At 73.9% G+C, this 55331-nt stretch carries 50 protein-coding genes and 1 pseudogene (2 of these 51 running past the window's edge); 28 read left to right on the forward strand and 23 right to left on the reverse strand.

The genetic code is table 11. The annotated features are described in order from the left end of the window. Together dacB and ACWCYY_RS06050 are read right to left on the reverse strand one after the other, a co-directional pair. Positions 1-1294, reverse strand: partial view of a D-alanyl-D-alanine carboxypeptidase/D-alanyl-D-alanine endopeptidase gene (gene dacB, locus ACWCYY_RS06045; protein WP_345283528.1) — the 5' portion only. 341 nt of this gene lie to the left of the window's left edge; only the first 1294 of its 1635 coding nucleotides appear in the window; its start codon is at positions 1292-1294; the stop codon falls past the left edge of the window. A 171-nt stretch (positions 1295-1465) separates the two neighbouring features. Next, positions 1466-1741 (reverse strand): hypothetical protein, encoded by a 276-nt coding sequence (locus ACWCYY_RS06050; protein ID WP_396291589.1) that lies wholly within the window; start codon positions 1739-1741, stop codon positions 1466-1468. Positions 1742-1860: 119 nt separating this feature from the next. Here ACWCYY_RS06050 and ACWCYY_RS06055 point away from each other — a divergent pair, with 119 nt between their 5' ends. Beyond that, positions 1861-2094: a DUF2277 domain-containing protein gene (locus ACWCYY_RS06055; protein ID WP_345283524.1), complete on the forward strand. Its 234-nt coding sequence runs from the start codon at positions 1861-1863 to the stop codon at positions 2092-2094. Positions 2095-2121: 27 nt separating this feature from the next. Here the strand turns inward: ACWCYY_RS06055 and ACWCYY_RS06060 are convergent, their stop codons facing one another. Further along, positions 2122-2853, reverse strand: coding sequence for a FadR/GntR family transcriptional regulator (locus ACWCYY_RS06060; RefSeq protein ID WP_449795259.1), 732 nt, complete (start codon positions 2851-2853; stop codon positions 2122-2124). A gap of 146 nt (positions 2854-2999) precedes the next feature. On the opposite strand from ACWCYY_RS06060, the gene ACWCYY_RS06065 reads away from it, so the two are divergent. The 5 genes from ACWCYY_RS06065 (at position 3000) to ACWCYY_RS06085 (ending at position 8963) form a co-directional block, all read left to right on the forward strand. Next, positions 3000-3740 carry a Mut7-C RNAse domain-containing protein gene (locus ACWCYY_RS06065; RefSeq protein WP_345283520.1) on the forward strand — a complete coding sequence of 247 codons (741 nt, stop codon included), beginning with the start codon at positions 3000-3002 and terminating at the stop codon, positions 3738-3740. Between the two features lie 176 nt (positions 3741-3916). Next, complete coding sequence (locus tag ACWCYY_RS06070) at positions 3917-5434, forward strand: amino acid permease (protein WP_345283518.1); 1518 nt, start codon at positions 3917-3919, stop codon at positions 5432-5434. Further along, a complete protein-coding gene (locus ACWCYY_RS06075) occupies positions 5431-6789 on the forward strand; it encodes a glutamine synthetase family protein (RefSeq protein WP_449795260.1) in 1359 nt (452 codons plus the stop codon). The genes ACWCYY_RS06070 and ACWCYY_RS06075 overlap by 4 nt, the downstream gene beginning before the upstream one ends. Before the next feature lie 100 nt (positions 6790-6889). Continuing rightward, positions 6890-8191 carry an aldehyde dehydrogenase family protein gene (locus ACWCYY_RS06080; RefSeq protein ID WP_345283599.1) on the forward strand — a complete coding sequence of 434 codons (1302 nt, stop codon included), beginning with the start codon at positions 6890-6892 and terminating at the stop codon, positions 8189-8191. A 4-nt stretch (positions 8192-8195) separates the two neighbouring features. After that, positions 8196-8963 (forward strand): 3-oxoacyl-ACP reductase, encoded by a 768-nt coding sequence (locus ACWCYY_RS06085; protein ID WP_449795261.1) that lies wholly within the window; start codon positions 8196-8198, stop codon positions 8961-8963. A gap of 30 nt (positions 8964-8993) precedes the next feature. Here ACWCYY_RS06085 and ACWCYY_RS06090 read toward each other — a convergent pair whose 3' ends face one another. After that, positions 8994-12026, reverse strand: coding sequence for a SpoIIE family protein phosphatase (locus ACWCYY_RS06090; RefSeq protein ID WP_345283514.1), 3033 nt, complete (start codon positions 12024-12026; stop codon positions 8994-8996). 244 nt (positions 12027-12270) lie between these two features. Between ACWCYY_RS06090 and ACWCYY_RS06095 the strand changes: the two genes are divergently transcribed. Both ACWCYY_RS06095 and ACWCYY_RS06100 read left to right on the forward strand, forming a co-directional pair. Then, positions 12271-14307: an FUSC family protein gene (locus ACWCYY_RS06095; protein WP_449795262.1), complete on the forward strand. Its 2037-nt coding sequence runs from the start codon at positions 12271-12273 to the stop codon at positions 14305-14307. 74 nt (positions 14308-14381) lie between these two features. Continuing rightward, positions 14382-15581, forward strand: a complete 1200-nt coding sequence (locus tag ACWCYY_RS06100; protein ID WP_449795263.1) for an MFS transporter — start codon at positions 14382-14384, stop codon at positions 15579-15581. A 78-nt stretch (positions 15582-15659) separates the two neighbouring features. Here ACWCYY_RS06100 and ACWCYY_RS06105 read toward each other — a convergent pair whose 3' ends face one another. Beyond that, the gene (locus ACWCYY_RS06105) at positions 15660-16262 is read right to left on the reverse strand and encodes a CGNR zinc finger domain-containing protein (protein WP_449795264.1); all 603 of its coding nucleotides are present in this window, start codon (positions 16260-16262) and stop codon (positions 15660-15662) included. A gap of 21 nt (positions 16263-16283) precedes the next feature. On the opposite strand from ACWCYY_RS06105, the gene ACWCYY_RS06110 reads away from it, so the two are divergent. Both ACWCYY_RS06110 and ACWCYY_RS06115 read left to right on the forward strand, forming a co-directional pair. Then, the gene (locus ACWCYY_RS06110; RefSeq protein WP_449795265.1) at positions 16284-16736 is read left to right on the forward strand and encodes a VOC family protein; all 453 of its coding nucleotides are present in this window, start codon (positions 16284-16286) and stop codon (positions 16734-16736) included. An 82-nt stretch (positions 16737-16818) separates the two neighbouring features. Then, on the forward strand, positions 16819-19005 hold the full coding sequence (locus ACWCYY_RS06115) for a tetratricopeptide repeat protein (RefSeq protein ID WP_449795266.1): 2187 nt from the start codon (positions 16819-16821) through the stop codon (positions 19003-19005). Between the two features lie 35 nt (positions 19006-19040). On the opposite strand, the gene ACWCYY_RS06120 is transcribed toward ACWCYY_RS06115, so the two are convergent. Continuing rightward, positions 19041-19883 carry an NAD(P)H-binding protein gene (locus ACWCYY_RS06120; RefSeq protein WP_449795367.1) on the reverse strand — a complete coding sequence of 281 codons (843 nt, stop codon included), beginning with the start codon at positions 19881-19883 and terminating at the stop codon, positions 19041-19043. A gap of 333 nt (positions 19884-20216) precedes the next feature. Between ACWCYY_RS06120 and ACWCYY_RS06125 the strand changes: the two genes are divergently transcribed. The 4 genes from ACWCYY_RS06125 to ACWCYY_RS06140 all read left to right on the forward strand — a co-directional run bounded on the left by ACWCYY_RS06125 (position 20217) and on the right by ACWCYY_RS06140 (position 23586). After that, positions 20217-20615 carry a hypothetical protein gene (locus tag ACWCYY_RS06125; RefSeq protein WP_449795267.1) on the forward strand — a complete coding sequence of 133 codons (399 nt, stop codon included), beginning with the start codon at positions 20217-20219 and terminating at the stop codon, positions 20613-20615. 351 nt (positions 20616-20966) lie between these two features. Then, positions 20967-21548, forward strand: coding sequence for a suppressor of fused domain protein (locus ACWCYY_RS06130; RefSeq protein ID WP_449795268.1), 582 nt, complete (start codon positions 20967-20969; stop codon positions 21546-21548). A gap of 176 nt (positions 21549-21724) precedes the next feature. After that, positions 21725-22675, forward strand: coding sequence for a helix-turn-helix transcriptional regulator (locus ACWCYY_RS06135; RefSeq protein WP_449795269.1), 951 nt, complete (start codon positions 21725-21727; stop codon positions 22673-22675). 707 nt (positions 22676-23382) lie between these two features. Then, positions 23383-23586, forward strand: coding sequence for a hypothetical protein (locus tag ACWCYY_RS06140; RefSeq protein WP_449795270.1), 204 nt, complete (start codon positions 23383-23385; stop codon positions 23584-23586). Here ACWCYY_RS06140 and ACWCYY_RS06145 read toward each other — a convergent pair. The 3 genes and pseudogenes from ACWCYY_RS06145 to ACWCYY_RS06155 form a co-directional block, all read right to left on the reverse strand. Beyond that, positions 23569-25227 carry a translation initiation factor 2 gene (locus ACWCYY_RS06145; RefSeq protein ID WP_449795271.1) on the reverse strand — a complete coding sequence of 553 codons (1659 nt, stop codon included), beginning with the start codon at positions 25225-25227 and terminating at the stop codon, positions 23569-23571. The two genes, ACWCYY_RS06140 and ACWCYY_RS06145, sit on opposite strands and share 18 nt — an antisense overlap. A gap of 268 nt (positions 25228-25495) precedes the next feature. Beyond that, entirely contained in the window at positions 25496-26650 is a 1155-nt protein-coding gene (locus tag ACWCYY_RS06150; protein ID WP_449795272.1) for an alpha/beta hydrolase, read from the reverse strand. A gap of 167 nt (positions 26651-26817) precedes the next feature. Then, positions 26818-27897, reverse strand: a pseudogene (locus ACWCYY_RS06155) (RNA polymerase sigma factor); the annotation flags it as partial. A 423-nt stretch (positions 27898-28320) separates the two neighbouring features. Between ACWCYY_RS06155 and ACWCYY_RS06160 the strand changes: the two are divergent. After that, positions 28321-29451, forward strand: a complete 1131-nt coding sequence (locus ACWCYY_RS06160; protein ID WP_449795273.1) for a CapA family protein — start codon at positions 28321-28323, stop codon at positions 29449-29451. 9 nt (positions 29452-29460) lie between these two features. Here ACWCYY_RS06160 and ACWCYY_RS06165 read toward each other — a convergent pair whose 3' ends face one another. The 3 genes from ACWCYY_RS06165 to ACWCYY_RS06175 all read right to left on the reverse strand — a co-directional run bounded on the left by ACWCYY_RS06165 (position 29461) and on the right by ACWCYY_RS06175 (position 31474). Then, positions 29461-30366, reverse strand: a complete 906-nt coding sequence (locus ACWCYY_RS06165; RefSeq protein WP_449795274.1) for an ABC transporter substrate-binding protein — start codon at positions 30364-30366, stop codon at positions 29461-29463. 231 nt (positions 30367-30597) lie between these two features. After that, positions 30598-31044, reverse strand: a complete 447-nt coding sequence (locus ACWCYY_RS06170; RefSeq protein WP_449795275.1) for a YchJ family protein — start codon at positions 31042-31044, stop codon at positions 30598-30600. 55 nt (positions 31045-31099) lie between these two features. After that, positions 31100-31474, reverse strand: a complete 375-nt coding sequence (locus ACWCYY_RS06175; RefSeq protein ID WP_345281464.1) for an RNA-binding S4 domain-containing protein — start codon at positions 31472-31474, stop codon at positions 31100-31102. Positions 31475-31588: 114 nt separating this feature from the next. Here ACWCYY_RS06175 and ACWCYY_RS06180 point away from each other — a divergent pair, with 114 nt between their 5' ends. After that, complete coding sequence (locus ACWCYY_RS06180; protein ID WP_345281462.1) at positions 31589-32011, forward strand: MerR family transcriptional regulator; 423 nt, start codon at positions 31589-31591, stop codon at positions 32009-32011. A 34-nt stretch (positions 32012-32045) separates the two neighbouring features. Continuing rightward, positions 32046-32372: a thioredoxin gene (gene trxA / locus ACWCYY_RS06185; protein ID WP_345281460.1), complete on the forward strand. Its 327-nt coding sequence runs from the start codon at positions 32046-32048 to the stop codon at positions 32370-32372. A gap of 49 nt (positions 32373-32421) precedes the next feature. On the opposite strand, the gene ACWCYY_RS06190 is transcribed toward trxA, so the two are convergent. The 4 genes from ACWCYY_RS06190 to ACWCYY_RS06205 all read right to left on the reverse strand — a co-directional run bounded on the left by ACWCYY_RS06190 (position 32422) and on the right by ACWCYY_RS06205 (position 36701). Next, the gene (locus tag ACWCYY_RS06190; protein ID WP_345281458.1) at positions 32422-33336 is read right to left on the reverse strand and encodes a DNA/RNA non-specific endonuclease; all 915 of its coding nucleotides are present in this window, start codon (positions 33334-33336) and stop codon (positions 32422-32424) included. Positions 33337-33501: 165 nt separating this feature from the next. After that, positions 33502-35010, reverse strand: coding sequence for a 4Fe-4S binding protein (locus ACWCYY_RS06195; protein ID WP_345281456.1), 1509 nt, complete (start codon positions 35008-35010; stop codon positions 33502-33504). Between the two features lie 68 nt (positions 35011-35078). Further along, entirely contained in the window at positions 35079-36014 is a 936-nt protein-coding gene (locus ACWCYY_RS06200) for an AurF N-oxygenase family protein (protein WP_345281455.1), read from the reverse strand. Between the two features lie 183 nt (positions 36015-36197). After that, positions 36198-36701 carry a MarR family winged helix-turn-helix transcriptional regulator gene (locus tag ACWCYY_RS06205; protein ID WP_345281454.1) on the reverse strand — a complete coding sequence of 168 codons (504 nt, stop codon included), beginning with the start codon at positions 36699-36701 and terminating at the stop codon, positions 36198-36200. Positions 36702-36762: 61 nt separating this feature from the next. On the opposite strand from ACWCYY_RS06205, the gene ACWCYY_RS06210 reads away from it, so the two are divergent. The 3 genes from ACWCYY_RS06210 to ACWCYY_RS06220 are packed head-to-tail and all read left to right on the forward strand — an operon-like array spanning position 36763 to position 38971. Beyond that, positions 36763-37500: a hypothetical protein gene (locus ACWCYY_RS06210; RefSeq protein WP_345281453.1), complete on the forward strand. Its 738-nt coding sequence runs from the start codon at positions 36763-36765 to the stop codon at positions 37498-37500. 5 nt (positions 37501-37505) lie between these two features. Further along, a complete protein-coding gene (locus tag ACWCYY_RS06215; protein WP_345281452.1) occupies positions 37506-38330 on the forward strand; it encodes an SGNH/GDSL hydrolase family protein in 825 nt (274 codons plus the stop codon). Continuing rightward, positions 38327-38971 carry an NAD(P)-dependent oxidoreductase gene (locus ACWCYY_RS06220; RefSeq protein WP_345281451.1) on the forward strand — a complete coding sequence of 215 codons (645 nt, stop codon included), beginning with the start codon at positions 38327-38329 and terminating at the stop codon, positions 38969-38971. The genes ACWCYY_RS06215 and ACWCYY_RS06220 overlap by 4 nt, the downstream gene beginning before the upstream one ends. Before the next feature lie 37 nt (positions 38972-39008). On the opposite strand, the gene ACWCYY_RS06225 is transcribed toward ACWCYY_RS06220, so the two are convergent. Then, positions 39009-39416 (reverse strand): hypothetical protein, encoded by a 408-nt coding sequence (locus ACWCYY_RS06225; RefSeq protein WP_345281449.1) that lies wholly within the window; start codon positions 39414-39416, stop codon positions 39009-39011. Positions 39417-39746: 330 nt separating this feature from the next. Between ACWCYY_RS06225 and ACWCYY_RS06230 the strand changes: the two genes are divergently transcribed. Beyond that, entirely contained in the window at positions 39747-40589 is an 843-nt protein-coding gene (locus ACWCYY_RS06230; RefSeq protein ID WP_345281447.1) for a GntR family transcriptional regulator, read from the forward strand. Positions 40590-40663: 74 nt separating this feature from the next. On the opposite strand, the gene ACWCYY_RS06235 is transcribed toward ACWCYY_RS06230, so the two are convergent. After that, positions 40664-41707, reverse strand: coding sequence for a S66 family peptidase (locus tag ACWCYY_RS06235; protein WP_449795276.1), 1044 nt, complete (start codon positions 41705-41707; stop codon positions 40664-40666). Positions 41708-41910: 203 nt separating this feature from the next. Between ACWCYY_RS06235 and ACWCYY_RS06240 the strand changes: the two genes are divergently transcribed. Further along, positions 41911-43800 carry a discoidin domain-containing protein gene (locus ACWCYY_RS06240; protein WP_449795277.1) on the forward strand — a complete coding sequence of 630 codons (1890 nt, stop codon included), beginning with the start codon at positions 41911-41913 and terminating at the stop codon, positions 43798-43800. A gap of 45 nt (positions 43801-43845) precedes the next feature. Here ACWCYY_RS06240 and ACWCYY_RS06245 read toward each other — a convergent pair whose 3' ends face one another. Beyond that, complete coding sequence (locus ACWCYY_RS06245; protein ID WP_449795278.1) at positions 43846-46338, reverse strand: M60 family metallopeptidase; 2493 nt, start codon at positions 46336-46338, stop codon at positions 43846-43848. A gap of 108 nt (positions 46339-46446) precedes the next feature. Between ACWCYY_RS06245 and ACWCYY_RS06250 the strand changes: the two genes are divergently transcribed. Beyond that, entirely contained in the window at positions 46447-46776 is a 330-nt protein-coding gene (locus ACWCYY_RS06250) for a hypothetical protein (protein WP_345281439.1), read from the forward strand. A gap of 81 nt (positions 46777-46857) precedes the next feature. Here the strand turns inward: ACWCYY_RS06250 and ACWCYY_RS06255 are convergent, their stop codons facing one another. Then, positions 46858-50412, reverse strand: coding sequence for a S8 family serine peptidase (locus ACWCYY_RS06255; protein ID WP_449795279.1), 3555 nt, complete (start codon positions 50410-50412; stop codon positions 46858-46860). Positions 50413-50656: 244 nt separating this feature from the next. Between ACWCYY_RS06255 and ACWCYY_RS06260 the strand changes: the two genes are divergently transcribed. From ACWCYY_RS06260 to ACWCYY_RS06280, 5 genes are all read left to right on the forward strand, one after another. Then, positions 50657-50986: a hypothetical protein gene (locus tag ACWCYY_RS06260; protein ID WP_345281435.1), complete on the forward strand. Its 330-nt coding sequence runs from the start codon at positions 50657-50659 to the stop codon at positions 50984-50986. 113 nt (positions 50987-51099) lie between these two features. Next, entirely contained in the window at positions 51100-51768 is a 669-nt protein-coding gene (locus tag ACWCYY_RS06265; protein ID WP_449795280.1) for a hypothetical protein, read from the forward strand. A gap of 254 nt (positions 51769-52022) precedes the next feature. Then, entirely contained in the window at positions 52023-52760 is a 738-nt protein-coding gene (locus tag ACWCYY_RS06270) for a hypothetical protein (protein ID WP_449795281.1), read from the forward strand. A 26-nt stretch (positions 52761-52786) separates the two neighbouring features. After that, complete coding sequence (locus ACWCYY_RS06275; protein WP_345281429.1) at positions 52787-53173, forward strand: VOC family protein; 387 nt, start codon at positions 52787-52789, stop codon at positions 53171-53173. Positions 53174-53260: 87 nt separating this feature from the next. Beyond that, positions 53261-53773, forward strand: coding sequence for a DinB family protein (locus ACWCYY_RS06280; protein ID WP_345281427.1), 513 nt, complete (start codon positions 53261-53263; stop codon positions 53771-53773). Positions 53774-53780: 7 nt separating this feature from the next. Here the strand turns inward: ACWCYY_RS06280 and ACWCYY_RS06285 are convergent, their stop codons facing one another. The 3 genes from ACWCYY_RS06285 to ACWCYY_RS06295 form a co-directional block, all read right to left on the reverse strand. Beyond that, positions 53781-54329, reverse strand: a complete 549-nt coding sequence (locus tag ACWCYY_RS06285) for a GNAT family N-acetyltransferase (RefSeq protein WP_345281426.1) — start codon at positions 54327-54329, stop codon at positions 53781-53783. A 56-nt stretch (positions 54330-54385) separates the two neighbouring features. Continuing rightward, the gene (locus tag ACWCYY_RS06290; protein WP_449795282.1) at positions 54386-55051 is read right to left on the reverse strand and encodes a class I SAM-dependent DNA methyltransferase; all 666 of its coding nucleotides are present in this window, start codon (positions 55049-55051) and stop codon (positions 54386-54388) included. Positions 55052-55113: 62 nt separating this feature from the next. Continuing rightward, positions 55114-55331, reverse strand: partial view of a GNAT family N-acetyltransferase gene (locus ACWCYY_RS06295; protein WP_345281422.1) — the 3' end only. Its footprint extends 241 nt past the window's final position; 218 of the gene's 459 nt are visible here — the last part of the coding sequence; its start codon lies off the right edge, out of view; it ends in the stop codon at positions 55114-55116.

The following is a 55331-nucleotide window of genomic DNA, read 5'->3' on the forward strand; positions in this document are numbered from 1 at the left end:
TGCCGCGCATCCGGGCGGCCAGGGTGCCGCCGACCATGCGCTCCGGGTTGCCGGCCACCGGGAGGGCGTCGTACCAGGTCTTGAACCACGGCTTGCGGGTGGCCAGGTCGAGCAGCGAGGCGAGCTTGCCCGGGGTGACCAGGTCGTAGCGGGAGAGGCCGGAGCCGTCCACCTGACGGCCCGTCGGGAGCTCCAGGCCGTTGGCCTTGAGGAAGCCGTTGACCTGGGCGGAGCCGGTGGCCCAGGTGCCCTGGCCGCCCTTGACCTTGCCGATCTCCTTGATCAGGTGCTCGGCGATGCCGTTGTTGCTGATCTTGAGCATCGGGACGATCAGCTTGCCGAGCGGCTCAGAGTCGTGCGAGGCGAGCGGCTGGGTGGTCTCGGTGCCGCTGGCGGCCTTGGCCGGACGGACCACGTCGACGCCGGCCCGCTCCAGGGCGCCGTTGAAGACCTCGCCGGTGTAGGCGGCCGGGCCCTCGACGGTGACCAGGGAGTCGACCGGGGCGGCGCCCGCGGCCAGGCTGCCGGTCAGGGCGATCTCGTTGACGCCGCGCTTGCGCTCGACTCCGCTGGAGTTGCCGGAGCCGGCCGCGCCGGTGGTGATCTGGCCGGTGAACTTCACCGGGGCCTCGGCCGGGAAGGTGGTGACCTTGGCGGGCTGACCGGCCGTGGTCGGGGTGACGGTCACCTTGACGGTGTCCATCGAGTACTCGGAGTCCGGCGCGACGGTCAGCGCGGAGATCTGCGGGCTGTAGGAGTACGGCTCGTCGTCCCAGGCCCAGCCCGGGCCGAGCGGCACCGAGTCGTAGCGGGTGGCGTCGGTGAGCACCCGGCCGGTGACGGTGGTGATGCCGGCCGCGGCCACCTGCTTGGCCAGTGCGTCCAGGTCCGCCGGGCGCAGGCTCGGGTCGCCGCCGCCGCGCAGCACGACGTCGCCGACCAGGACGGAGCCGTAGCGGGTGCCGGAGGTGAGGACCTGGGTGGTGAAGACGTGGTTCTCGCCCAGCAGGTCGAGGGCGGCCGCGGTGGTGACGGTCTTGAGGACCGAGGCCGGGGTGAGCAGCGCGTTCTGCCCGCGCTGGTAGACCACCTGGCCGGTGGTGGTGTCGATGACCTGGACGCCGGCCTGGGCGTTGGCCAGGGCCGGGGTGGACAGGATCGCGTCGATGTCGGCGATCAGCTTGGGGTCGGCCGGGGTGGAGGTGTCGGCCTGGGCGACGCCCGCGAGGAGCGAGGCGGCGACCGCGACGGCGGCGAAGGGCAGGACGTGGCGGCGGCTGGTGCGCAGCGACAAGGGAGCTCCCGAGCTCTCGGACGTGACGGGGGCGCGCGCAAGCGCGTCCGCGCCCGACAGATCGGTGCGGAACAGGCCAAAGCCCCCCGTTGGCGTGCACAGACTAGCAGTTGACGAACGGTCTGATGATCGCCGGCGGGGGGCCTCGGCGGAGGGGTGGACGGGTGTGGTTCAGACCTGCGGGGCGCGGGCGTTGCCCGCCTTGGTGGCCTCGACCATGGCCTGGTGCAGATTGCGGGCGGTGGTCTCGTCGGCGGCGGGGAGCGGGCTGCCGAGCACGGTGAACCAGTCCTGCGCGCCGGTGTACTGGACGGTGATCTTCACCTGCCCCTCGACCCAGGTGGTGTGAAGCGTCAGATTGCCGGTGATCGCGCCGAGCTCCTCGGTGAGCACGCCGCCGTGCCCGGCATGGATGCCCTGAGTGGTCCAGGTGGCCCACGTCTCCACGGTTCCTCCTGCTGCTGTCCGGGGGGTGATCATGCGTCAAGAGTTACCCGGCCACGGTACCCCGGCTCGGCGGCCATCACCCCCTGTCACCTGTCAGGGGCGCGGCGCACACTGGGAGCATGTGCCGATCGATCAAGACCCTGCGCGCCCCGGTCACCCCCGAGGTGACCGAGGACGACATCCACGCCGCCGCCCTGCAGTACATCCGGAAGGTGTCCGGCTTCCGGGCGCCCGCCGCGCACAACCAGGAGGTGTTCGAGCGGGCGGTGGAGGCGGTCACCGAAGCCACCCGGGAGCTGCTCGACCATCTGGTGGTCAGGGGGCAGCAGCACCAGGCGGCCCACGAGCACTGAGGCGGCGTCCCGGGGAGGCGGCCGGGATCAGCCGAGGAAGCCCCGGAGCAGGGCCGCGGTGGCCTCCAGGTGCTCCTCGGTGGTGCGGCGGGCGGCGGCCACGTCCCCGTCGAGGATGGCCCGGACCATGGCGCGGTGCTGCTCCGAGGCGTGCTCGATGTTGCGGCCGAGCACCGGGATGGCGTTGAGCAGGTCGTTGAGCCGCATCCGGCCGACCGCCACCCCGGCGGCCAGCGAGGGCGAGCCGGTGAGCTCGGCGATGGCCAGGTGGAACCGCGAGTCGAGCTGGCGGTAGTCGGCCGGGTCGCAGTCCTCCAGCTCGGCCAGCCGCTGCTCCAGGTGCTCGCGCTGGACCGGGGTGAGGGTGCGGCGGGCGGCCTGTTCGGAGGCGCCGGTCTCCAGGACCAGACGGTACGTCAGGGCGTCCTCCAGCTCGGCCCCCATGTCCTGGACGGCGCGCCGGAGTTGACCGAGGTCGGGCGGGGGCAGGCGGTAGGTCACGAAGGTGCCGCCGTAGCGGCCGCGGCGCGGCTCCACGCAGCCGGCCTGCTGGAGCGAGCGGAGCGCCTCGCGCAGGGTCTCGCGGCTGACGTTCAGCCGGGCGGCGAGCTCGCGCTCGGGCGGGAGGCGGTCGCCGTGGGCGAAGACGCCGAGCTTGAGGGCGGCGAGGATGCGTTCGACGGTCTCCTCGAAGGCGTTCCCGGTCCGCACCGGACGCAGGACCGATGCGCCGCGCCAGTCCACGCCCTCGTCAGCCACGGCCGCATCGTACCCAGGGCGGGGGTGGGGGCGGAGGGGGTGACCGGTGGGTGAGAGGGGTGGTGGGGCGGGGACGGGGGAGGGCGGGGCGTCCGGGTGGCGAAAAGGCGGGGCGGGGACAGGGGTGGTGCTGGCATGCTGCTCCCGTGGACAAGCCCGAGATCTCGATCGAATTCGCCCCCGAGCTGCACGTCTTCGTGAGCACCCCACGTCGAGGCGGCTGGTCCGGGGTGAGGACCGACGGGACCTCGACCCTCGGGCACGTGGTGGAGTCGCTCGGCGTACCGCTGACCGAGGTGGGCGCCTTCGAGACGGCGGCCGGCGAGGCGCTGGCCACCTCGCACGTGCCGGTGGACGGCGAGCGGATCGCCGTGCGGGCGGTGGTCAGGCCGCAGGCGCTGCCGGGCGCGCCGCGCTTCCTGCTGGACGTGCACCTGGGCACGCTGGCCCGGCGGCTGCGGCTGCTCGGGGTGGACGCGGCGTACGAGAGCCTGGACATCGGGGACCCGGCGCTGGCGGCCCGTTCGGCGGCCGAGCAGCGGGTGATGCTCTCGCGGGACCGGGGACTGCTGCACCGGCGCGAGCTCTGGGCCGGGGCGTACGTCTACAGCCACCGCCCCGCGGAGCAACTGCGCGACGTGCTCTCCCGGTTCGCGCCCCCGCTCGCGCCGTGGACGCGGTGCACCAACTGCAACGGGGTGCTCCGGCCGGCCGACAAGGCCGAGGTCCGCGAGCAGCTGCGGGACGGCACCGAGCGCTCCTACGACGTCTACGCCCAGTGCGGGGACTGCGAGCAGGTGTACTGGCGCGGCGCGCACCACGCGCAGCTGAGCGGGATCGTGGACGCGGCGGTGGCCGAGTTCGGCGGGGCGGTCGTCAACGGCTGAGGCCCGGCCGGCTGCCCGCCGAGGAACCACTGGGGCGCGTGGTCTTGACGGGGAATCAGGGGTAACGGGAACATGCTGCCCACGCCAAAGGTCTGAAACCGGTCCTTTGGCCGCCACGATGACGTGGGCGCACGTTTCGGCTCTCTCCCGAACCCCTCAACCCCCAAGGGGTGCGCATGCCTTCCGAGCAGCACACGAGCGACGACGAGCACCGGCTACGGCAGCTCGGCTACACCCAGGAGCTGGCCCGCTCGATGTCGGGCTTCGCCAACTTCGCCGTCTCCTTCTCGATCGTCTCCATCCTCTCCGGCTGCCTGACCCTCTACGGCTTCGGGCTGAACACCGGCGGCCCGGCCCTGATCACCTGGGGCTGGCCACTGGTCGGCCTGATGACGCTCTGCGTGGCGCTGTCGATGGCCGAGATCTGCTCCAGCTACCCGACCGCGGGCGGTCTGTACTACTGGGCCGCCAAGCTGGCCCGCCGCAACGGTGCGGCGGCCTCCTGGTTCACCGGGTACTTCAACTTCATGGGCCAGGTGGCCGTCACCGCCGGGGTCGACTTCGGCGCGGCGTTCTTCACCAACGCCTTCCTGGACCTCCAGTGGGGCTACGCCGCCACCACCGAGCACACCATGGTGCTGTTCGCGGTCATCCTGCTGCTGCACGGCCTGCTCAACACCCGGGGCGTGAAGCTGGTCGCGCTGCTCAACACGGTGAGCGTCTGGTGGCACGTGGCCGGAGTGACGGTGATCGTCGGCGCGCTGGTGCTGCTGCCGTCCGAACACGCCTCCGCCTCCTTCGTGTTCACGAAGTTCGTCAACAACACCGGCTTCTCCAGCGGTTTCTACGTCGCGATGCTCGGCCTGCTGCTGGCCCAGTACACCCTGACCGGCTACGACGCCTCCGCACACATGACCGAGGAGACCAGGGACGCCGCCCGCTCCGGGCCCAAGGGCATCGTCAACTCGGTGCTGGTCTCCCTGGTGGCCGGCTGGGTGCTGCTGCTCGGGCTGACCTTCGCGATCACGAACTACGAGGGCGTGACCGGCACGAGCACCGGGGTGCCGCCCGCGCAGATCTTCCTGGACGCGCTCGGCCCGACCGGCGCGAAGCTGCTGCTGCTGATCGTGATCGGCGCCCAGTTCTTCTGCGGGATGGCCTCGGTGACCGCCAACTCCCGCATGATCTACGCCTTCTCGCGCGACGGCGCGCTGCCCGGCTCGCGGATCTGGCACCGGATCAACCCGCGCACCCAGACCCCGACCGCCGCCGTCTGGCTGGCCACCGGAGGGGCCTTCCTGCTGGGCGCGCAGAACCTCTGGAACGCCACCGCCTACGCGGCCGTCACCTCGATCTCCGTCATCGGGCTGTACATCGCCTACGTCGTCCCGGTGTTCCTGAGACTCCGTCAGGGTGACGCCTTCGAGCGCGGCCCGTGGCACCTGGGCCGGTGGAGCAAGCTGATCGGTAGCGTGGCGGTCGGCTGGACGGCGCTGATCTCGGTGCTGTTCATGCTGCCCACCCTCAGCCCGGTCACCGCCGCGAACTTCAACTACACCCCCGTCGCGGTGGCGGTCGTGCTCGGCTTCGCCGGGATCTGGTGGCTGGTGTCGGCCCGGCACTGGTTCACCGGCCCCAAGGTGACCGCCGAGGACGAACCGGCCGACCGCGCAAGCACCTTGGAGAAGCGATGAGCAGCCCCCGCCTCACCCTCGACCGCCTGCGCGCGCTGGTCGCCGACGGCTCCGTGGACACCGTGGTGCTCGCCCTCACCGACATGCAGGGCCGCCTCCAGGGCAAGCGGATCGCCGCCGGGCACTTCCTGGACGAGGTCGTCGGCCACGCCGCCGAGGGCTGCGGCTACCTGCTCGCGGTGGACGTCGACATGAACACCGTCGACGGCTACGAGGTCTCCTCCTGGGAGACCGGCTACGGCGACTTCGTGATGCGGCCCGACTTCGACACCCTGCGGATGGTGCCCTGGCACCCGGCCACCGCGATGGTCCAGTGCGACGTGCTCCAGCAGGACGGCACCCCCGTCCCGGTCTCCCCGCGCCAGGTGCTGCGGCGTCAGCTGGAGCGGCTGGCCGGCTACGGCTGGCAGGCCTACGCCGGCACCGAGCTGGAGTTCATCGTCTTCAAGGACAGCTACGAACAGGCCTGGGACAAGGGCTACTCCGGCCTCACCCCGGTCAACCAGTACAACGTCGACTACTCCATCCTCGGCACCTCCCGGATCGAGCCGCTGCTGCGCCGGCTGCGCAACGAGATGGCCGGGGCCGGGCTCACCGTGGAGTCCGCCAAGGGCGAGTGCAACCTCGGCCAGCACGAGATCGCCTTCAAGTACGGCCCCGCGCTGACCACCTGCGACGACCACGCGGTCTACAAGACCGGTGCCAAGGAGATCGCGGACCAGGCCGGCTACAGCCTCACCTTCATGGCCAAGTACGACCAGCGGGAGGGCAACTCCTGCCACGTCCACCTGAGCCTGCGGGACGAGAGCGGCGCCCCGGTCTTCGCCGGGGACGGCCCGTACGGCTTCTCCCGCACCATGGAGCACTTCCTGGCCGGACAGCTGGCCTGCCTGGGCGAGTTCGCCCTGCTGCTGGCGCCGACGGTCAACTCCTACAAGCGCTACGTCCCCGGCAGCTTCGCCCCCACCGCCATCGCCTGGGGCCGGGACAACCGGACCTGCGCGCTGCGGGTGGTCGGCCACGGCCCCTCGCTGCGGTTCGAGAACCGGGTGCCGGGCGGGGACGTCAACCCGTACCTGGCGCTGGCCGCGCTGATCGCCGCCGGTCTGCACGGGGTCGAGCACCAGCTGCCCCTGGAGCCGGAGTTCACCGGCAACGCCTACGCCTCCGACGCGCCCCGGGTGCCGTCCACGCTGCGTGACGCGGTGGCCGCCTTCGAGGGCAGCGAGGCGGCGGCGCTGGCCTTCGGCAAGGACGTCGTGCGGCACTACGCCCACGCCGGGCGGGTCGAACTCGCCGCCTACGACGCCGCGGTGACGGACTGGGAGCGCCGCCGCGGGTTCGAACGCCTGTGACCACCGCTTCGCCGACCGAGGAGAGTACGCAGTGACCGACAGCCCCGACCTCTACGAGGTGGTCAACCCCGCCACCGAGGAGGTGATCACCACCGTCCCGATGGCCACCCTGGCCGAGACCGACGCCGCCGTCGCGCGGGCCAAGGCCGCCTTCGAGGGCTGGCGCAAGGTCGCCCCCGCCGACCGGGCCCGGCTGCTGCGCGCCTTCGCCGCCGCCGTGGACGCCGACCGGGAGGAACTGGCCCGGCTGGAGGTGGCCAACGCCGGTCACACGGTGGGAAACGCCCGCTGGGAGGCGGGCAACGCCCGGGACGTGATCGAGTACTACGCGGCCGCCCCCGAGCGCCTGTTCGGCCGTCAGATCCCGGTGGCCGGCGGAGTGGACCTGACCTTCCAGGAGCCGCTCGGCGTGGTCGGGATCATCGTGCCGTGGAACTTCCCGATGCCGATCGCCGCCTGGGGCTTCGCCCCGGCCCTGGCGGCCGGCAACACGGTGGTCCTCAAGCCCGCCGAGCTCACCCCGCTCACCGCCCTGCGGCTGGCCGAACTGGCGCTGCGGGCCGGGATCCCGGAGGGCGTGTTCCAGGTGCTGCCCGGGCGCGGGCCGGTGGTCGGCGAGCGGTTCGTCACCCATCCCGACGTGCGGAAGGTGGTCTTCACGGGTTCGACCGCGGTCGGCAAGCGGGTGGCCGCCGGGTGCGCCGAGCAGGTCAAGGCCGTGACCCTGGAGCTCGGCGGCAAGAGCGCGAACATCGTGTTCGCCGACGCCGACCTGGCGAAGGCGGCGGCCACCGCCCCGTACGCGGTCTTCGACAACGCCGGGCAGGACTGCTGCGCGCGGTCGCGGATCCTGGTGCAGGCCACCGTGCTGGACGAGTTCATGGCCGGGTTCGAACGGGCCGTGCGCGCGGTGCGGGTCGGCGACCCGGCCGACGAGAAGAGCGAGATGGGTCCGCTGATCTCGGCCGCCCAGCGCGAGCGGGTCGCCTCCTACGTCAAGGACCCGGCGTTCACCGGGAGTTGCCCCGAGGGACCGGGCTTCTGGTACCCGCCGACGGTGCTCGCGCCGGTCCGGCACGACGACCCGGCGTTCACCGAGGAGATCTTCGGCCCGGTGGTGACCGTGGTCCCGTTCCGCGACGAGGAGGACGCGGTGCGGATCGCCAACGCCACCGAGTACGGCCTCTCCGGCTCCATCTGGACCAGGGACGTCGGCCGCGCCCTGCGGGTCGCCCGCGCCGTCGAGGCCGGCAACCTCTCGGTCAACTCGCACTCCTCGGTGCGGTACTCGACCCCCTTCGGCGGCTTCAAGCAGTCCGGTCTCGGCCGGGAGCTCGGGCCGGACGCCCTGCACGCCTTCACCGAGACCAAGAACGTCTTCATCGCAACGGATCAGGAGTAGTCGGATGAGCAACCGTCTGGACGGCCGGGTGGCCGTCATCACCGGAGCCGGCAGCGGCATCGGCCTCGCCACCGCCCGGCGCTTCGCCGCCGAGGGAGCGAAGGTCGTCTGCGTGGACCTGGACGAGGAGAGCGGGGAGAAGGCGGCCAACGAGGTCGGCGGCCTGTTCATCCGCGCGGACGTGACGGACGAGGACGCCGTCCGCCAGATGTACCAGACCGCCGTCGACACCTACGGCAGCCTGGACATCGCCTTCAACAACGCCGGCATCTCGCCGCCGGACGACGACTCCATCCTGACCACCGGCCTGGAGGCCTGGCAGCGGGTGCAGGACGTCAACCTGAAGAGTGTCTACCTCTGCTGCAAGTACGCCATCCCGCACATGCAGCGGCAGGGCAAGGGCTCGATCATCAACACCGCCTCGTTCGTCGCGGTGATGGGCGCGGCCACCTCGCAGATCTCCTACAGCGCCTCCAAGGGCGGCGTGCTGGCGATGTCGCGCGAGCTGGGCGTGCAGTTCGCCCGCGAGGGCATCCGGATCAACGCGCTCTGCCCGGGCCCGGTCAACACGCCGCTGCTCCAGGAGCTCTTCGCCAAGGACCCGGAGCGGGCGGCCCGCCGCCTGGTGCACATCCCGCTGGGACGCTTCGCCGAGCCCTCCGAGATCGCGGCGGCGGTGGCCTTCCTGGCGAGCGACGACTCGTCGTTCATGACGGCGAACACCTTCCTGGTGGACGGCGGCATCTCCGGTGCGTACGTGACCCCGCAGTAGGAGGACGCCCCGCGGGTGGCTGACGACGGCTCAGCCGCCCGCAGGGGGTTCCAGTTCGTACCAGACGACCTTGCCGGTGTCGGTGACGCGGGTGCCCCAGCGGTGGGCGAGTTCGTTGACGAGGTACATGCCGCGGCCGCCCTCGTCGGCCTCCTCGGCGACCCGCAGGCGCGGCGGGCGGGCGTCGACATCGGTGACCTCGACGGTCAGCAGCCGGTCGCGGAAGATCCGCATCTCGACCGGTCGGCCGGCGTGCACCAGGGCGTTGGTGATCAGTTCGCTGGTGAGCAGTTCCGCGTGGTCGGCCAGGACGTCGAGGCCCCAGGCGGCGAGCACCTCGCGGGTGAAGTGCCGGGCCCGGCCGACCACGGCCCGGTCCTCGGCCAGTGGCAGGACGGCGTAGCGGTCCGGGCCGACCGGGCGGGCCCGGGCCAGCAGGACGGCGACGTCGTCCTGGCCGGCGGGGGCCTCCAGTGCGGCGAGCAGTGCGTCGCAGGTGCGCTCCAGGCTGCCGCGGCGGCCGGTCACGGCGCGGCGCAGCAGCTCGATGCCGTGGTCGATGTCGTGGTCGCGCCGCTCCACCAGGCCGTCGGTGTAGAGCAGCAGCAGGCCGTCCTCGGGCAGGGTGAAGCTGCGGTTCTGGAACGGCACCCCGCCCACCCCCAGCGGCGCGCCGGCGGGCAGTTCGACGAGCTCGGCCTCGCCCGAGGGCGGCGCCAGCAGCGGGGGCAGGTGTCCGGCCGAGGCCGCGGTGCAGCTGCGGTCCAGCGGGTCGAACACCACGCAGACGCAGGTGGCGAACTGGCCCTCGCCGAGTGCCGAGGCGGCCTCGTCCAGGCGGCGCAGCAGCCGGGCCGGATCGAGGTTGAGGGTGGCCAGGGTCCTTGCCACGGTGCGGAGTTGGCCCATGGTGGCGGCGGCCCGGATACCGTGGCCCATCACGTCGCCGACGATCAGCGCGACCCGGCCGCTGCCGATCGGCACCACGTCGAACCAGTCGCCGCCCACCTCGCTGACCACGCTGCTCGGCAGGTAGCGGTGGGCCAGTTCCAGCCCCAGCGAGTGGTGCACCTCCTGCGGCAGCAGGCTGCGCTGCAGCGTCAGCGCGGTCTCGCGCTCCCGCCGGTAGAGCCGGGCGTTGTCGATGCAGACGGCGGCCCGGGCCGCCAACTCCTCGGCCAGCGCCACGTCGTCGGCGGTGAACGGCTCCGGGTTGACGGTCCGGATGAACTCGGCACCGCCCAGCACCGTCCCGCGCGCGAGCAGCGGCACCATCACGTACGAGTGCACGCCCGCGGCCAGACCGGGCTCCACCCGGTCGGGTGCCGCCACGATCCGGTGCAGGGCCGCCTCGTCCACCTCGGCCACCAGGATCGAGCGGCGCGAACGCAGGCTCTCCGCATAGAGGTTGGCCGACCGGCTGGGTTCGCCGACCTCGTCGGCCGCCCCCATCAGCACCTCCGAACCCTTCACCTCGCCGACCGCCACCGCCCGCAGCAGCGCCGGGCCCTCGTCCGGCGGGGCGGCCGGCTCCTCGCCGTCGAGGACCGACTCCAGCAGGTCCACGGTGACGAAGTCGGCGAAGCGCGGCAGCACCACCTCCACCAACTCCTGGGCGGTGCGGGAGAGGTCGAGGGTGGTGCCGATCCGGGTGCTGGCCTCGTTGAGCAGGGCCAGGCGCTGCTGGGCGGTGTGCGCCTCCTCGAGGGCGAACTGCCGGGCCCGGGCGGCGTCCCGCTCCCGGGTGTAGAGCAGCGCGTTGTCCACCGCCACGGCTGCCCGGGCGGCCAGCTCGGCGGCCAGCGCCGCGTCCTGCGCGTCGTAGTGACGCTCCGTCACGTTCCGATAGAAGACCGCGATCCCGACCGCCGCCCCGCGCGCGATCAACGGCACCACCATCGCCGTGTGCACCCCGTCGCCGCGCATCGCCGCGGCCTCGGCGGGCGCGTCCGCGAACCAGTGCGAGGCCCCGCCGTCCAGGGTCGGCAGCAGGACGGGACGGCGGTGCGCCAGCGCCCAGGCGTACGGCGTCGACGGGTGGTAGTGGTGCACCGCGCCGACCGGAGCCAGCGGCACCATGCCGGAGCCCGGCGCGGAGTGGAAGGCCATCCGGCGCAGCACCGCCGAGCGGTCGGCGGGGCTGGGCAGCTCGGCGGGCTGGCCCGCGGCGAGGGTGTCCAGCACCTCCACCGCCACCGTGTCGGCCAGCTCCGGGGTCGCCACCTCCGCCAACTCCTGGGCGGTGCGGGCGAGATCGAGGGTGGTGCCGATCCGGGTGCTGGCCTCGTTGAGCAGGGCCAGGCGCTGCTGGGCCCGGGCCGCCTGGGCCTCGGCCCGGAACCGCTCGGTGACGTCCACGATGGTGGAGCTCACCCCGAGCACCCCGCCCTCGGGCCGGTCCAGCCGGAAGTAGGAGGCGGACCAGGCGCGGTCGTGGCCCGGGTCGCCAGGGGTCCGGCCGTAGGAGCGGGCGTCCAGCACCGGCTCGCCGGTCGCCATCACGTGGCGCATCACCGCCTCGATCTCCTCGCCGTTGATCCCCGGCAGCACCTCGGTGACCCGGCGGCCGATCTGCTGCTCGGCGGGCAGGCCGTTGGCGCGGGCCAGCGCGTCGTTCAGCCGGACGAAGCGCAGGTCGGTGTCGTAGACCGCCATGCCGACCGGGGACTGGCTGAAGAAGCTGTCCAGCACCGCCAGGTCCGCGTGCAGCCGGTGCACCGTCGTCACGTCCGAGGCCACCGCGAGCACCAGCGGGCGGCCGTCCGGGCCGAGCACGGGGTGGGTGCGGAACTCCAGGTTCACGTGGTGGCCGTTGCGGTGCAGCACCGGGAAGACGCCGGACCAGCCCCGGCCGGTGAGGATGTGCCGGAACAGTTCGAGCACCTCGGGCCGCTGGTCCTCGGTGACCAGCAGCTGGGCCGCCCGGGCGCCGATGGCCTGCCGGGCGGGGTAGCCGAGCAGGGCCTCGGCGTCGGTGCTCCAGTGCAGGATGCGGCCGTCCTCGGCGATCAGCGCGGTCGCGATCGGGACCGTCAGGAGGCCGTCCTGCTCATCACTACGCATGTGTCGACCACCGCCCGGGGCTGGGGCTGCCGTCCTGTCATCCTCGCACGGGGTGCTGCGGCTGGCACGGCTCTGCGAGGGGCTGCGGTGGAGGGTTCCCGGCGGGCGGAGGGCCGTACGGCGGGGCTCCGGGCGCGGGGGAGCGGATGGTCACGTTCCCGTAACGGCGGCGAAGCGAGAGCGACAACCGAGGCTCCTAGGCTCGGCCGCAGCCGTCCGGTCAGGTCGAACGAGGAGGACCCTGGTGCACCGCCCGCCCGTCTGGCTCGCCCATCCGCTCCGGTGGCCCCGCGGCGGGCCGGTGCCCTGGCCGGCGGTGCTGCGCGGGGCGCTGGGCACCGGTCCCGCACTGGCCCTCGGGCTGGCGGCGGGCCGCCCGGCGGAGGCCATCGCCGCCGGGCTGGGTGCGTTCTTCGGCACGCTCAACGACCGGCCGGGGACGCGGCGGGTGGCGGCGGTGCGGATCGGTCTGCCCGCGGTGGCCGGGGCGGCGGGGTTCTTCGGGGCGCTGGCCCCCGGGTGGTGGGCGCTGCCGCTGCTGACGGTGGTCGGGCTGGCCTCGGGTGCGGTCAGCGTGGCCGGGCCGGTGTGGTCCGCCGCCGCCGTGCAGCTGCTGGTCTTCACGGCGGTCGGCGCCGGGATGCCGGTCGCGGCCCCGCCGTGGGCGATGGCGGCGGCCTTCCTGGCGGGCGCGCTCTGGCAGCTGCTGCTCCGGCTGGTGGTCAGCCCCTCGGGCGCGGACGGCGAGCGCCACGCGGTGGCGGCCGTCTTCGACGCCCTGGCCGACGCCCTGGCCGCCGTCGGCACCCCGGGAGCGGAGGCCGCCCGGAGGCGGCTGACCGGCGCGCTGAACGAGGCGGACCTGGCGCTGCGCCTGCGGTGGCCCCGGGCGGGGCGGGCGGGACGGGTGGACGGTCCGTCAGGGGACGACGGGCGGACGCGGACGGGTGGGGCGTCGGGCCTGGGTGTCGGTGAGGCCACACCCCGGCGCGCCCTTCCGCCCGTCGGCGGGTCCGCCGGAGGGGCGCTGCGCGGGGGCGGTGGTGTGAGCGGCCGATTCTTCGCCCGGGCGTTGCGGCGTGGCGGTGCTCCGAGGGTGGTCGGGGCCGAGGAGGGGCGGCTGTGGGAGCGGTTCGGGGCGGCGGCCGCGCTGTGCGAGGCGGGCGTGGCGCTGCTGTGGGAGGGGGAGCGGCTGCCGGAGCGGATCGTCGAGGGGCCGCGGCGGTTGGCGGAGGCGGTGCGGGCGGGGGCGGTGCCCGGTGCGGTGCCGGCTCCGGTGTCGGACAGTCCGGCGAGGGCGGCGTTCGACCTGGCGGTGCTGGAGGTGACGCTGGCGTTCTCGGGGGCGGGAGACGAGCCGGTGGCCGCGCCGCACCGGGTGCGCCCCGGAGCGCTGCCGACCGGCCCGGCCGGGCGCGAGTACGGGCTGCGGGTGGCGGCCTGCGTGGCCGTCTCGACCACGCTCGCGCTGCTGCTCGGGGCCGCCTACTGGTACTGGCTGCCCGTCACCGCCGCGTTCCTGGTGAAGCCGGACATCGGGCCGCTGTTCTCGCGGGTGGTCAGCCGCTGCGCCGGGACGGCCGTCGGGGTGCTGTTCGCCGCCGTGCTGCTGCCGCACGGCGCGGAGGTGGCCGCCGCGACCCTGGGCGGGGCGCTGGTCCCGCTGGCGGCCCGTCACTTCGCCGCCCAGACGGCGGTGGTGACCGTCACCGTGCTCGCCTTCGTCTCGCTCGCCGGGGACACCAGCGCGGCCGGCACCCGGCTGGCGGACACGGTGCTGGCCTGCCTCGCCGTCCTGCTGGTCGGCCACCTGCCCCGGCTCAGCTCCACCCGGACCCGGGTCGGTCACCGGTACGCCGTCGCGCTGCGGCACGCCCAGTGCTACCTGGACCACGTGCTCGCCCCCGAGCGGTCCGTCCGCGCGGAGCGGGATGCCCTGCGTCGCACCGCCTACCGGGCACTGGCCGAGGCGCGGGCCGCCGCCGAGACCGCCGCCGCCGAGCTGCGGGCGGACCGCGACTGGCTGCCGGTCGGTGCCGGGGCGGAGCGGATCGTCGACGCGACCACCGCCTGCGCCGTCCGGCTCGACCACGGCCGCCCGTACCCGCCGGAGCCGGACGCTCGGCGGATCGTCGCCGAACTGGAGCTCCTGGCAAGGGAGTTGGACGCCGGGAAGGTGACGCCCGGCCCTGCGGAGGGCGCCGTCCCCGCCGACTGCCGCACGCTGGCCGAGATCCACGGCGAGCTCCGCCGGATCCGGACGCTGACCTCGGCTCGGTAAACTGCCCCGAACCCTCGCGCAGGTGGTCAGTGGCGACCGCCCCATGTCACCCCACCCCTGGAGTTGGTCCCGTCATGCCGCTGGCGCTCGTCGCCCTCGCCCTCACCGCCTTCGCGATCGGCACCACCGAGTTCGCCGCGATGGGCTTGCTCCCGCAGGTCGCCGACGACCTCGGAGTCCCGGTGCCGCAGGCCGGCTGGCTGATCTCGATGTACGCGATCGGTGTGGTCATCGGGGCCCCGCTGCTCACCGCGCTCTGCGCGAAGCTGCCCCGCAAGGCCGTGCTGATCGGCCTGTCCGGGCTGTTCACGGTCGGGAACCTGCTCTGCGCGCTGGCCCCGAACTTTGCCCTACTGGCCGCCGCCCGGCTGATCACCGGGCTGCCGCACGGCGCCTTCTTCGGGGCCGGCGCGGTGGCCGCCGCCGAGCTGGCGGCGCCGCACCTGCGGGCCCGGGCGGTCTCGGTGATGTTCTCCGGGCTGACCGTGGCCACCATCCTCGGCGTGCCGGCCGCCACCCTGCTGGGCCAGCACCTCGGGTGGCGCTCGGCGATGCTCGTGGTGGTCGGCGCCGGCGCGGTCGGCACGCTCGCCTTGGCCCGGCTGCTGCCCGAACTGCCCAGCCGCCCCGGTGCCGGCCTGCGCAGTGAGCTGGCCACCTTCCGCAGCGGCCAGCTCTGGCTGGCCCTCGGCACGGTGGTGACCGGCTGCGCCGGGCTGTTCGCCTGTTACACCTACATCACCCCGGTGCTCACCGAGGTGGCCGGCTTCTCCGGACAGGGCGTCACGGTGGTGCTCGCCCTGTTCGGCGTCGGGATGACGCTCGGGAACCTGATCGGCGGCTACGCGGCGGACCGCGCGCTGCGGCCCTCGATCAGCGCCGCCTTCCTGCTGATGGCGCTGGCGCTGGCCCTGTTCGCGGTGACCGCGGGCACCCCGTGGGCGGCGGCGCTCACCGTGGTGCTGATCGGCCTGTTCGGCTTCGCCACCGTGCCGACGGTGCAGACCCTGGTGATGCAGAAGGCACGGACCGCGCCGACCCTGGCCTCGGCCACCGTGCAGGGCGCCTTCAACCTCGCCAACGCGCAGGGCGCCTACCTCGGCAGCCTGGCCCTGTCGGCCGGGCTCGGCTGGACCTCGCCCACCCTGGTCGGCTCCGGGCTGGCCCTCACCGGCTGCCTGGTGGCCACCGCGGCCTGGGCGCTCGACCGCCCCTCCCGGCGGTCCGCCCCCGTCGAGCCCGCCGCGAGCCCGGCCGTGGAGCCGGTCGGCTGACCCTCCGTCAGGAGGACCGGTCCGGCGCGGCGGCGAGCAGGTCCGTGACCGCCTTCCCGTGCGCCCGCTGCCCGGGGGTCACCCCTCCTCGGACTGGCGGGCCCGCAGGGCGCGGACCTTGTGGCGGTTGCCGCAGTGCTCCATGGAGCACCAGCGGCGGTTCCCGGGGCGGGAGGTGTCGACGTACACCAGCTGGCAGTCGCCGGCCGAGCAGGTGCGGACCCGGTGGGCGAAGGGGCCGGTCAGCAGGTCGACCGCGTCGCGGGCGAGGGTGGCGACCAGCTGGGCGCCGGTGGCCCCGGGGGCCCACCCCCGGCCGCCGTCGGCCGTCACGGCCGGTGCCAGCGCGGGCCGGGCGGCGGCGGCGTTGAGGACGGCCAGCTCGTCGGCCGGGAGCGGTGCGCCGTCGAGGTGGGCGCGCACCAGCCCGAACAGCGCGTCGCGCAGCGTCCGGAGCTCGGCCACGTCCCGCTCGGCGACCTCCAACTCGGGTGTGGGGTCCAGGCGTGAGCGCCCGGCGAAGTCGGCCACGTCGGCCGGAGCGTGCAGCACCTCGAAGACGCGGTAGGGGCCGGGGCCTCCGGTGGTCATCAGCTCAAGGCAGAGCGCCCCGGGGTCGAAACGGTAGGTGGAGCCGCTGCGCGAGCGCAGCGTCAGGCCTCTGGTTGCGGACGGATCCATGTAACCAATATAACTGGTTACATGGCTCTGAACTGGAAACTCGTCATCGACTGCGCAGACCCCTCGGCCCTGGCGGACTTCTGGGCCGCCGCCCTGGAGTACGAGGTGGAGGACCCGAGCCCGCTGATCGACCAGCTGCTCGCCGCAGGCCACCTGCCCGAGGCGGCCGTCACCGAGCACCGCGGCCGCAAGGTCTTCCGCGGCTACGGCGCCGTCCGCCACCCCGAGGACCCCTACGACCCGGCGAGCGGGGTCGGCAAGGGCCGCCGCCTGCTCTTCCAGCAGGTCCCCGAGCCCAAGACCGTCAAGAACCGCCTGCACATCGACCTGCACGCCGGGCCGGAGGGCCTGGCCGGGCTGGTCGCGCGGTTGGAGGGGCTCGGCGCGGTCAAGGTCCAGGAGGTGGACAAGGGCCCGGCCGGGCACTGGTGGGTGATGCGCGATCCCGAGGGCAACGAGTTCTGCGCGGCCTGACCGGCGGACCGGTGCGCCCACAACCCTTTCGCCTGACGGAACGTCTACAGTGTTGGCGGTCAGGGCGGCTTGAGGGGTGGGCGTGGCGGAGCGACCGGAGTCCGACGAGGTGGCACAGCGGGCGGCGGCCGGGGTGAACCGGGTGGACGGCGGCCGGGTGGACGGTCACCTCATCCAGGCCCAGGTGATCGAGCACCTGACGGTCAGCGGCCCGCAGCGGCCGGTGCCCGGCCAACTCCCGCTCACCAAGGGCAGGTTCTTCGACCGTCAGGCCGAACAGGCCGGTTGCACCGCGGAGCTCGGCCGCCCCCGCACCGGGCGCCCGGCGGTGCTGGTGCTCAGCGGCGTCGGCGGCGTGGGAAAGAGCGAGCTCGGGGCCCACTGGGGCCACCGGATGCGCGAGCGCTTCCCCGACGGCCAGCTCTACGCCGACCTCGGCCGGCTGCGCCAGGACGGCGCGGTGGACTTCGCCGCTGTGCTCGGCGGCTGGCTGGAGTCGCTCGGTGTGGACGCCGGCTGGCTGCCGCCCACCTTGGCGGAGCGTCAGGCGCTGTTCCGCTCCCGGACCACCGGCAGCCGGGTGCTGGTTCTGCTGGACGACGTCCAGGACGAGGCCGAACTCGCCCTGCTGCTCCCGGCCGGGGAGCAGAGCGCGGCCGTGGTCACCAGCCAGGCCCGGCTGCCGGAGGCCGAGCAGAACGGCGCACACGCCGTCCCGCTCGGCATGCTCCCGCCGGGAGACGCCCGCCGCATGCTGGCCGAGCTGATCGGCCCCGAGCGGGCGGCCGCCGAAGAGGCGGCGGTGGCCGAACTCGCCGAGCTGTGCGGCGGGTTGCCGATCGCGCTGCGGGCGGCCGGCGGGCAGCTGCGCCGGATGCGGCGGGCCCGGGTGGCCGACCTGGTCGACCGGCTGAGAGCGGCCGAGGCGGCGGCGCGGACCGACGGTGGGGCGGGTACGGGTGGCGGGGTGATCGGAGGCACGGGCGTGGAGGCACTCTGGGACGCGAGCTACCAGGCCCTGCCCGAGGACGCCGCCCTGCTCTACCGCTCGCTCGCCGACCACCCGGGCGGCGGGTTCGCCTCCGGGGCGGCCGCGGCCGCCGCCGACCTGGACGCCTGGGCCGCCGAGGCCGGGCTCGCCGAGCTGGTGGACGCCGGGCTGCTCGAGGAGGACGCCGCCACCGGGCGGTTCGGCTACCACCGCCTGCTGCGCGAGCACGCCGCCCGCCGGGCCCGGGCCGCCGACCCGAGCGGCATCGGCCGCTCGGCGATCTGGCAGCGCACCGTCCACTGGTACGCCCGCCAGGCCGAACGCGCCGACCGGGCGATCGGCGAACGGCTGCGCTACCTCGCACCGCTGCCCCAAGGCCCCGGGCCCGACGTGGAGTTCGCCGACGACACGGCCGCCCTCCGGTGGTTCCGCGCCCAGCGGCACAACCTGCTGGCCTGCCTCCACACGGCCGCGGCCCTGGGCGACGACCCGATGGTCTGCCGGCTGGCCGAACCGCTCTGGAAGCTGGTCGAGGACCAGCGGCCGTACGACTACTGGATCGAGGCCTACACCCTCGCCGTCGCCTCCGCCGAACGCGAGGAGGAGCTGCTGCTCCTGGCCCGCTACCGGGCCCAACTCGCCCGGGCCCACTGGGAGCTGCGCGACTTCGACGCCGCCCACGCCCAGTTGCGCCCGGCCCTGGCCGCCACCCGGCTGGCCGGGGACCGGCGGGCCACCGCGATGGTGCTGGAGTTCTCCGGCAAGGCCTGGTTGGCCCAGGGGCGGCTGAACGAGGCCCAGGCCGCCTTCGAGGAGTCGCTCCAGATCAACGAGAACCTCCGTCAGGTCCGCGGCACCCGGCTCCAACTCCACCACCTCGGGCAGGTGTTGGACCGGCGCGGGCAGTGGGACGCGGCTGCGGAGGTGCTGCTGCGCGCGTACCGGCTCGGGGACGGCACCGACCGCCGCACCACCGCCCGGATCGCCACCAGCCTCGGCGGGGTGCAGCTGCGGCTGGGGCGGCTCCAGCAGGCCACCGAACTGCTGGAGCAGGCCCTGCACGTCTTCACCGAACGGGACACCCCGGTCGACCGGGCGCCCGTGCTGGAACTGCTCGCCGAGACCGCACTGGCGGCCGGGGACCGGGCGGCCGCCCACCGGCACCTGGACGCCGCCTGGCGGATCCACCAGGCCACGGGCAGCCCCCGGGCCGCCGAACTCGGTGCCAAGGTCGAGGAGTTGGAGGCTTCCTCGGAGCCGGAGTGCTCCGAGGGCTGAACCCCTGACCCCGCCAGGCGCGCCGAGCCACGGGTTCAGCGGAAGGCGGCGGCGTGGCGCCCGGCCCAGTCGGCGAAGGAGTGCGGGGCGCGGCCGAGCACCGTCTCCACGTCGGGGCTCAACCGCACCTCCTCGGCGTTCGGCTCGCCGAGGATGTCGAGGGTGCCCTCCGCCACCACCTCCGGGAGGAAGCGGGTGAGGTGCCCGCGGGCCTCGTCCCGGCTCAGCTCCACGAACCGGACCGGCTCGCCGACCGCCGCGGCCAGCGCCTCGGCCTGCTCGCGGGGCGAAACCCGCGCGGGGCCGGTCAGTTGGTAGGTCCGTCCGGCGTGGGCGCCCGCCCGGTCGCGGAGCGCCGCGGCCGCCACGGCGGCGATGTCCGCCGGGTCCACCAGCGGCAGGCCCACCTCGCCGAAGGGCGCCGCCACCGTCCGGTGGGCCTTCACCGACTCCAGCCAGAGGTAGGCGTTGGAGGCGAATCCGCCGGGGCGCAGAACGGTCCACTCCAGGCCCGAACCGCGCAACGCCGCCTCGAAGGCCCGCAGGCCGTCGTGCGAAGCCAGCCCGGGACGGGTACCCGCCGCCTGCGAGGACTGGAGCACCACCCGCCGCACCCCCGCCGCCTTCGCCACCCCGAGCACCGCCTCCGGATCGAGCTCCGCGCCCGATCCCGCGATCAGCAGGTACAGCGCCTCCGCCCCCGCCAACACCGGCTCCAGGGAAGCCGGTTCGGCCAGATCGGCCACCCGGTGCAGCACCCCCTCCGGGAGCCCCTCCGCCGCGTTCCGGGACACCGCCGTCACCCGCTCCCCGGCCTCGGCCAGGACCTGCACCAGCGGTCGGCCGACGTTCCCGGTGGCTCCGGTCACCACGATCATCTTCTGCTCCACTCTCGTCACTGCCCCGTCCGTCCGGGGCGATGAGACCAGCCTTCCGGTCAAAGTGGCCACCTTCTGGCCAGTTTGACGAGCCGCCGGAAAGCCGGTCGGAGTGGGCGAAGGCTTGAGTTGGCGGATCTCGGTTCGGTAACGCCGAGTTGCTGCAACTCTCTAGCTAGATGACACCTGGTCGCAACGGTCGACACCGACGAGTCGAGACGGCTCCGCGTCGACCGGCGCCGACTGGGCTCACCTTCATGTCCGAACCAGCCCCTGGCCCTCGCATGCAGTCTTTAGAATCGCGATGTCTCCCTCTGTCGATAGGGTGCCCGGATGCGCTATCTCGCCGAGCCTTTCGCTGTCGGTGCCCTGACCCGCGGGCGATCAGTCGAGCAGTTCCTCGGCTCTGCTGGTGATGCCCAGGCACCTGGCGTCCGCTGGGTCGAGGTTGTTCCGACCGGCTCCCGGTTCAAGGTAGTTCTCCACACGTCGGCGGACATCGGAAGCGAGAACTTCTGCGACCTTGTCGAGTTCCCGCCGCTGGACCCCGCGAATGAAGACGACGAGTTCGGCCTGGAGATCGCCGCAGCAACAGAGGCACGTGACGCCCTCGCCCTTGCGGAACATCACACTGGAGCCGTTCGTGGCCGCTGGGTCAATCAGGGTATGGCTCAGGACGATTACAGCGACTTCGTGCTCGCCGGCCGACCGGGGCAAGCTTCACCGGGCTGACGGCGGCTTGTGCGCTGACCCACCGCCAGCCGTTGGATACCTCTCCCATCAGGCGACAGGTGTCGCGCTGACCGGACCAGAGGGCCGAACGTCGAGTATCACCGCGAGCGACAGCAGTGTGCCGAGTCACAGTTGCCGTCGGCTTCGAAGAATGCCCCGCAAGCCTGCGCCAGGTGGTGCTCCGGGTGAGTGGGTAGCGGCTTAGTGGCGAGGACACCGAGTACGACGTGGCTGATCGGAGCCGGTGAGGTCTCCTGGCTGCTACGCGTTACGGTGGCCGTGCCGATGACGTCGTCCCGGCCGGTGCAGACGTTCACTTGGCGGGCGGAGCCATGTGCGATCATCGCTGACATGTTCGAAGATCAGCGCCGGAAGCAGGCCATTGCGGCCGTCGAGTCGCATGTCCGCGACTTCTTCGCCGGTCACGAGATCCAGGCGCATGACTACGATCTTGGGCCTGGTCGGCGGGAGGCCGTTCCGGGTCTCCGCATCATCGCGGCCGGCCCGGGGCCACGCTGCAACCTCTGGACGTACGTCACCGCTGGCTGCTGGTCAGCGGTGGAGAAGCACGGACACGGACTTGAGTTCGCGTTGACCGCTCCAGCGGGCGATGTGAGCTTCGTCGATCTTCTCGCGAAGATCGCGTACTACCACGCCGGACATCATCTCGACCTTGAGCACAGCATGCCCATCGGTGAGCCGTGGATCCCTGGGTCCTCCTGTGACCACCTGCTCGTCTGTCTGCCCTACGTTCATGGGCCGGATCTCGAACACTGCCCTTTGCCCAACGGCCATGCGCGAATCCTATGGACTCTCCCGGTGACGGCGGCCGAGATCGCGTTTCGTCGCGAACACGGCCATGAAGCACTTGAGCAGCTCTTCGACGAACACGAGATCGAGCCGGTGGATCCCCAGCGCGCCTCAGTGGTCTGACGATTCCGACTGGGCACTCAGTGGGGCCGAGCCGTACGGCTGATCCCGTCCGCCAACTATCGTCATCGAGATCCGCCAAGGCGGGTTGTCCGCGGCGATGCCGGCCTGGGTGTCGTGCAGAGCCACCCGCGTACCAGAACCTTCACTCACACGCGGAGCCAGCAGAATGGCGGTCCATGAGAGCCGATCGACTGGTCGCCACCCTGCTGCTGCTCCAGCGGCGGGGCCGCGTCACCGTGGCCGAGGTGGCCGCCGAGCTGGAGACCTCCGAGCGCACCGCCCGGCGCGACCTGGAGGCGCTGGCCGCCTCCGGCGTGCCGCTGTACTCCCAGCGTGGCCGGGGCGGCGGTTGGACCCTGGTCGGCGGGGCCCGCACCACGCTCAACGGCTTGACCACGGACGAGATCCGCTCGCTCTTCCTCACGGCCGGGCCCGCCGCCTCCTCACCCGAGGCCCGCACCCTGCTGCGCAAGCTGGTCCAGGCCCTGCCCGCGCCCCAGCGGGCCGGGGCCGAGGCGGCCGCCCGCGGCGGTGTGGCCGACCCGACCGACTGGTCCCGGGCGCCCGTCACCGCCGCCGAACCGCACCTGGAGGTGCTCCAACGGGCCGTGGTGGAGGGCGAACAGGTCCGGCTCGGCTACGCCACCCCAGGGCGGCCCGAGCGGGAGCGCACCGTCCACCCGCTCGGCCTGGCCACCAAGGCGGGCGTCGGCTACCTCGTCGCGGCCACCGAGGCGGGCCTGCGCTCCTACCGCCTCAGCCGCGTCACCGGGGCCACTCCGACCGGCCTGCCCGTCGACCGTCCGGAGGGCTTCGATCTGGCCGCCGTCTGGCGGGAGTTGGCCGCGGGGATGGAGGAGCGCCTGCATGCCGCCACCGTGCTGGTGCGGGTCGAGCCCGGCACCGAGGCCCTGCTGCACCGCCTGAGCTCCGGCCGGGTCCGGCCGCTGCGCGAACTCCCGGACGGGCGGCGGGAGCTGGAGGTCGACGGCCCGGCGCCCGAGGTCATCGCGGCCCGGCTCGCCGGGCTCGGGGCGCGGATCGAGATCCTGGAACCGCCGGAGGCCAGGGCCGAACTGGCCCGGATCGGGGCGGAGCTGACCGCCCGATACGGTGAGGACGCATGAGGACGAGTGGTGGGGGAGTGCAGTGGTCGAGGTGGACCGGCGCGGGGCGTTCGGCGTGAACTTGGTGGGCCTGGCGGGGGCGGCGTTCCCGCTGGCCTTCAGCGTCCGGGAGGACGAGGGGATCCGGACGGTCTCGGCCGCCGCCGCGCAGGGCAGCGAGCTGCTGGACCTGCTGCTGCGGTCCGCGCGGGAGGAGGTGGTGGTGGCCGGCCTGGCGACCAACAGTTTCCTGGACGAGGACTACCGGTTCTGGAGCCCCGGGGAGATCGCGGCGGACCAGGGCGCAGCCTGCCGGGTCCACCCGATCGGTGACCGGGCCGGTGGGTCGATCGACCTGAGCGAGGAGCTGCTGGTGCTGGAACGGGACGTCATGCCCCGCTTCCTGGACGGCAGTTGGTCACCCTACGAGCTGACCCTGGTGGACGTGGAGCCGGGGCAGACGGCGGAGCAGCTGGACGAGCTCGCGCTGGCGATCGGCACGGCCCGGGCCGGTGAGCCGGTGCTCACGCGCCTGCCGGGCTCGCGGTTCTACTTCTCCGGGCACGACGACTGCTATGTGCACCTGGAGACCAGGGACGCGGAGCTCCCGGCCCGGCTGTTCGCCCGGCTGCTGGCGCTGATGGCCGGCTCGGCCCTGCACGGCGTGCGGGGCGCCGCCCGGCGCCGACGGACAGACCCTGGCGGTTCCGGAGCCCGACGGGGCGCTGGTGGAGCGGCTGATCGCCCGGAGCCCGCACTGGATCGGCGTCGTGGCGGAGGCTTCCGAGGCCGGGGTGGGCATCGCGCTGGGCGTGCTGGAGCGGCCCTGGCGGCTGGGGGAGTGGCCGGAGCGGACCGACCGCACGGCCGTGCTCGACCTGGGCACGGGGACCTGGCGGATGGCCGACGGGGAGTCAGCAGGCCGAGGGTGACGCCGGTTCGACGGTGGCGGTGTGGCGGTGGCCGCCGATCTCGATGCGGACGGCGCCGGGCACGGGCTCGCCCAGGGACAGCAGGTGGTGCAGGGCGGAGGCGGCGAGCAGCGGGTCGGCGTCGGCGGTCAGGGTGGTGGTGAGCAGCTCGCCGGTGCGTAGCCGCAGCAGGCAGCGGTGCCGGTCCAGGACGACGGCCGCGATCCGGCAGGCGGGGTGGCGGGCGAGGGTGCGGTCGAGCCAGTCGGTGCCGAGGGTGGGCTCGTGGGTGGAGAGGACGGCCGCACTCTGGGCCAGACGCCCGGCCTCGGGCGAGAGCTCGGCCAGCCGGTGGCGGTGGGCCGCCTCGTCGTGGGGGTGGAGGTCCGACAGCCGGGAGGGGCGGCGCTCCAACCGGACCAGGGCGGGCTTGCCCTCCGTCGCGGGCTCCACCAGGGCGGTGTGGACGGTGAGTTGGCGGACCGGCGCGGTGTCGAGCCGGGGGAGCGGGACCGGCTCCGCGGTCGGGGCGGTGGCGGGCGGGGTGAGGCCGAGGTGGCGGTGGACCAGCTCGGCGAGCAGTGTGAGCGAGGAGCCCTCGGCGGCGAACGCGCCCGGCGGCAGCAGGGCCGGGGCGAGGTCGCCGGAGAGCTGCGGGAGGAGTGGCGCGGTGAGGTCCAACCGGGGTGCGGTGGCCATGAGTTCGGCCATCGGTGAGTCCGGGTCGAGCTCGTCGTGGCCGGTGCCGTCCGTGCCGCCCGTGCCCTCCGCGCCGACCGTGCCGTCGGTGGCGAACAGGACCGGCAGCCCGGCTGCCGCGGCGTAGAGCGCCACCGAACCGTGGTCCCCGATCAGCACCCCGGCGGCCGCCAGCGCCGCTCGCCACCCCTCCTGCGGCGGCACGCAGATCAGCCCGGCGGCGCGGGCGCTCGTCTGCCGCAGGCGGAGGGCGAAGGCGCCGTGCTCGGCCCACTCGTTCGGGTGCAGCACCAGGGCGACCCGGTACTCGTCCACCGGCAGCTCGGCCAGCAGGCGGGTGAGCAGCTCGGGGTGACGGTGGCTCAGCGAGGCGCGGCCCCAGGTGGAGGAGACCACGACCAGCTGCTGTCCCGCCCGCAGCCCGAAGGCGCGGCGGTACTCCTCCCGCCACTCCAGACTGGCCCGGAGACGGTCGTGGCAGGGGTCCCCGACCACGGTGGCCCGTTCGGCGGCGGGTGGGCAGGCGCGGGTCAGCCTGGTCAGCTGGGCGGGGTGGGCGAGGCCGATGGCGGCCGGGACCACCTCGCCGTCGTGGAGCAGCTGTTCGGGGGAGAGGCCGGAGGGCGCGGCGGCGTCGGCGCCGCCCAGGCGCTTGTTAAAGCCGGCGCCGTGCGGGACGAGGAGGAGCGGGGAGCGGAGACGGTACAGCTCGCCGTTGGCGCTGGCGCCGATCGCCAGGCCGTAGCGGCGGTCGACGGCGTCCCGCCAGGGGGTGACCCGGATGTGGTGACGCTCCAGCAGCTCGGGGAGGCCGTCGTCGTAGGCGGAGCCGGGTGCGATCGTCCAGTGGAGGCGGACGCGGTGGTCGTCGGCGAAGAGCGGGACGACGTCGAGCAGGCGGTTCAGGGTCGTCGCGGTGCGGATGACCAGGAGCACGCTCGGCCCGTCGGCCGACTCCGCCACCGCATCCCCCGTACCCCGTGCTTCACCCCGTGCCGCGCCCCCGTTCACGCCGCCACCCGCGAGGGCCGTGCGCGGACCGCCGACCGCGAGACGCGACGGCTCCCGGCTCCCGGCTCCCGGCTCCCGGCTCCCGGCTCCCGGCTCCCGGCTCCCGGCTCCCGGCATGATACCGCTCCGATCGTCAAAACCGCAGGTCAAGGGCGTTGTGGGCGCCGACCGGCCGGCGGGGCCGGTCGGCAGGGCGTGACCCCGAGACGATACCCCGTGGTCAGCTCCCGTTCCGGCTCCACTGGTGGACGACCTCCGGATAGCGCCCCGACGGCGCATCGAGCAGACCGCCGCCCGGCCGCAGGAGCAGGAAGCGCTCGAAGAAGGCCGCGACGTACGCGCGGACCACCTCGGTGCCCCGCCGCGCCGCGACGGTGCCGAGGAAGGCGCCGTGGGTCGCGGGGTCCCAGACCTGGTCCAGCCGCCCCGGCCCGGCCAGGTGCGGGATGTCGGTGGCGGTCAGGTGCCCGGCTCCGGTGATCCGCAGTTGGCGGCCCCAGGCGTGGTGGTGTTCCCGGAAGAGGCGCCAGGTGTCGTGGTCCTCCAGGGAGTTGAGGAGGAGGAAGGGCCGGTCGAGTCCGGTCCGGGGGACGGTCGAGCCGAAGAGTCCGCCGTCCAGGTCGAGTCCGGCCGCGAAGCGGCGGTCCTGCCGCATCGCCTCGGCGGCGGCCGCCCCGCCCAGGGAGTGGCCGAGCACGCCGACCGGCCGCCCGGCCGTCCCGGGCAGCAGCCGGGTCAGCCGCTCCGCGACGAAGCGCAGGTCGGCCGCCCGGGCCGCGACCTCCTTGCGGTCCTGGGCGTCCCAGTCCTCCGGTTCGGCGGGCAGGTTGCCCGCCACCAGCCGGCCGTCCGGGAACTCCACCGCCGCCGCGTCGTAGGTGTGGTCCACGGCGGCCACGACGAAGCCGCGCGAGGCCAGTTCCTCGGCCAGTGCGGTGGCCCCGGCCCGGATGCCGGTCCGCCCGGGGCTGAAGAGCACCAGCGGGCCGCCGCCCGGAACCCCGGCCGGAACCCCGGCCGGCGCTCCGGTGACGGCGTGGCCGCGCAGTCGGCCGACCAGACCGGCGGGCAGTCCGAGCCCGGCCTCGACCGCCGCCGCCACCCGGGGTGAGGTGTACGCGGCCGCCGGGCCGCCGTCCACCGACCGTGCCGGGTACCAGAGTTGGACCATCAGCTCGCGCGGCGCGGGCACCGGCGCGAACGGGTCCTGACGCTGACGGTCGATCAGATGGACCGAGCGGGTGGCGACTTGCCGGTGGCCGGTCGGTGCGGGCAGCCGCACGCTGCTCGGGGCGGCCGCGTGCGCGGTGGGGGCGGCGAGCAGCGCGGCCGCTCCGCCTCCCGCGATGGTCAGGACGGTGCGACGGGCGATCACGACTGCCTCCGTGGGGGTGGGAGTTCAGCGAACGGCACGGCGCGCACGGGGAATTGGTCTGTACCTCTGCGCCGATGCCCGCACTGTAGCGAACCGCTGCCGCACGTGCCGAGGGCCCGGGCGGTGGTGGCACCGCGCCGGGCCCTCCGGAGGCTGGGGCTCTGGGATCAGTCCAGGTAGTCGCGCAGGACCTGCGAGCGCGACGGGTGGCGCAGCTTGGACATGGTCTTGGACTCGATCTGGCGGATGCGCTCGCGCGTCACGCCGTAGACCTTGCCGATCTCGTCCAGGGTCTTCGGCTGGCCGTCGGTGAGGCCGAAGCGCATCGAGACGACGCCCGCCTCGCGCTCCGCCAGGGTGTCGAGCACCGAGTGCAGCTGCTCCTGGAGGAGGGTGAAGGAGACCGCGTCGGCCGGGACGACCGCCTCGGAGTCCTCGATCAGGTCACCGAACTCGCTGTCGCCCTCGTCGCCGAGCGGGGTGTGCAGGGAGATCGGCTCGCGGCCGTACTTCTGGACCTCGACCACCTTCTCCGGGGTCATGTCCAGCTCCCGGCCGAGCTCCTCCGGGGTGGGTTCGCGGCCCAGGTCCTGGAGCATCTGGCGCTGGACGCGGGCCAGCTTGTTGATGACCTCGACCATGTGCACCGGGATGCGGATGGTGCGGGCCTGGTCGGCCATCGCGCGGGTGATGGCCTGACGGATCCACCAGGTCGCGTAGGTCGAGAACTTGAAGCCCTTGGTGTAGTCGAACTTCTCCACGGCGCGGATCAGACCGACGTTCCCCTCCTGGATCAGGTCCAGGAAGAGCATGCCGCGGCCGGTGTAGCGCTTGGCCAGCGAGACCACCAGGCGGAGGTTGGCCTCCAGTAGGTGGTTCTTGGCCCGGCGGCCGTCCTCCGCCAGCAGCTCCATCTCGCGGCGCAGCTGCGGGCTCATCGAGTCGTCGGTGTCGACCCGCTCCTCGGCGAACAGGCCGGCCTCGATGCGCTTGGCGAGCTCGACCTCCTGCTCGGCGTTGAGCAGCGGGACCTTGCCGATCTGCTTCAGGTAGTCCTTCACCGGGTCGGCCGTGGCGCCGGCCGTGGCGACCTGCTGGGCCGGGGCGTCGTCCTCGTCCCCGTCGGAGAGCACGAAGACCTCGGCCTCCCGGTCCTCCTCGGGTTCGGCCGCCTGGGCGCCGTTCTCCTCCCACTCGCCGTCGTCGGACGACGGTGCGGCCACCGGCACCTTGGCGGTGGCCCGCTTGACGGGACGCTTCTTCTCGGCGACGGAAACCCTGCTGGGCGAGCTGAGCGACACGAGGAGCCTCTCACAAGGGGAGTGGGACAGCGCGGGTACGGACTCGTCCCGCGCGACAACACCTCCCCTTTCATCGCGGCAGGAGTCGATCCGTTACGGATCTAATTACGTGACGTGGACCACGGTATTGCGCCCAATGGCCGAAAGCCGCTACGCCCGACCGGGGGGATATGGGGTGGTTCGTCCAGGATCATGGCGGACGGTCGGTGGAGGGGAGCACCCGGTCGCCCTCGTCGGTGAACTCTCCGGGCAGTGTTGCACCCCCTTTCGGAACATGATCGTCCGGATTCGTGGGGGAAGTGTGTTGCCGCGGTGGGGGCATGTCGTAATCTCAGGTGCTCGTGTATCGATCTCGGGGGGATTCTCGTCATGCGTCGTGCCGTGTCCGCAGCCGCGTTGGTGGCCGCGCTGGCCTTGGTCGCCGGTTGTGGGGAGGAGCCGCACCCGGCCGGCAGTGACCACGTGGAGCCCGGCTCCGGGAAGTCGTCCGCCGCCGCCCAGGCCTCCGGCGGTGCGGCCTCGCCGACGGGCACCGGGGCGGGGGCCGCCGCGCCGGGGACGACGTTCACGGTGGCGTTCGCGGGGGACGTGCACTTCGAGGGGCGGACCGAGGCGCGGCTGAACCTGAAGGCGCCGGAGCAGGCGCTAGGGCCGATATCCAAGAAGCTGGCCGACGCCGACCTCTCGGTGCTGAACCTGGAGACCGCGATCACCGAACGCGGTGCTCCCGAAGTGAAGACCTACACCTTCCGCACCCCGGCCCGCTCGCTCAAGGTGCTCCAGGACTCGGGCGTGGACGTGGTCTCGCTCGCCAACAACCACGCCGTGGACTTCGGCCAGCCGGGGCTGACCGACACGCTGGCGGCCAAGGCCTCCTCGCCGATCCCGGTGGTCGGCATCGGCAAGGACGCCGCCGAGGCGTTCACCCCGTACGTGGCGGACGTCAAGGGCGTGAAGGTCGCCGTGGTGGCGGCGAGCCAGGTCGACGAGGAGACCAACCGGAAGTGGCGGGCCGGGGCCGGCAAGGCCGGCATCGCCTCCGCGCTGGACGAGGCCGCGCTGCTGAAGGCGGTGACGCAGGCCAAGGCGCAGGCCCCGGTGGTGCTGGTGTACCTGCACTGGGGCGAGGAGGGGAAGGCCTGCCCGACGGCCGGGCAGACCTCCATCGCGAAGAAGCTGTCCGCCGCCGGTGCCACCGCCGTGGTCGGCACGCACGCCCACACCATGCTGGGCGCGGGCATGCTCGGCTCCACCTACGTGGCCTACGGCTTCGGCAACTTCCTCTGGTACGGCACCTCCAGCTACGCCAACTCCAACGAGACCGGCGTGACCACCCTGACCCTCACGGCCGAGGGGAAGGTCACCGGCGAGGAGTTCACCCCGGCCCAGATCAGCGGGCAGGGGGTGCCCGTCCCGGAGACCGGGGCGCAGGCCGCTGCGTCGCTCAAGCGCCGCGACGGGCTGCGCGGCTGCACGGGCCTGGCCCCGGTCCCCAAGTAGGGCGCGGCGTCAGCGGCCGCCGTTGACCACGGCGCTGGAGACGCCGCCGGCCGGGACGTTCCAGCGGGTGAGGATCTTGTCGTACTCGCCGTCGCGGATCAGCTGGTCGAGCACCTTGGCCAGGACGTCGCGCAGCGCGGTGGAGTCCTTGGCCAGGGTGATCCCGTACGGGCTGGTCAGGAACTGACCGCCGGTCACCTGGAAGCGGCCCTTGCCCTGGCCGTCCCGGGTGTTGTACTCGGCCACGGGGTAGTCGTTGAGGTCGGCGACCGCCCGGCCGGCGGCCACCTCCGCCAGGGCCTGCTGGTCGTTGTCCATCCGTCGGATGGTCAGCGGCTTGCCGGTCTTGGCGCAGGCGGCGGTCTGCCGCTGGGCGATCTCGTCCTGCACGGTGCCGCGCTGGAGGGCGACCGTCTGGCCGCACAGGTCGTCCAGCGAGCCGATCCGGGCCGGATTGCCCTGCCGGACCAGGATCGAGGTGCCGGTGACGAAGTAGTCGACGAAGTCGACGCCCGAGTCGACGGTGCGGCCCTGGTCGTCCAGTCCGAGCTGGCGCTGGCGGGTGTCCAGCACCGCCGACATGGCCAGGTCCACCCGGCGCTCGCGGACGGCCGGCAGCACCTGCTCGAACGGCAGGTCGGTGAACTCCGCCCGCAGCCCGAGCCGGGAGGCGAGGGCCCGGGCCAGGTCCACGTCCAGGCCGGCCGGGGAGCCGTCCTGCTCCTTGAAGTCGACGGGCGGGTAGTTGAGGTCGGAGGCGATCCGCAGGACACCCGCATCCCTTATGGCGCGCGGGAGTTGGGCGCGGAGCTTGGCGGTGGACCCCGGTTCGTCGGTGGTGGCGCTGGCGCACGCGGCCAGCGTCAGGCAGCCCAGGACCGCGAGGGCGCGGCCGGGCACGGTGGAGACGTGCATGGCGAGGGTGCTTCCTGAGGGAGGGAAGTGTGAGGGGAGCCGCCGCCGTCGGGCTGCCGGGGTTGTGCAGCCTGCCAGGGTGCGGGCCTCGCCGTGCCCCTGATACCGCCGCTGTGTGAGCGGCCGGCCGGTCGGCGCAAGGGCCCGCCGTACGGGGCGGGACCGCCATCCTCGCACCCCGGGCCGTGCGGAGTGCCACCACCCCCTCGGTCCGCCGTCCGCCCGGCGGGCCTACCGGGCGTCGAGGTAGACCCAGGCGCCTTCTTCGCGGACGAAGTGGCTGTGCTCGCGCATCGAGCCCTCCTCGCCGCCGTCGCGGTAGTGCGCGCGGAAGGTGACGGTGCCCTCGGTGTGGAAGGCCCCGCCCTCGGTGGTGGCCAGCACCTCCAGGCGCTCCCAGACCAGGCCCGGGTCGAAGTCCAGCGAGCCCGGGCGGGTGGCCGCGGCCCAGCTGCGCAGCAGGTAGGGCTCGTCGTGCACGGCGAAGGCGCTGTAGCGCGAACGCATCAGCTGCTCGGCGGTGGCGGCGGCCTTCTCACCCCGGTGCAGCGGCCCGCAGCAGGCACCGTACGCGGCCTCCCGCCCGCACGGGCAGGGGGCGGTGTCGGGCAGCGCGGCGGATGTCAGCGCGGTGGCGGCGGGGCGTGGTGCGGGTGCGGGCTTGCGGCGTCGGGACATCGCACCATTGTCGCCCAGGCCGCAGCGGCGCCCGGCGGGGCGGCGGCCACGCGGGTCAGAGACCGCGCAGGCGCTCCAGGTCTCGGCGGTCGCGCTTGGTCGGGCGGCCGGTGCCGCGGTCGCGGATGCCGAGCGCGGCGGCCTCCTCGCGGGGCGGGGGCGGCGGGCTGTCGTCCCGGTAGCAGCCGACGGCGATCTCGGCGCCGACCCGCTTGCGGATCAGCTTGCGGACCGTCACCACCCGCTCCCGGCCGTCGTGGAAGAGCCGGACGACGTCGCCCTCGCGGACCACCTGGGCGGGCTTGGCGCGCTCGTCGTTGACCTTGACGTGCCCGGCTCGGCAGGCCGCACCGGCCATGGAGCGGGTCTTGGTCAGCCGCACCGACCAGATCCAGCTGTCGACCCGTACGCTCTGCTCTTCCTCCGCCATGGCACCGACCCTACCCCCGGCGGGGTGGGGTCGAGCCGGATTTTCCGGGCGGTGCGCGCGGGCCCGGGGGAGAGTGCTGGCGTTGACGTCGGGGGCAAGGTCTACGGTCGGGGCATGCGGATCGGAGAACTCGCGGCACGGGCCCACACCACCACGCGCACCCTGCGGTACTACGAGTCGCGCGGTCTGCTGCCCGCGCGGCGGAGCGTCAACGGCTACCGCACGTACGACGAGGAGGACCTGCGGCTGCTGCGGCAGATCCGGATGCTCCAGGACTTCGGCTTCGAGCTGGAGGACACCCGCCCGTTCGTGGAGTGCCTGCGGGCCGGGCATCCGGCCGGGGACTCCTGCCCGGCCTCCCTCCAGGTCTACCGGGCCAAGCTGGCCGAGCTGGACGAGTGCATCGACCGGCTGCGCCAGGTCCGCGACCAGGTGGGAGCCCAACTCCTGCGCGCGGAGGAGGACATGGCGCGGCTCGCCGGGGAGGCGGCCGACGCCGAGCCCTCCTGCGAGCTCCTTCCGCACGGTCATTCCTGACAGAACACCGACCCGCCCGAGGAGGGCCTTTCCGATGAGTGCTCAGCTGACCTCCGTCACCGACGAGACCTTCGCCGCCGAGGTGCTCGCGGCCGACCTGCCGGTCCTGGTCAAGTTCACCGCCGACTGGTGCCCGCCCTGCCGGATGGTCGCCCCGGTGCTGGCGGAGATCGCCGCCGAACGGGCCGGCACCCTGCGGGTGGTCCAGCTCGACGTGGACAGCAACCCCGAGACCCAGGCCGCCTACAGCGTGCTCTCGATGCCCACCATGATGGTCTTCCGCAACGGCGAGCCGGTGAAGTCGGTGGTCGGGGCCCGGGCCAAGGCGCGGCTGCTGCGCGAGCTGGACGACGTGCTCTGAGACCCGGCCCGGGCCGACCCGGACTGGCCCGGTCCGGGCCGACCAGCCGTCAGAACACGATCTGGTCCAGCTCGGAGAGCTCCGTCCAGCGGTGCTGCGGCGGGGCGCCCTCGGGCACCGGGCCCGGGCGGAGCCGGTCGGCCGCGGGCAGGGGTCCGAGGTCCAGGCCGGTGAGAGCGGCGATGTCCGAGACCGGGGTCTGGAAGGTCCGGAAGGCGCCCAGCGGCGGAACCGCTCCCGCCGCCTCGGCGGCGGCCAACGCCGGACCGGCCGTGGCGAGGTCCGGACTCTGGTCCAACAGGTAGGCGGTGGAGGCCAGTTCGCCGTCCTCGGTGAGGAAGGCGGTCACTTTCCAGAAGCTCAGCGGGATGCGCACGCCCCGGTAGGGCGGATCGCCCGCCCGCAGCACCGGGCCGCTCAGCACCACCAGCTTGCGCTCGGAGTCGGCGGCGTGGTCCAGCAGGTAGCTCTCCAGGCCGAGCCAGAGCAGCTTGCCCCGGTTGAACTCCTCCGACTGCGGCGCGGCGTTGGTCAGGTAGAAGGTGTCGTCGTTGGCCTGGAGGGCCTCGGCCTCCCCGCCCCAGACCGGATCCAGCCGACGGACCAGGTGGCCCCGGTCGAGCGTGTTGTGCTCGTACACCGGGGCACCGGTCTGCTGGTCGGAGGGGATCCGGGGGTCGAAGCGCCAGCGGTCGTCCTCCCGCGTCAGGTCGCGCAGCCGGTGGCCGTCGATCGCCACGGCGGTCGCGGCCGCCAGCCGCCGGTCCGGGCGGAAGACCACCGAGAAGTGGGTGTAGCGCAGCACCACGGTGCCGATGCCGGGGTCGACCGGCAGCGGCAGCGGCACCTCGGGGCCCAGGAAGCGCGGGCGGTAGCCCCGGCGGCCCGCCAGCTCGCCCGGGGTGGGGGCGGGGGCCGGCTCGGGGTTCCGGTGGCGGAGCGGGTCGGGGGAGCTGGAGGTCATGGCGGCCCCCTACCGCCGCCCGGGCCCGGTCACACCTGCTGCCACCCGTTCGGCGGAGGGGTCGTCCCGCGTTCGCCCGTCCGATGAGCGGGCGTCAGTTCCCGTTGCCCGTGCGCTGGTTGCGGGTACGTCCGTCGCCGGTCCGAAGGTCGGAGGGCGCGGCCGTCACCGGTCCGCCCGTCGGCGGAGGAGGCGGCCGAAGTCCGTGCCGGTGCCCGAGGGCGAGGGGAGGGCGCGGGCGGCGGCGTCGTCCAGCAGGGCGGCGACGGTCTCCTGGGCGCAGCCGCGGTTGCTGCCGATGCCGCCGACGGGGCCGCGCTTGGCCCAGCCGACCACGTAGGTGCCCGGGAGGGCCCGGCCGGTGGCCGGGTCGGTGACGCGGCCCAGCCGGTTGGGGAGGGTGCCGGTGCTGTCCTCGTGCGGCAGGCCCGGGACAGGGGTGCCGCGGTGGCCGATGGAGCGGATCACCAGGCCGGCGGGGACGGTCGCGCCCGGCCCGTCGGTGCCGGTGGTCCGGACCTCGATCCCCTCCACCCGCTGCCCGCCGGTGACCGCGGTCGGGGTGGTGTGGAAGCGCAGGGTGATCCGGCGGGCGCCGGCGGGTGGCGCGGGGGCGTCGGCCGGGACGGTCGGCAGACCGGCGAGCAGGGCGCCCTTCTCCCCGGGCAGGGCGGCGGCGATCGCGGCCAGGGTGTCCGGGTCCTCGGCCACCACCACTTCCACGCCCGGGAGTTGGCGCAGCGCCAGGAACTCGGGAGCGGTCCAGGCGGCGTCCTGCGGGCCGCGGCGGGCCAGCAGGACCACCTCGCGCAGCCGGCTGCCGCGCAGGGCGGTCAGCGCGTGGGCGGCGATCTCGGTGCCGGCCAGCCCGTCCGGGTCCTGGAGCAGGACGCGGGTGATGTCGAGGGCGACGTTGCCGTTGCCGACGACGACGGCGCGCTCCGCGGTGAGCGGGACGGCCTCGGCCGGCACGTCCGGGTCGCCGTTGTACCAGCCGACCACGGTGGTGGCCGGCAGGCTGCCGGGCAGGTCCTCGCCCGGCAGGCCGAGGCGGCGGTCGCCGTCGGCGCCGGTCGCGTACACCACCGCGTGGTGGTGGGCGGCGAGTTCGGCGTGCGAGAGGTGCCGGCCGATCTCGGTGGAGAGGTGCAGGCGCAGCCGGGGGTGGCGGTAGACCTGGGCGAAGTGGCCCGCGATCCGGCGGGTGGTGGTGTGGTCGGGCGCCACGCCGAGCCGGAGCAGGCCGCCGCTGACGCTGCGTCGGTCCAGCACGGTGAGCTGGGCGTCGGTGGAGCGCAGCAGCTCCTGGGCGGTGTACGAGGCGGCCGGGCCGGTGCCGACGATGGCGATCCGCAGCGGCTCGGCCCGGGCCGGCAGGCTGCGCGGGAAGGAGGGGGCGCCCCAGGCGTGGTCGGTGGGGTTCTCCTCGTAGTAACGGCGGTTCAGTTCGACGAACACCGTACCGGGGCCGGTGAGTTCGTCGGTCGGCTTGATGGCCTCGACCGGGCAGGCGTCGGCGCAGGCGCCGCAGTCGATGCAGGCCTTGGGGTCGATGTAGAGCAGGTCGGTGCGCCCGAAGTCGGGCTCGTCGGGGGTGGGGTGGATGCAGTTGACGGGGCAGACCGAGACGCAGGTGGCGTCGTTGCAGCAGGAGCGGGTGATCGCGTAGGCCATGGCCGGGTGGGGTCCTCGGTGCTGGGAGCGGTGGGGGCTGCGGCTGGGTGGCGGGCGGACGCCGGTGCTCAGAGCATGTCGACGCGGCGGTAGAGGGCGACGGCCCGGTCGGTGAGCAGGCCGTTGTCGGCGAGGAAGGCCATCAGGTGGGCGGAGCTGGTGCGCATCATGGCCTTGCGGTGCTGGTTCCCGCGCGCCTCCGCGACGGCGCGGACCGGGTCCAGCCCGGCGGCGGCGTAGACGCCCTTGTTGACCATGCTGGAGACGATCACGAAGGCGGCGGTGGCGATCCCGCCCGCTGCCAGCCGGCGGCGCAACGGGCCTGCGCCGTACAGCCGTTCGCGGATCTCCTGGCGGGCGAACTTCATGTGGCGGGACTCCTCCACCACGTGGATCCGGGAGGTGCCGCGGACGATGTCGAGGACGTTCTCGCCGCGCATCCAGTCGCGCTGCATCACGTCCAGCACCTCCTCGGCGACCAGGATGCCGCCGTAGGCCATCTCGCCCCGGGCGGTGGCCTTGAACAGGCGCCCGGCTTCGGCCAGCACGCGCTTGGGCTTGTACTGGGGGGCGCCCATCTTCTCGCAGGCGCGGGCGAACATGATGGAGTGCCGGCACTCGTCGGCGATCTCGGTGAGGGCGAAGCGGAACTCGGCGTTGCCCGGGTTCTTGAGGTACTGGTCGCGCAGCACCATCTGCTGGAGGATCATCTCGAACCAGATGCCGGTGCTCATGATCGAGCAGACCTCGTGCCGGGTGAGGGCGACCCGCTGACGCTCGGTCATCTCGTCCCAGAGCCGGGTGCCGTAGAGGGTGCTCCACTCCGGGTTCAGCCCGTAGTGCTCCTCCGGCAAGGGCGCGTCCCAGTCGATCTCGACGGACGGGTCGTAGGACAGCCGGGCCGAGGAGTCCAGCAGTCGCCGGTACACCTCCTCGCCGTCGGCGGGCTCCGGGTGGATCCGCTCCGCCTGCTCCGTCGTCCCTGCCGCACCGGTCCGGGCCATGGCTGCCTCCGTCGTACGCCTCGCGGGCCCCGAGCCCGCTATTAGACGGAGAGTACAATAAGCGGGTCGCGACGAGAACCCCTCCGGCAGTGCGAAGCCGTGGCGAAGTCGGGGCGAAGCCCGAGTGGAGCCAACTCGGCTTTCCCAGAGGGTGGTTGGACGTGCGTTCGACGCGGTGCCGGATCAGGCCTGCGGGCCGGCGGGGGGCTTGGGCGGGGTGCGGTAGCCCGGGTGGACGCCGGGGGTGAGGCCCTGCTGGTCGGCGACCAGGGTGAGCAGGTCGGAGAGCAGGGCCCGCTGGTCGGGCGTCAGGGCGGCGAGCAGGTCGGCCTCGTGGACGGTGGCCACCTCGCGCACGGCGTGCAGCGACTGCAGCCCCACCGGCGACAGGTGCAGCTCGTGGTGGCGGCGGTCCTCGGTGCTGCGCCGGCGCTCGACCAGACCCTTCTTCTCGAGACCGTCGATCAGTGCGACCACCCGGCTGGGGACGACGCCCAGTTGCTCGGCGAGGGCTCGCTGGCTGAGGCCCGGGCGGGTCGCGATCATCCGCAGCAGGCCCACGTCGGGCGGGTTGAGGCCCAGCTCGGCCGTCCGTTCGGCGAAGCGGGTGGCGGCGTGGCCGCCGACCTGGGCGAGCAGGAAGGCGGGATTGGTCGGGGCCGGGGGCGGTTGCCGGTGGGTGCTCACGGGGTTATCGTACTGCCAGGAAAACGATTCTCTGCTGTGAACGATTCACCTGGGGGAACTGATGTCCGTTCAGTCCGAGACCCGCCCCGGCCCCGAGCCGGTCGACGGGTCGGCCGGGAGGGCCCGGGAGGCGCAGGGCGGCCCGCCGCCCGGGATCCTGGCTGTGGTCGTCACCGCGCTCTTCGTCGCCGGGCTGGTGCTCGGCACCCTGCTGGCGGGCGGTGAAACCTTCCCCTCCCCGTTCGGGGACGCGGAGGGGACGGTGGCCTACTTCCGGGAGCACGGCCGGGCGGTCCAGGTGATGGGCGCCCTCCAGGTCGCCGCCGCCGTCCCGCTGGCCGTCTACGCCGCCACCGTCTCCGCCCGCCTCCACCGCCTCGGCGTCCGCGCTCCCGGTGCGACCATCGCCCTGGCCGGCGGCGTCCTCGCCTCGGCCTTCCTCACCCTCTCCGGCCTGATGCTCTGGGTGCTCGCCCGCCCCGAACTCGGCGAGGCGCCCGCCCTGATCAGGGCGCTGCACCAGACGGCCTTCGCTGCCGGCGGCCCGGCCCACGTGGCGCCGCTCGGCCTGCTGGTGGCCGGGTTGGCCGTTCCCGGCCTGCTGGCGGGGCTGCTGCCCCGATGGCTCGCGGTGGCCGGGCTGGCGGTCGCGGGCCTGGCCGAGATCTCGGTGCTGGTGCTGCTCGCCGACGGCCTGGCCCCGGTGCTGCCGCTGGCCCGCTTCACGGCGCTGGCCTGGCTGGTGGCGGTGGGCTTCCTACTGCCCGTGCGGCGGGGCCGGTCGGGAGGGGTTCGGTGACGCCCATGAGCGCCAAGGGAGTTGACGTCACGGTGTCGGCCGAGCGGCTGGTGCGGTACCAGCAGCCCGAGCGGGCGCTGCCGTACCTCGGCCGTCCCGGCGCCTCCGTGTTGGCGGCGCTGTTCGGTCTGGAGCTCGCGGACTACGAGGCTCTGCTGGCCCGGTTCGAGCGGCAGGCCAGGGACACCGCAGAGGAGTTGGCGTCCGACCCGGCCTTCGCGGCAAGGGTTGCGGCGCTGCCGTTCCGGCCCGGGCAGCGGGTGCTGGTGCTCGGCGAGAGCACCACCGCCGACCGGCTGTCCTGGTGCGAGATCCTCCGTCATCTCCTGGCCGGGGGCGTGGAGTTGACCAATATCGCGGTCTCCGGCTGCACCAGCACGGAGGCGCTCGGCCGGGCGCCGTGGCTGGCGGCCCGCGCACCGGACGCGGTGCTCTGCATGCTGGGCGCCAACGACCTGCGGCGCGGCGGGCCCGACGGGGTCCGGCTGGTGAGCGAGGAGGAGACCGGGCGCAACCTGCGCGAACTGCGCAACTCCCTTCCGCGGGTGCCCTGGTGGTGGATCACCCCGAGCGCGGTGGACGAGGAGCGGATCGCCGCCCACCCTGCGTTCCGCGCGGCCGGGATCGCGTGGCGGAGCGAGGACGTGGCTGCCCTGGCCGCGCAGCTGGCCGGGTGCCCCGAGCCGGTGATCGACGTCCGGTCCGTGACCGAGGGCCGGCAGGCGGAGGACGGCCTCCACCTCACCCCGGACGGACAGCGGGCGGTCGCGGTCGCCGTGGTCGAGGCCCTGGCCGGTGCGGGGGCCGTCGGTGCGGAGGCGGAGCGGTGAGGCTGCTGATCGTCGGTGCCACCGGCGGGACGGGTGCCCGGGTGCTGGACCAGGCCCTGACGGCCGGTCACCAGGTCACGGTGCTGGCCCGCGACCCCTCCCGGCTGGCCCCCGACGTCACCGGGGCGGCCCGGGTGGTGGCGGGTGACGTGCTGGCCCCGGCGGGCTGGCGCGGGGCGGCGGCCGGGCAGGACGCGGTGGTCTCCTGTCTGGGCGCCACCGACGGCCGGGGCCCGACCCGGGTGTACTCGCGGGGCACCGCCCACCTGGTCGCGGCCGCGCGGGAGCACGGCGTGGGCCGTCTGCTCTGCCTCTCCTCGGCGGGGCTCGACCCGGAGCCGGACGTCCCGTGGTTCCAACGGCTCGTCATCCGGGCCGTGGTGCGGCCGCGTTACCGCAACGCCTACGCCGACATGGCCGCGATGGAGAGCGCGCTGGCGGCCGACGGCGCCGCGCCGGACTGGACCGTCGTCCGCGCCCCGATGCTCACCGACGGCCCGCTGACCGGCCGCTACCGGACGGCCGTCGGCACCCGCCTGGCCCGCCCGGGCCGGATCTCCCGGGCCGACCTCGCCCACTACCTGCTGGCGTCCCTGACGGACCGGGCGGCCCACCGGGCGGTGGTCGAGATCGGCTACTGACGCTCCGGCAGGTCCGGGGCGGGGAGTCCGGGGAGGTTCAGGAGTGGCCGGTGAGGGTGACGATCGGGGAGTCCCAGTCCGGCCCGTGGTCGACGACGGCGGAGAGCACCACGTCGGTGTGCCTGGTCCAGGAGTCCACCCGCTCCTGGACCTCCTGCTTGCAGGCCTTCTTCACGGTGTCGCCGCCGAGGTAGGTGCCGAGGTGCATGTTGACCACCTTCAGCTCCACGCACCCCTTGGTGGCCTCGACATAGCCGCGCAGCCGGAATCCGCCGCTCTCCTTGGTCACGGTGAGCCGGGCGATCCCGCCGACCGAGCCGTCCCCGGCGTGGGCGTCCAGCGCGACGCTCTGCTGCGGCAGCAGGCCCCGGGGACCGGCCGCCGAGGCGGCGGCGGGCAGCGCGGCGACGAGCACCGCGGTGACGAGAAGGACGGTCCTGCGCACGGGGTTCTCCCTGGCCGATCGGACGACGACGGTCCGTGCCCAACGCCGCCCGCCCCCACCGGTCACGGCAGTTGGGCCACCCGGGGGACTCACCGGCAGCGCCGAGCTGTCCACGCCGGGGGTGTCCCGGGAGGTTGCCGAGGCGACCCATGATCTTACCAGTTGGAGAAGTGGTCAACAGGAAGTGGCGTAGACCAATGAGGCTCTCAGTGCCCTTGCGGCGCACGGCGCAGGGATGCGGACGGCGGGATTTCGTTCTCGAACGTCTGTGCCCGGACGGGCCGAACTGGTAAGTTCCGTGCAGGTCGGCGGCACGAGAGGAGGGGCGCGATGGCGGAGGCGGTGGGTTCGGCGTACAAGCGCACCCGGGTCCGGGATTACCTGCGGGATCTGGTGGAGGCCGGTGCGCCGGGCGATCCGATCCCGTCCGAACGCGTGCTCTGCGAGCGGCTCGGAGTCTCCCGGCCGACCCTGCGGGCGGCGGTGGACGGGTTGGTGAGCACCGGGCTGATCGTCCGCGAGCACGGCCGGGGCATGTTCGTGGCCCGTGCGAAGATCACCCAGGAGCTGGCCGCCCCGGCCGAGCAGGGGTTCACCCTGCCCCGGGCGTCGGGCAGTTGGGCCGGCCGGGTGCTGGAGTTCTCCGAGGTCCAGGCAGGTGCCCGGGTCGGCCGCAAGCTCCAGCTGCCGCCGATGGCCGGGATCGTCTACATCGCCCGGCTCCGGCTGGTGGACGGCGAGCCGATGGCCATCGAGCACCTGCACGTCCCGGCCGCGCTGGTCCCCGGGCTGGCCCCGGCGGACATGGAGAGCGGCGACTTCTACGAACTGCTGCGCGGGCGCCACGGGGTGAGGGTGCACCACGCGGTGCAGTCGATCGAGCCGACCGTGGTGAACGAGAAGGAGGCGGGCCTGCTCGGCGTGCCGGTCTTCTCCCCGGCCCTGCAGTTCGAGCGCCTCACCACCGACCGCGAGGGCCGCCCGGTCGAGTACGTCCACTCCGTCTACCGGGGTGACCGCTACCGGATCCTCTCCCACATCGCCCTGGCCGAGGAGGACGCCGCCGCGGCCACCGCCGGCGCCGGGCACCACCCCGGCATCCCGCCGGGTGACCTGGCCACCGCCCCCGTGGGCCAGACGCTCACCACGGGGGACGTGCAGCCGCTGATGTGAGGCGCCGTCACGGAGCCCTCCCGGTACGGCCGGCCGGGAAGGCTTTGCGGCCGGGCCGTGCCGGGCCGGGGCGCTCAGTAGGTGACGGTGATCCGGCGGGCCGGGCCGTCCACCCGGACGGCGCCGCCGACCGGGATGACCAGTTGCGGGTCGGTGTGTCCGAGGTCGACGTCGAACACCACCATGGTGTCGGGCGCGTACTCGGCCATCGCGCGCAGCACGGCCTCGCGCTGCTCCCGCCGGTAGACGGCCTTGGCGGCGGTGTCCAGCGGCTGCTCGAAGGACCACGCGCGGGCCCGGCCCCAGAGTAGGGCGGGGAAGCGCTGGAGCAGCCCGCGCTCGCCCATGTTCCGCAGGATGTAGTAGATCTCCTGCGCGCGCGGCATGTCCTCGGAGGTCTCCAGGAAGAGCACCTCGCCCTCGTGCTCCTCCAGGGCCCCGATCTCCTTGTCGGCCATCATCAGCCAGGAGAGGATCTCGACGTTGCCGCCCCAGGCGCGGCCCTCGACCACCCGGTCGGCGTTGTGCCAGGACCAGCCGTCGGCGGGCTCCATCAGCGGCTCGCCGTCGAAGGTGGCCGGGTCGTCCCAGCGGCCCACCACGTCGCCGTACTCCGCGGCGGCAGTGAGCTCGTACGGGCCGGAGCCGAGCAGCGCGGCGCGCAGCGAGGCGGCGGTGAGCGGGTGCAGGGCGCCGGGGCGGCCGAGCTCGACCATCACGCAGGCGCCGTGGTAGGCCACCATGCCCGCGTTGCGCAGGAAGAGCAGCAGGTTGGTGTTGTCGCTGTAGCCGAAGAAGGGCTTGGGGTTGGCGCGCAGCAGGTCGCGGTCGAGGTGGCGCAGCACGGTCAGCTGGTCGTCGCCGCCGATGCTGGCGATCACGGCCTTGATCGAGGGGTCGGCGAAGGCGGCGTGGAGGTCGGCGGCGCGCTCCTCGGCGGTGGCGTCGGTCGCGCGGGTGGTCGGGTACTCGACCGGCTCCAGGCCGAACTCCTCGCGCAGACGGCGCAGTCCGAGCTCGTACGGGAGCGGGAGCAGCCCGGGCAGGCCGGCGGCGGGGGAGAGGATGGCGACCCGGTCTCCGGGGAGCGGCTTGGCGGGGTGGCTGATGTCCGTCATCCGATGATCCTAGGAAACCGGGTACCGGGGGAGGCAAGCGCATTTCGGATGACCGCGAACGAGCCCGAGCAGAAGGCCAGTTGACGGACCGTCGAACCGGCCGAGCTGACGCGGACTCTTGACGGCCACTTTTCTCAAGCGTTAAATCTCGTCGCGAAGTAAGTGGCCGCACCTCCCACCCCCCCACCCTTGGGAGCTCCCCCATGTCCGAGCCGCTCACCCGGCGCTCCGTGCTGCTCGCCGCCACCACCGGAGCCGCCGCCCTGGCCCTGCCCGCCCTCACGCCCGTCCCCGCCGGCGCCGCCGAGCCCGGCGCCGAACCCGGTTGGGACGCCGACCGGGCGGCCGCCGCCTACGCGGCCCGCCCCGCCGCCGCGACCAGCTCCGGCAGCGAGGCCCCGCACCTGGCCGCCGGTCAGGCCTTCGACGCCAACCCGACGTCCCGCTTCTCGAGCGAGTTCGCCGACGGCGCCTGGCTGGCCGTCGACCTCGGCGGCATCATCCGGATCACCCGGGTGGTGCTGGTCTGGGAGGCCGCCTTCGGCCTGGAGTACGCCGTCGAGGTCTCCCAGGACGGCACGGTCTGGCAGTCGGTCTACACCGAGAACGCCGGCACCGGCGGCACCGTCACCCTCCACACCCACCCGCAGCCCGCGCTCGGCCGGTACGTCCGGATGCGCGGCATCCGGCGGGCCACCCCGTACGGCTACTCGCTGTTCTCCTTCCAGGTCTTCGGCGGCCCGCCCGCCCCGGCCTCCGCCACCACCGCCAACCTGGCGCTGCGTCACCCCGCCTACGGCGACCGGTACCAGGACGCGGGGCACAGCCCGCTGCACGCCTTCGACGGCGGGGTGCCGGACGGCCTGACCGGCGACACCACCCGCTGGTCCAGCGACTGGAGCGACAGCCGCTGGGTCGGCGTGGACCTCGGCGCCACCGCCCGGCTGACCGGCTTCGACCTGTACTGGGAGGCCGCCTACGCGGTGGACTACCGGATCCAGGTCTCCGACGACAACCGCACCTGGCGCACCGTGCACCAGCCCACGGCGGCCGAAGTCGCTGCCCGGGACGCCGACATCGGAACGCCCGGCAGCTCGGCCGGGATCCACGACCGGATCACCCTGCCCGCCGCCGTCACCGGCCGGTACGTGCGGATGCTCGGCGTGAAGCGCCGCCGGTTCTACAGCCCGGCCCCGTACACGGCCCAGTTCGGCTACTCGCTCTACGAGTTCCAGGTCTGGGGCACCGGCGGCTCGGCTGCGGCCGAGTACCCGGTCCAGCCGGGTGAGCGGGCCGGCACCTACCGCACCGTGCTGTTCGACGACTTCGAGGGCACCGCGCTGGACCGCGGCCGCTGGCGGGTGGTGGTGACCGGCTCGACCATGGGTTCGGTCAACGGCGAGTCGCAGGCCTACGTGGACGATCCGGGCGTCCTGCGGGTGAGCGGCGGTCAACTCCTCATCACCCCGCGGTACGTGCCGAACGGCCACACCGCCCCCGGTGGCGGCAGCTACCGCTTCACCTCGGGCCGGATCGACACCAGCAGCTCGTTCACGTTCACCTACGGCCGGGTCAGCGCCCGGATGAAGCTCCCGGCCGGGGACGGACTCTGGCCCGCCTTCTGGCTGCTGGGTGCCGATGTGGACGACCCGGCGGTCTCCTGGCCCGGCTGCGGGGAGACCGACATCATGGAGAACATCGGCTACCCGTCCTGGATCAGCGGCGCCCTGCACGGCCCCGGCTACTCGGCGGACGGCAACATCGGTGCGCTGTACCGCTTCCCGGCCGGGCAGGACGTCACCGGCTGGCACGTCTACGCGGTCGAGTGGACCCCGACGGCGATGCGCTTCTCGGTGGACGGCGTTCGCTACCTGGAGGTCACCCGGCAGAAGACCCAGGCCACCCGGGGCGCCTGGGTCTTCGACCACCCCCAGTACGTGATCCTCAACTTCGCGCTCGGCGGCGCCTATCCGGCGGGCTGGAACAAGGTGACCACCCCGTTCTGGGGCCTGCCGCAGTCCAGTGTGGACCAGGTGGCGGCGGGCGGTGCGGTGCTCGCGGTGGACTGGGTGCGGGTGGAGCAGCTGGTCTGAACCGACGGTGGTGCCCGGCCCCTGCGGCCGGGCACCACCGTGCGGTCAGGGCTCCCGGCGACCCGTCAGACCGGCGGGGGCGGCCGGGAGTCCGAGCGCCGCCAGGTCCTGTCGGGCGGTGGCGGTGAGCGGGACGCCCCAGGCCAGGTAGAAGGCGGTCAGGTCCTGACCGGCCACCCGGCTGGTGGTCAGTGCGAGCCCGGCCCAGCGGTCGGTGCCCGTCGGCGGGTCGACCCGCACCGCGTGGTGGACGGCCGGCCAGAAGCCCTCGCCGTACTCCAGCGTCAACTGCTGCAGCATCACCAGCTGTTCGAAGGCGCCGAAGTCCGACCCGTAGGAGACGCCGGACCGTCCGAGCTTCGGCAGTGCGGTGTCGTAGGCCTTCTCGGCGACCAGCCGGGAGGGCCGGCCGAGCGCCTTGGCCACCGCGAGGGAGTGCAGGTTGACCGAGACCTCCGTCAACTCGCCCGGTTTGACCGCCCGTTGCTGCCGGTGGTGGCCCTGCTCGTGCCAGACGCCCCAGCCCGCCGAGGCGCCGTCGGCGATCCAGGAGACGGATTCGTCCTGGAAGCCCATGTAGTCGTTGGTGGCGAAGGCGGCCCCGGCCCGCCGCTCCACCTCCACGTAGTGGAAGGGGAACACCCCGGGCGAGTCCGGCCCCGGCGCGGTGCTCGCGTCGGCGGCCCCGGGCGGGGTGAGCCCGGCGGAGGCGTCCTCGATCGCCCGGGCGCACTCCAGGTGCCGCAGCACCGGCTCCGGCGAGGCGGCCGCGTACCGTGCTGCACCCTCCCGGGTGAGCGTCACCACCGTCCGACCGGCCACCAACTCGGCGTAGCGGGTAGGGCGTTCGGCCAGCAGGGTACGCCACTCGGCGGCCGTGGTGCGGCCCAGCACGAAGACCGGGGCGGCCTGGCCGCCGTCCAGGGTGACGGTGACCCGGTCGGTGGCCGCACCGTCGAAGGCGAGGTACACCATGCCGCCGCGGTGGTCGCGGACCGGGGTGGAGCCGCTGGTGGCGACCGGGTAGCGGCGGGCGGAGACCAGCCGGGAGCCGACCGGCGGGCCGACCAGCACCCGCAGGCTCCCGGTGGCCGGGGCCCCGGTGACGGAGACGGTGAGCGTCCCGCCGGGCGGCAGGTGGAGACCGGTCGGCCGGATGTCGGAGGGCAGTTGGTCCAGCCCTTGGCGCTGCCGCTCCTGCTCGGCCGAGGGCAGGCCGGTGAGGGTGACGGCGTAGGGCCGGCCCGGTACCGGCGGGACGAAGGGCGGCAGGCCGTCCGGCCCGGTCGGGCTCGGACAGGCCGGGGCGGTGAGCACGGCCTCGGGGCTCGGGGCGGACTCGGCGCCGTCGGCGGAGACCGCGGTCACGGTGTAGCGGTGCAGGCCGCCCGGCCCCAGGCCGTCGTCCCGGAAGCTGCGCCCGGTGGTCACGCCGATCCGGCCGCCGTCGCGGCGGACGGCGTAGCCGGCCGGGGCGGGGCCGCTCGGGGCCGGCCAGGAGAGGGTGGCCGAGGTCGGTGAGGTGGCCTTGGCGGTGGGGGCGCCCGGAGCGGCCTGCACTCCGGCCGGGCCCGGTAGGTCGGTGGCGGGGACCGCGGCCCAGGACTGGTTGGCACCGCCGTTCGCCCCGTACAGCCCGGCGGTGCCGGAGGAGCGGAAGTGGTCGAGCGCGAGCGTCGGGTCGGCGGCCCAGCGCAGCACGCCGGTGGCCGGGTCGTACTGCCAGCGGGCCCGGTCGGAGCCGTTGCTGACGGGGCGTCCGACCACGCTCCGGTCGGCGGTGACGTCCAGCACGGGGTACGGCGCGGTGGTGGACTGCACCTGGCCGTCAGGGGTGACCGTCCAGCGCTGGTTCGCCGGGGTGGGCGCCCCGTTGAGGGAGGCGCAGGGCTCGACGGTCAGGGTGCGGACCGGGGTCGGCACCGGATCGAGCGTCAGGCAGCGGTTCTCGGTCCGCAGTTCGGTGGCGGTGCCGGTGGGCGGGGTGGTGGCCGTGACGGAGGGGGAGAAGGACCACTGCTGGTTCTCGCCGCCGTGCGGGGCGTAGAGCGAGGCCCGGTCCGCGCCGGTGTTGAAGTCCAGCACGTACCGCGAGCCGTCCTGCCAGCCGAGGCGGCCGGTGGCGGCGTCGTAGGACCACGGCCCGGTCGAGGCACCGCCGGAGCCGGTCGCCGGGACGGCGGCCGTCAGCGCGCCGGAGGCGGGGGAGCTCCCGGCGGGCAGGCCGAGCGCGAGGGCGCCGGGCAGGGCGCTGAGCAGCAGGCCCTGGCCGTCCAGCCGCCACTGCTGCCCGGCCGGGGTGGGCTCCCCGTACTGCGAGGCGCAGGAGCGCAGCCGTACCTCCCGGGAGTCCTCCACGGTCAGGCACTGGCCGTAGGCGCGCAGCTCGGACCAGGCACCGGCGGCCCGGTGCGGCGGTGCGGTCGGCGGAGCGGCGGCGAGCAGCGGCAGGAGGGCCAGGCAGGAGGCGACGGGACGTCTCAGACGGTGGGGGAGGTGCACGGTTCCACCTTTACAAAAAGGGACAAAAGGGGACATGGTTGCGACCAGGATCACCGCACCCGTGGCTGAGGCACCGTCACCACAGCCCCCTGACCTGTGGAATCACCCCGTCGGAGGGGCCGGAAGTCGTCTACTGTGTCCGCCATGGCGACTGATGAGCTCCGCGCGGACGGGCCGGTGACGGCGTGGAACACGAGCTGCGGGCGGTGCGAGCAGGCCGACGGGCTGAGCCCGTTCACGGAACGGCGCACCTCGGTCACCGGGACCAGGGGCGTGCTGCGCTTCCTCGGTGCGGCGGTGCTGACGGTCACGGCCGTCGAGCTGCTGCTGCTCGGGAGCCCGACGGCCGCCACGGTCCTGCTCGCCCTCGCCGCCACGGCCGCGGCGGGCTGCGCGGTGGCGGTGCGCCGGGCCCGGGGGGAGACCGTCACCGTCCTGCACTGCCCGCACTGCCTGACCCGCACCGAGGTCTGAGGCGCCCCCGGGGAGTCCGGGAACGGCGGCGCGGGCCGCTCCCCCCGGAGAGGGGGAACGGCCCGCGCGGTGGAGAGCCGGTCAGCCCGTGAGGTCCGGGCGCTGGGTGACCCGGACCGCGTTGAGCAGGGTCTTGCCGTTGGCGGCGACGAAGCGCACGTCCAGACGGCCGTCGGTGACGGTGGCCGTGAAGGTCTCGGTGAGGGCCGTCCTGGTGCCGGACCTGAGGGCGATGTCCAGGTTGGGGATGACCTCCCTGTCCTCGATCAGCACGTCGAAGACCCGGGAGTTGGGCGACTTGCGGTCCAGCTCGGCGAAGTCCAGCTCGACGGTGTAGACGCCGTTCGGCACCTTGTCGAAGGCGTAGCCGTACATGCCCTCGCGGGCGGTCTGGAAGCGCTTGGGGTCGGCGGTGCCGGCGATGGCCTCCCGGGTGTCCTTGACGCTGGAGCGGCCCTGGTAGCCGTAGGAGCCGGCGGCGTACTCGCGGTCCTTGGTCCAGGTGTCGCCGAGCGAGTCGGTGAGGGTGCCCGAGGCCCCGGCGTCCAGGGCCACCTGGTAGGCCGGGACGACCAGGGTGACGGGCACCGTCAGCTGCGGGGCCCGGCCGCTCGCCGAGCGGACCAGCAGCTGGGCGGTGAGGACCGTGCCGGGCGTGACGCCGGCCGCGTCCAGCGCCAGGGTGACGGTCTGCTGCCCCCCGGTGGGCAGTTGACCGGCGGCCGGGGTGACCTTGAGCCAGGCCGCGTCCACCGCCTCGGTGACGGTGAACGCCGTCGCCGCACCGGAGTTGGCGAGCTGGAGGGTCCGGCTGCGGTTCTGCCCGGCCGGGACGACGGCGGTCAGACCCGGTACGGACGCGGTGACCCGGCCGGTGGCCAGTGCGGTGGCGGGCCGCTGCACGGTGCCCGCGGTGACGGTGAACGGCGTACCGGAGGTCACGTAGTCGGGTGCCGCCACCTCCAGGGAGTAGTCCCCGGCGGCGGGCTGGACCAGGTAGCCGCCGTCGGTGCCGCTGACGGCGGTGCCGGCCGTGGCCCCGGCGGCGGTGAGCAGCTTGACGGTGGCTCCGGCCAGCGGCTTGCCGTCGTTGGCGTCGGTCACCGTGCCGCGCAGCAGACCGGTCCGGACCGGACGGAAGGTGAGCGCCAGACCGTCCGTCACCGATGCGGTGTTGAAGGAGTACTGGAAGCCGTCGGTGCCGGTGGCGTTCTCCAGGCCGACGGTGGCGCCGTTGCCGTTGGTGGGCGCGGCGCCGACGTCCTTGTACCGGTAGGTGAAGCTGCCGTCCTCCCCGATCGCCACCGAGAAGGAGAGCCGGGTGGTCTTGGCCGCGTAGAAGGCGGCGTTGCGCCACTCCACCACGAAGGTGCGGTTCGGCGCGGTGCCGGTGGTCGCGGTGTAGACCCCCGACTGGGCGTCCAGCCAGAGGTCGTCCCAGAACGGGTAGAGCGCCGCGTTGGGCAGCGAGGCCGAGGGAAGCGCGGTGTTGGCGTACACCGTGGAGGAGGCCGGGAAGGAGACGTGGCCGTCGGTGGAGAGGTACGCCGAGGTGTACACCGAGCCGTACAGGGCGACGGGGAACGGGAGTTGGACCTGCTCGGCGGCAGTGTCGCCGGTCAGCGCCAGCTTGGCGGTGCCGGGCGTCCAGCCGCCGGTGGCGGCCGAGCAGGTGTAGCCGAAGGTGTCGCTGCGCACCGGGAGTTCGATGTCCAGCGCGGTGTCGGCGGCCAGCGCCACGTGCCGCCTGGCCTGGTCGGCGCAACGGTACGGGGAGCTCGCGGTGAGGTCGTACTCGCCCAACGGGAGGGCGAGTTGGTAGCGGCCGGCGGCGTCCGTGGTGGCGCTGACCGGGGTGCCGGCGGCGGTGACCACCGAACCGGCCGCCGGGGCGCCGCCGCTGCGGACGGTGCCGGAGACGGTGGCGCTCGGTGCCTGCAGCACGGCGAAGTCCCGGCTCACGGTCTGGTCGGCGACCACCGTCACCTCGGCGGTGGCGGCCAGGTAGCCGTACTTGGAGACGGTCAGGGTGTAGGCACCCTCGGCGAGGTTCGCCAGCGCGTACCCGCCGTCGGCACCCGTGGTGGCGGTGCGGTCGCCGCTCGCGCCGTGCACCAGCACGGTGGCCCCGGCCAGGGCCGAACCACCGGACGTGACGAGGCCGTTGACCGCGCCGACCGGCCCGTGCGGGGCGGCCGAGACGGCCGCGAAGGCGTCCAGCTTCCCCTCGCCGAAGACGTTGTTGCGGGCCGCGGTGCCGCCGCAGGCGGTGGCGTCGGTGTCGACGGCGGTGCGGTTGAGCAGCGCCTCGGTCTCGGCCACGTTGCCGCGCAGGGCGGGGGAGCGGGACCAGATCAGGGCCACCGTGGCGGCGGTGTGCGGCGAGGCCATCGAGGTGCCGCTGAAGGAGGCGTAGCCGCCGCCGGGCACGCTGGAGCGGACGTTCTCACCGGGGGCCGCCAGGTCCGGCTTCAGCTGGCCGTTCTCGCCCGGGCCGCGGGAGGAGAAGCTGGAGATGGCGCCGGCGCTGTTGAAGGAGCCGGAGGAGTAGCCGGTGGTGTAACCGCCCGGGTAGCCGTTGGAGTTGCAGCCCGGCCCGCTGTTGCCGTTGGAGAAGGCGGGGAAGATGCCCGCGTCGATCCAGGCCTGCACGGTCTGCCGGTACCAGGTGTCGTAGAGGGTGCCGCCCCAGGAGTTGTTCACCACGTCGGGTGCCAGGTCCGGGCGGGGGTTCTGCCCGGCCAGGTCGGTCGGGGCGATCACCCACTGGCCGGCCGCCAGCAGCGAGGCGTCCGAGCAGGAGTTGGACTCGCAGCCCTTGGCCGCCACCCACCTGGCGCCGGGCGCGACGCCGACCCGGTCCGCGCCGTTGGAGCCGACCATGGTGCCCATGGTGTGGGTGCCGTGGTCGTTGTTGTCGCAGGGCGCGGCGGTGGAGCAGATCCCCGCCGGGTCGTACCAGTTGTAGTTGTGGTCGTAGCCGCCGCTCGCGGTCCGTCCGCGGTAGGCGCCGTTCACCGCCGGGTGGGTGTAGTCCACCCCCGAGTCGATGTTGGCCACCACGACGCCCTCGCCCCGGTCGCCCAGCTCGTCCCAGACCCGAGGTGCCCCGATCCGGTCCACGTTCCACTCGACCGCGTCGGCGGCCTTGGGTTCGGCCGTGCCGGGCAGCGCCTCGTCCAGCTTCACGGTCACGGCCGCCCGGACCTTGGCCACCTCCGGCTGACCGGCGATCAGCTCCAGCAGCTTGCGGTCGCCGGTGACCCGGATGGTGTTGACGATCCAGTACGAGCGGTACTCGGCCTGGGCGTTGTCCAGCAGGCCGCGCAGGTGCTTCTGGCTGGTGTCGGCGTGCTCGGTCTTGGAGCGGTAGAGCGCCTGGGTCTTGGCGGCCTTGGTGGTGGCGCGCTGCGCCTCCACCGTGCTGGCCTGGGAGTTGAGCTCGACCCAGTACACCGCCTTGTCCTCGTCGGCGAGTTGCTCCAGCACCTTGGGCTCGACCTTGGCCGCGACGGCGTCGGGTGCGCTGCCGGTCGGGGCGGCCTGGGCGGGAGCGGCCAGTGCGGCGGCCGGGATGGCGACGGCGGCTATCAGCGCGGTCAGCGCTGACCTCCATCGCCCGGTCGGATGTGCCACGGATTCTCCTTCACGCGGTGGCGGCGTACAGGGGACGCCGCACGGACGGGTGAGATCGGTGGTGCGGTCGGCATCCCTGCCCGGCGGCTGGTGGCGGGGAAACGGATTTCACATGGCCGTGACATGACATGGCAGACAAGTGACGGACTGTGTCCTGAATCTGACGTTCGGTCAGCGGGCCGTCGGCCACACGGGTGGGCGATCCGGAGTTGCACGGCGCCGGCGACGTGCACAGAGTCGGATCATGACCGCCCCCGCGCATCCCCAGGCCGAGCGTCCGTCGCCCGAGTACCGGGGCCCCGCCGTCGTGCTGGCCGAGGGCCGGGAGATCCCGGTCCGGGCCGAACTCACCGGCAACCTCCCGCAGCTCGGCCTGCCCAGCTGGACCGGCGAACTGCGGATGGCCGGGGCGGAAGGGGTCGGCGAGGCGGTGCGCACCGGCCGCCTGCGCCTCCCCGGCGGCTGGGAGGGCGGCTTCGCGGTGATCCGGCGGATCTTCGGCGTCTCCGCCGTCTGGGTGCGCGGCAACGACCCGGAGGTCTCCCCGGCGGACTGGCCGGGGCTGCCCGGCTGACCCGCCGTCGGGTGAGGGTCCACCCGTCGGGCGGAGGTTCGCCGAGGTGACTCCGTGCGCGACGTCGGCGGGTCGGCGGCCCGGCCGTGTACGCACGGGTATCGTGATGCCGCGTGACGGCAACGGGCTGGAAGGGCGTCGGGCTGCTGCTCTGCGGGCTGGCGATGGTCACCGGATGCTCCGGCGGTGGTTCGGGCGGTGGCTCGGGCGCAACGGCGACCACGACCGCACCGCCCGGGGTGCAGGCGAACTCGGGCCTACCGCAAGGGACTTCGGAGGCCCTGCCCGGTGAGCCGGACTCCGCCCCAGCAGTCGAGGGCTCCGGGAGGAGCTCGCCGCAGGAGCGCACCTCCCCCGGAGGCAAGCAGGGCGGGTTCGACCGGGCCGGCATGGTGTCGTCCCGGATCGACGGGATCTGGCCCAACGCCCGGGTGTCGGTGGAGAACAGGACGGACCAGGCCCTCACCGTGGTCGTCAGCCAGGTGGGCGACTGCCACGGCAGGGCGGCGGTCCCGGTCGACGACGCCGCGGAGCCCCGGACGATCGCGGCCCGGGGCGACATCGCCGTCGCCTTCGCGTTCCAGGGCCCGAGCCCCGGCGGCTTCCCCCTCACCACCTGCGGCACCGTCACCGTGGAGGGCTCACCGGTCCCGGTCAAGGGGGCGGTGACCAGCCCGTCCTTCGAACAGCGGGCCCCCTCGCAGCCCGGGCCGAAGAGCGCCTCGCCCGGCGGGGCGGTCACCTCCTCCGGCAGGCCCACACCTTCTGCGAGCACCTCCTGAACGGACCCGCGGCGGAGGAGGAACGGCCCGGTGCGGGGGACGGCGAACGGGCCGGCGCGGGGGACGGCGAACGGGCCGGTGCCGGGGAGCGGACCCCTGCCGGGGAGGCGGCCGGAGCGGCGGACGACGGCCCGCGGCTGTGGAGCAGCTGGATCAGCCGGCTCGCCGGCTGGATCGCGCCGACCACCTTCGTCACCGCCCTGCTGCTCTACTTCGGGTACGCCTACACGGATGCGCTCTACGCCCACTTCGGGGTGGACGCCGCGACCCTGGGCTTCTCCGTCCAGGACTTCCTGCTGCGCAGCTCCGCCGCGCTCTACCTCCCGGCCGGGGTGCTGCTCTGCGCCGCCCTCGCGGGCGTGCTCGTCCACTACCTGGTCGCCGCTGCCGCCGATGCCGACCCCGGTGCGGGCGCCTCGGTCTGGGCCCGGCGCGTCCGCCGCGGGTGTCGCGGCCTGACGGTGGTGGCCGTCCTCTGCCTGCTGCTCGGGCTGTCCGCCGGGTTCGGGGTGATCGACGCGGGCGCGCTGGGCACCCCGCTGCTGATCGGGGGCGGCCTGGTACTGGTCCTCTACGCCCGGGTGCTGTCGGTGCGCAGCACCGGTGCGCCCTACCCGGTCGCCCGGGAGAAGGCGGCCCTGGCCGTCCTCGCGGCGCTGATCGCCCTCTGCTCCTTCTGGGCCGTGGGTGCCTTCGCCCAGGAGAAGGGACGCCGGGAGGCGCAGCGGATGGCGGGCAACCTCGCGCTGCGCCCGGCGGTGGTCCTCGACACCACCGAGCGGCTCTACCTCCAGTGGCCGGGCGTGGAGGAGCGCCAACTGCCCGGCGCCGGTGCCGAGCAGCGCTTCAAGTACCGCTACCGGGGCCTGCGGTTGCTGACCGACTCCGACCACCGGCTGTTCCTCGTCTCGCAGGACTGGACCTGGCGCGACGGCAACGTGCTGGTCGTCCCGGTCGACGACAGGGTCCGCGTGGCGTTCCACCCGGGCTGACACCCCCGGATGGCAGGATCGGGCCCATGAGGATCCATCTGACCAGCGTCTTCGTGGACGACCAGGCCGCCGCCCAGACCTTCTACACGGAGGTCCTCGGCTTCCGCACCAAGGCCGACGTCCCCCTCGGCGAGGACCGCTGGCTCACCGTCGTCTCCGCCGAGGACCCCGACGGCCCCGAACTCCTCCTCGAACCCTCCGGCCACCGCGCCGTCAAGCCCTACAAGCAGGCCCTGGTCGAGGACGGCATCCCCGCCGCCTCCTTCCTGGTGGCCGACCTGGCGGCCGAGCACCGGCGCCTGCTCGACCTCGGAGTCCGCTTCACCCAGCCCCCGACCCCGATGGGCCCGGTCTCCACCGCCGTCCTCGACGACACCTGCGGCAACCTGATCCAGCTGATCCAGCACCACTGACCGGCCCGGCGGGCGGTAGCGTGGCCGCGTTGACCGTCCGTCAGGGGTGGTTCAGGTGTGGTTCAGGGGCGGAGAGGTGCGTGCGTGATGGGTGAAGCCGACGAGCGGGTCGGACCGCCGCTGCTGGGCGACGAGCGCGGGACGCTGCGGGGATTCCTGGAGTACCAGCGTGCGACCCTGGCCATGAAGTGCGCGGGGCTCACGGACGAGGAGCTCCGGAGCAAGTCCTCGCCGCCCTCGACCCTGTCGCTGCTCGCCCTGGTGCGGCACATGGCTGAGGTCGAACGGGCTTGGTTCCGGCGGGTTTTCGAGGACAACGAGGTGCCACTGGTCTGGTCGGAGGAGATCGACTTCCAGGCCGCCTACGACGCCTCCCGCTCCACCCGGGCCGAGGCCTTCGCGGCCTGGGAGGCCGAGGTGGAGACCTCCCGCCGCATCGAACGGGAGGCCGCCTCGCTCGACCTGGTGGGGCGTCAGCCCCGGTGGGAGGAGGACGTGTCGCTGCGGATGGTGATGGTGCACGTCCTGGTGGAGTACGCGCGGCACAACGGGCACGCCGACTTCCTCCGCGAGTCCGTCGACGGCAGGGTCGGGGCCTGACCGCGGGTCAGCCCCGGGGCCGCCACTCCTCGCGGAGCATGCCGAACAGCACCTCGTCGTGGCGGACCCCGCCGACCATCACGGCGGAGCGGCGGCGGCCCTCCTCCTGGAAGCCCAGCTTGGAGAAGGCCCGCACCGCCCGCTCGTTCCCGCTCCAGGTGTCCAACTGGACGCGGACCAGCGGGAACTGGCCGAACAGGTGGTCCACCAGGAGGCCGAGCGCGTCGGAGCCGTGGCCCGTTCCCCAGAAGTCGCGCTCGCCGATGGTGATGCCGACGGTCACGGAGCCGGCCCAGGGGTCGAGGTCGCGGTAGTCGACCATGCCGATCACCTGGCGGTCCGTCAGCGTCTCGACGGTGAGGACCGCGGACTCGTTCGGGATCAGCCGCAGCATCCTCTCGAAGCCGAGCCCGACCGCCTCCCGGGTGGCCGGCCCGAAGGTCGGGTCCCCGGCGCAGGCCCAGTGCACCACCTCCGGGTCGTTGCGCCAGCGCAGGTGGTGCTCCGCGTCCTCCTCGCGCAGGGCGCGGAGGGCGACGAGACGGCCTTCGATCATGCGGGTGTCCCCTTCGGGGTGGGTGAGGGTCGACCGCACACCGTACCCGCCGGTGATCACGCGAGCGAAGGGTTTTCCTCCCCGGAGCGCCGCGCCAGCAGGAACGCCTGCGGGGCCGTCTCCCCGCGCTCCACGTCCTGCGCGCGTCGTACCTCCGCCCGCACGGTGAACCTGGCCGCCCGCAGCAGCCCGGTGAACTGCTCCGGCCGCCGGCGGCGGAAGTCCAGCGCGACCGGATGCCCGAACGGCTCGGCCACGTGCAGCGGCTCGTCGCCGGTCTGGAAGCCGAGCAGCAGCAGGCCGCCGGGGGCCAGGAGACGCCTGAACTCGGCCAGTGCGTCCGGCAGCCGCTCGTCCGGCAGGTGGATCAGGGAGTACCACGCCAGCACTCCGGCGAGACTCCCGTCCGCCCGGTCGACGGCCGTCAGGGTGCCTTCCTCGAATCGCACCCCCGGCTGCGTCCGCCGCGCCAGTGCGACCATCCGCGGCGACAGGTCGACCCCGAAGACGTCCACCCCGAGGCCCGCCAGATACCCCGTCACCTCCCCGGGCCCACACCCCAGATCGGCCACCTCCCCGCCGCCGACGCCCTCGGCGAACGCCCCGAGCAGGGCCCGGTCCAACGGCTGCCCGCCGAGCACATCCCGGAAGTGCTCGGCGTAGTCCTCGGCGATCGCGTCGTAGAAGGTGCGGGTGGGTGCGAGGAAGTCGTCGTCGGTCATACGGCGAACCTAGCGGTCGGCGGGGCGCGGCGGGTCGTCGCACGGTCCCGTCGGGCAGGCGCTCAGGGGCCGACGGAGAGGAGCAGCTGCGGGAGCACCCGGCCGGGGATCGACTCGGACGGGACGGTGCCGGTGCGGACGGCGCCCATCGCGCGGTAGAAGGGCTCGGCGTTCGGGTCCGCGTCGATGGTGAGGCCGGTGAAGCCCAACTCCCGGGCAGTGGTCACCAGATGGTCGAGGAGCAGTCGGCCGATGCCCTGGCCGATCGCCTCCGGGGCGA

It is taken from the genome of Kitasatospora sp. NPDC001664, assembly GCF_053596675.1.

Coding starts and splice junctions, on each gene's coding strand:
- ACWCYY_RS06055 (WP_345283524.1), top strand. CDS start 1,861: ATGTGCCGATCGATCAAGACCCTGCGCGCCCCGGTCACCCCCGAGGTG.
- ACWCYY_RS06070 (WP_345283518.1), top strand. CDS start 3,917: ATGCCTTCCGAGCAGCACACGAGCGACGACGAGCACCGGCTACGGCAG.
- ACWCYY_RS06075 (WP_449795260.1), top strand. CDS start 5,431: ATGAGCAGCCCCCGCCTCACCCTCGACCGCCTGCGCGCGCTGGTCGCC.
- ACWCYY_RS06080 (WP_345283599.1), top strand. CDS start 6,890: ATGGCCACCCTGGCCGAGACCGACGCCGCCGTCGCGCGGGCCAAGGCC.
- ACWCYY_RS06085 (WP_449795261.1), top strand. CDS start 8,196: ATGAGCAACCGTCTGGACGGCCGGGTGGCCGTCATCACCGGAGCCGGC.
- ACWCYY_RS06090 (WP_345283514.1), bottom strand. CDS start 12,026: ATGCGTAGTGATGAGCAGGACGGCCTCCTGACGGTCCCGATCGCGACC.
- ACWCYY_RS06100 (WP_449795263.1), top strand. CDS start 14,382: ATGCCGCTGGCGCTCGTCGCCCTCGCCCTCACCGCCTTCGCGATCGGC.
- ACWCYY_RS06105 (WP_449795264.1), bottom strand. CDS start 16,262: ATGGATCCGTCCGCAACCAGAGGCCTGACGCTGCGCTCGCGCAGCGGC.
- ACWCYY_RS06110 (WP_449795265.1), top strand. CDS start 16,284: ATGGCTCTGAACTGGAAACTCGTCATCGACTGCGCAGACCCCTCGGCC.
- ACWCYY_RS06120 (WP_449795367.1), bottom strand. CDS start 19,883: ATGATCGTGGTGACCGGAGCCACCGGGAACGTCGGCCGACCGCTGGTG.
- ACWCYY_RS06125 (WP_449795267.1), top strand. CDS start 20,217: ATGCGCTATCTCGCCGAGCCTTTCGCTGTCGGTGCCCTGACCCGCGGG.
- ACWCYY_RS06130 (WP_449795268.1), top strand. CDS start 20,967: ATGTTCGAAGATCAGCGCCGGAAGCAGGCCATTGCGGCCGTCGAGTCG.
- ACWCYY_RS06135 (WP_449795269.1), top strand. CDS start 21,725: ATGAGAGCCGATCGACTGGTCGCCACCCTGCTGCTGCTCCAGCGGCGG.
- ACWCYY_RS06160 (WP_449795273.1), top strand. CDS start 28,321: ATGCGTCGTGCCGTGTCCGCAGCCGCGTTGGTGGCCGCGCTGGCCTTG.
- ACWCYY_RS06165 (WP_449795274.1), bottom strand. CDS start 30,366: ATGCACGTCTCCACCGTGCCCGGCCGCGCCCTCGCGGTCCTGGGCTGC.
- ACWCYY_RS06170 (WP_449795275.1), bottom strand. CDS start 31,044: ATGTCCCGACGCCGCAAGCCCGCACCCGCACCACGCCCCGCCGCCACC.
- ACWCYY_RS06175 (WP_345281464.1), bottom strand. CDS start 31,474: ATGGCGGAGGAAGAGCAGAGCGTACGGGTCGACAGCTGGATCTGGTCG.
- ACWCYY_RS06180 (WP_345281462.1), top strand. CDS start 31,589: ATGCGGATCGGAGAACTCGCGGCACGGGCCCACACCACCACGCGCACC.
- trxA (WP_345281460.1), top strand. CDS start 32,046: ATGAGTGCTCAGCTGACCTCCGTCACCGACGAGACCTTCGCCGCCGAG.
- ACWCYY_RS06190 (WP_345281458.1), bottom strand. CDS start 33,336: ATGACCTCCAGCTCCCCCGACCCGCTCCGCCACCGGAACCCCGAGCCG.
- ACWCYY_RS06195 (WP_345281456.1), bottom strand. CDS start 35,010: ATGGCCTACGCGATCACCCGCTCCTGCTGCAACGACGCCACCTGCGTC.
- ACWCYY_RS06200 (WP_345281455.1), bottom strand. CDS start 36,014: ATGGCCCGGACCGGTGCGGCAGGGACGACGGAGCAGGCGGAGCGGATC.
- ACWCYY_RS06210 (WP_345281453.1), top strand. CDS start 36,763: ATGTCCGTTCAGTCCGAGACCCGCCCCGGCCCCGAGCCGGTCGACGGG.
- ACWCYY_RS06215 (WP_345281452.1), top strand. CDS start 37,506: ATGAGCGCCAAGGGAGTTGACGTCACGGTGTCGGCCGAGCGGCTGGTG.
- ACWCYY_RS06230 (WP_345281447.1), top strand. CDS start 39,747: ATGGCGGAGGCGGTGGGTTCGGCGTACAAGCGCACCCGGGTCCGGGAT.
- ACWCYY_RS06235 (WP_449795276.1), bottom strand. CDS start 41,707: ATGACGGACATCAGCCACCCCGCCAAGCCGCTCCCCGGAGACCGGGTC.
- ACWCYY_RS06240 (WP_449795277.1), top strand. CDS start 41,911: ATGTCCGAGCCGCTCACCCGGCGCTCCGTGCTGCTCGCCGCCACCACC.
- ACWCYY_RS06245 (WP_449795278.1), bottom strand. CDS start 46,338: ATGTCCCCTTTTGTCCCTTTTTGTAAAGGTGGAACCGTGCACCTCCCC.
- ACWCYY_RS06250 (WP_345281439.1), top strand. CDS start 46,447: ATGGCGACTGATGAGCTCCGCGCGGACGGGCCGGTGACGGCGTGGAAC.
- ACWCYY_RS06260 (WP_345281435.1), top strand. CDS start 50,657: ATGACCGCCCCCGCGCATCCCCAGGCCGAGCGTCCGTCGCCCGAGTAC.
- ACWCYY_RS06275 (WP_345281429.1), top strand. CDS start 52,787: ATGAGGATCCATCTGACCAGCGTCTTCGTGGACGACCAGGCCGCCGCC.
- ACWCYY_RS06280 (WP_345281427.1), top strand. CDS start 53,261: ATGGGTGAAGCCGACGAGCGGGTCGGACCGCCGCTGCTGGGCGACGAG.
- ACWCYY_RS06285 (WP_345281426.1), bottom strand. CDS start 54,329: ATGATCGAAGGCCGTCTCGTCGCCCTCCGCGCCCTGCGCGAGGAGGAC.
- ACWCYY_RS06290 (WP_449795282.1), bottom strand. CDS start 55,051: ATGACCGACGACGACTTCCTCGCACCCACCCGCACCTTCTACGACGCG.